This window comes from Marinomonas ostreistagni, assembly GCF_016888445.1.
Lineage (GTDB): Bacteria > Pseudomonadota > Gammaproteobacteria > Pseudomonadales > Marinomonadaceae > Marinomonas > Marinomonas ostreistagni.
This window is the reverse complement of sequence record NZ_JAFEKF010000003.1, coordinates 57,672-115,342: the sequence shown is the minus strand read 5'-3', so window position 1 is coordinate 115,342 and position 57,671 is coordinate 57,672. Positions and strand designations below refer to the sequence as shown.

Below are 57,671 nucleotides of genomic sequence, written 5' to 3'. Positions count from 1 at the left end.
TCATCTTCCAGCCAAAACCGCTGATCAATGATCTCGGTACTGGCCTTAAGCAACTCCGAGGCGCGAGGACGCTGGGCCATGCTGGCACTCGCCGCCGCTAGTGCCACAAAAGCATGAACATACGCTTCTTTACGGCCCTGCTGACTTTCATCTTCAAACCAGCCCCCATGTTTATGATCGCGCAAGGGGCCCTCTAATAAAGCCTTTAAACCATGATCGACAAGCTCTGCCGCACCCTCGACGCCCATCAATGCTGCCAAGCTATAACTGTGCACCATGCGCGCCGTCACCAGTGTTACCGCCGTCGTCGAGGTTAATTGCCCAGCATCATCCAGCGCCCCAAAACCCGAGGCAACCTGCGCCGCTTGATAATGGGCCAGCAAGCGCCGCCCCTGACACAACAACCAGCTGTCGTGATGCGCCGAAGTCATTGTTTGTCCGTTAGTAGAAGTCTTGGTGTTTGGCCTATTCATAGAAAGAGAAACTCCTTTTCACACAACGTCTTACATAGAAGTAAAGGTCTGGATGTATAAGGCTTCTACCTTATCGCGCGCCCACTGAGTTTTACGCAAAAACTTAAGCGACGACTTGATCAAAGGATCCTTGGCAAAGCAGTTTACACGCACACGATCGTATAACCCCTGCCAGCCGTAATGCTCGACTAAACGAGTCAGCACCTTTTCTAAAGATAAACCGTGTAAGGGATTGTTAGGTTGGCTCATGGGGAAATCCTGCTTTAAGTGAGCAAGCAGTGTAGCAGGTTTTCGGGAGTGGATCTTTAGGAGCGAGAGGCGCCTAGCACCAACTAAAGGTTTGTTAGCGGCGTAAAAAAGCCAGCATTCGCTGGCTTTTTTGTGACATGGAGAGAACTGACAGAGTAATGACTATTACTAAATAGTAACTTTATTCTGAAGTGCTTCAAGAGTTATTGGTCCCAATTCTTCATTATTGATTCTTTAGAGTCCATAAAATATAACCACTCTCTTCCATTTTTGACTTTTCTAAATAGCTTCAGATCGACCAATCCATTTAAAACAGCTGCTGCCGTATTATATGAGCAAGCTATATTACTCTCAACACTTCTTATCGTAAAGCCTTCTGCAACTCCGCTCTTTGCAACTTGAAAAACAGTTCTTTGTTTGTCAGATAATTTTTTATACAAGCCAGACTCCCATAACCACTGATTAAATTTTTCAATTTCAACTGCTGTAGTCTTATATGCTTCCTTAAATTTATTTATTGCTCGGATAATTGTGTTACATTGATACTCAATAAAATATGTAAAATCCATATCATCTGTTTCGGTGTATAAATAACTTTTACCATATTTTACAGGCGCTTTTTTTAATAAAACACTTATTGCAATATATCTAAATGCTGAGAAATCTCTTTTGAACATGTACCAATAGAATAACGCTCTTGCGACCCTTCCATTCCCATCTCTAAAAGGATGCTCGTACCCCATAACAAAATGGAGACTAATAGCTTTAATCAAAGGATGTAAATATGTTGCATCCTCATTTTCTTCTTGATTTTTATTAAACCAATCTATAATTTTTTTAAATCTAGATTTTAAGTTTTTTGCTGGAGGAGGTGTATGAACTATCACTCCATCTCCATCAACTACATGCACATCATCACTTTTTCTAAAAACACCTGGCTTATAATTTTCATCATCAATCCCTTCAACTCCTATCTGATGCATATTACTAATTAAATCAAGTGACAAAGGCTTATTTCTATTTTCCCATGCATAAAGCATAAGTTTATAATTACCTAAAATCATTTTTTCATCTTCAGATCTAGGTTTACGCCCTTTCTTAAGCATATCTTTTGCGACTTGAGTAGTAGTTGCAGCTCCCTCGAGTTGACTACTACTAATTGACTCGTCTTCTATTAAATCATTTAGCAAATACGTCATTTGTGATTTTTCACCTATCTGGCTACTTATCCACTCAAGAGATGCACTTGTTGTATTTCTATCGACCTCAGATATTGCTTTTTGGATTAAAGGTGTAAGAACAAAACTACATTTGTTGGCAGGTTCTCCAAGCGTGAGCAATTTACACGTTTGCCTTTTTCTTGCAAGTTTTGTCAAAGACCACACGTAACTATGATTTAAACCATCATCAATCCGATGGCGTAGCTCATCGTATGGGAGATACCTACCTTTCTTATCTGTAGGACTAAAGTAGTCCAAATACGCATCCATTTCATGAGGAGCCTCATTAGCAATCATAGAAAACACATTGCCAATTACTTCTGGTGGGGACTTGATACTCATATTTTATATCTCAAAAGTCATAATAATTGAGATAAAGTTAGCATATACCTTTTTGTTTGTCTCAATTTTCTAAAAAAATGAGACAAAACTTACCACTATGAATCAATATTCCACTGATCACATTTCACCATTCAAAGTCCAAGGCACTTTAAGCCGGAGCTAGAGAAATATTGCCCTCGCGATCTGGCTTGGGGTTGCGAGTCGGGTCGCCGATACAATCGCCTCGTACAAGGATCTTCACTTAAGATGTCTGACCCCTTTTCGATCGACAATAAAAAAGGAGCACCGAGGTGCTCCTTTTTAGGATCTAACAAGTGTTAGAAGATTAGCCAGCGAATGACGCTTTCTCTTCTTCAGTCACTTCTTTCATAGATAATTTGATACGACCACGAGCGTCTACATCAAGAACCTTAACGATTACGTCTTGGCCTTCTTCTAGTACGTCAGTTACCGCACGGATACGCTCTTCAGCGATCTGTGAGATGTGTACTAGGCCATCTTTGCCTGGCAGGATGTTAACGAAAGCACCGAATTCAGCAAGACGAACCACTTTACCTTGGTAAAGTTTGTCGATCTCTGCTTCAGCAGTGATTTCATGGATGCGTAGTAGCGCAGCATCAGAAGCTGTCTTATCTGGTGCGTAGATACGTACAGTACCGTCGTCGTCTAGGTCGATAGAAGCGCCTGTTTCTTCGGTGATAGAACGGATAGTAGCGCCGCCTTTACCGATAACGTCACGGATCTTCTCAGGATCGATCTTGATCGTCGCCATAGACGGCGCGTTTGGCGATACTTCTGGACGAGCGTAGCCAATTACTTGAGCCATTTCACGTAGGATGTGCTTACGTGCTTCCATCGCTTGAGAAAGTGCGATGTCCATGATCTCTTCGTTGATGCCTTCGATCTTGATGTCCATTTGTAGCGCTGTGATACCTTCTTCAGTACCCGCTACTTTAAAGTCCATGTCGCCAAGGTGGTCTTCGTCACCTAGGATGTCAGTTAGGACTGCGAAGCCGTCGTCTTCTTTAACAAGACCCATTGCGATACCCGCAACTGGTGCTTTAAGAGGAACACCAGCGTCCATCATAGACAGAGACGCACCACATACAGACGCCATTGAGCTTGAACCGTTCGATTCAGTGATCTCAGATACGACGCGGATTGTGTATGGGAATTCGTCTTCAGAAGGCAGAACCGCTTGAACACCACGACGTGCTAGACGACCGTGACCGATTTCACGACGACCTACACCGCCCATACGACCACACTCACCTACAGAGTAAGGAGGGAAGTTGTAGTGCAGCATGAAGCTGTCTTTAGACTCACCCGCTAGACCGTCAGCGATCTGTGCGTCACGGCTTGTACCTAGTGTACAAGTAGCGATTGCTTGTGTTTCACCGCGAGTGAACAACGCAGAACCGTGAGTTTTCTTCAGCATGCCCACTTCAACGTTGATGCCACGAACTGTTTTGTTGTCACGGCCGTCGATACGTGGTTTGCCGTCGATAACGCGACGACGTACGATGTTTTTCTCAAGCTTACCGAATACGCCTGATACGTCAGACTCAGAGTATGGGCCTTCTTCAGTCACAAGAGCTTCGATCGCTGATTGACGAACTTCGCCAAGTTTCGCGTAACGGTCCATCTTTTCAGAGATAGTGTACGCTTCTTCGATCTGTGCTGCGTAGCCAGATTTAACCGCTTCTACTAGGTCAGCGTTGGCTTGTTCTGCAGACCATTCCCAACGAGGCTTACCAGCTTCTGCTGTGAATTCGTTGATTGCGTCGATCGCGTTTTGCATTTCTTTGTGTGCGAATAGAACCGCACCTAGCATTTCGTCTTCAGTCAGCTCTTGTGCTTCAGACTCAACCATCAATACGGCATCTTTAGTACCTGCAACCACCATGTCTAGTAGTGATTCAGTTAGCTCAGAGTTTGATGGGTTGATTTGGTAACCTGTTTCGTCGTTGAAACCAACGCGCGCAGCACCGATTGGGCCGTTGAATGGGATACCAGAGATCGCTAGCGCTGCAGACGTCGCCAGCATTGCTGGGATATCAGCGTCTAGGTCTGTGTTAGTCGACATTACTGTACAAACAACTTGTACTTCGTTCATGAAACCTTTCGGGAACAGTGGACGAATCGGACGGTCGATTAGACGAGACGTTAGGGTTTCTTTTTCTGAAGGACGGCCTTCACGTTTTAGAAAACCACCTGGGATTTTACCAACTGCGTAAGTACGCTCTTGGTAGTGTACAGATAGAGGGAAGAAGTCTTGGCCAGCGTTTGCGCTTTTGGCGCCAACCACTGTTGCTAGAACTTGTGCATCGCCCATTGTACATAGAACAGCACCCGTCGCTTGACGTGCGATACGGCCTGTTTCTAGGGTAACTTCATGACTTCCGTATTGGAAAGTTTTAGTCGTAATACTCACTCGTATTCCTTACCTTGTTTTTTGTAACTTTCTCCCAAAGACAATCTTTAGTAGCCAGTACTCAAATACACTCTAGGGCCGTTTAAAGCATATTTGAAGTACAGGCTGTCCCTTGGGAGGCCTATAAGAAAAAAGGGCCATAGTAATCTATGGCCCTTCTTTTCAGTCTTAGCGACGTAGACCTAGCTTTTTGATTAGGCTAGTGTAACGTGCTGCGTCTTTACGCTTTAGGTAGTCCAGCAGCTTACGACGCTGGTTTACCATGCGGATTAGACCGCGACGAGAATGGTGGTCTTGTTTATGAGATTTAAAGTGACCTTGTAGACCTTCGATGTTCTTAGTCAACAAAGCTACTTGAACTTCAGGAGAACCAGTGTCGCCTTCAGCTGTTTGAAACTCTTGAACCAATGCTGCTTTTTGTTCTGCAGTCAATGCCATAATCTTTATCTCCAAATTAATATGCTTAAAACAGAATCCAGGATGGCCGAGCATATTTCCAGTCATCCTAGGGCGAGGAATTATAACACTACTTGCGCGCTAACTCACTCGTATTTATTAATCTATGAGGCTTAATTTTGCCTTTTTTCACTTCCCCAAGTCCCATAAAAGCACCTGAGTCGGCGACGTATAAGCGTAACAGTTGACCTTCATCATGACCACGGGTGTCATGCAACAGACGCCCAAATACAATATCTTGTGATTCTTGCAGTGTCATGACAACTTTTGGCAAATGTAATACGGCGGTATCTGAACCCATAAGCGTCTGATCCAGCACGTCTTCCCCTTGCTCTGCCAAGGCTTCAAATTCTTCAATGCTCAGCATATCCGCTGGATCGTAGCCAGCCGTCGAGACACGATGCAGTGTCTTAAGGTGAGCACCACAGCCCATCGCTTCACCGATGTCTTCGCCAATGGTACGGATGTAGGTGCCTTTAGAGCAGCTGATATCCAGTGTTAGCGTGTTGTCGGTGCGCTCAAGTACCTCAAGATTAGAGATAAACACGGTGCGGCGTTTACGCTCAATGGTGATGCCTTGGCGCGCGTATTCGTACAAAGGCTTGCCTTCGTGTTTTAGTGCCGAGTACATCGGTGGTACTTGTTCGATCTCGCCACGAAAACGGTTTAACAGCGCTTCTAATTCGTCATCAGATAGCTGAGGGACAGTTTCGTTGGTGAGAATGTCGCCTTCTTTATCGCCTGTGGTGGTACGAATACCCAGTTCAATACAGGTGATATAACGTTTATCTGCGTCGAGCAGGAATTGAGAGAATTTGGTGGCTTCACCTAAGCAAAGCGGGAGCATGCCGGTGGCAAGCGGATCAAGAGCGCCAGTGTGCCCGGCTTTGGCAGCCCGGAACACACGACGAACTTTTTGTAGCGCTTGATTAGAGCTTAGACCCAGAGGTTTATTTAATAGCACGACACCATCAATGGTGCGCCATTGCGTTTTCCCCATGGTAATCGCTTACTCTTGTGAATCTTTGTTTTGATCTTTAAGGATCGCTTCTTCAATCAAGGCGGACATGCGCGCACCGTTCACCACACTTTGATCGTAGTGGAAACGTAGCTGCGGCATAACACGCAATTTGACTTCTTTGGCCAAGCGATGACGCAAAAAGTTCTTAGCGCTGTCGAGTGCTTGTTGGTTTTCCGCCAAGCGCTCTACGTTATCGTCTAACCCCAACACGGTGTAGTAAATATCAGCGTAGCCCAAGTCTTTAGCGACACGCACTTCGTTGATCGTTACCATGCCAAGACGTGGGTCTTTGACTTCAAATTGAATAAGGGATGCCAGCTCCTTTTGGAGCTGGTCACCGATACGACTAGTACGACTGAATTCGCCTGCCATTATGTATCCCTATTACAGTGAACGAGCGACTTCGATAGTCTTGAAGACCTCGATCTTATCGCCTTCTTTCACGTCGTTGTAGTTCTTCACACCGATACCACATTCGATACCTTGACGAACTTCGTTGACAGCATCTTTGTAGCGACGTAGCGACTCAAGCTCACCTTCGTAGATAACCACGTTGTCACGTAGGACACGGATCTTCTCGTTACGGTAAACCGTACCTTCGATGACCATACAGCCCGCAACCGCGCCGAACTTAGGTGAACGGAATACGTCACGTACTTCTGCAGTACCGACGATCTCTTCACGTAGATCTGGTGTCAACATGCCTGATAGCGCAGATTTCACATCATCGATGATGTTGTAGATGACGCTGTAGTAGCGTAGGTCTACGTTTTCACGCTCGATGAATTGCTTCGCTGAACTGTCCGCACGGACGTTGAAACCAAAGATTACCGCGTTAGAAGCAAGCGCTAGAGTCGCGTCAGTTTCAGTGATACCACCGACACCGCTTGATACGACATTCACTTTTACTTCGTCAGTACTTAGGTCTGTCAAAGACTTGATCAAGGCTTCTAGTGAGCCACGAACGTCAGCCTTAAGTACGATGTTAAGCGTACCCACTTCTTCTTGGCCCATGCCAGAGAATAGGTTTTCAAGCTTAGCAGAGTGCTGACGAGCAAAGCGTACTTCACGGTATTTACCTTGACGGAAGTTCGCAACTTCACGTGCTTTACGCTCATCGGCTACCACGATGAATTCTTCACCAGCATCTGGTGTACCGTCTAGACCTAGGATCTCCACAGGGATCGAAGGACCAGCCGACTGAACAGATTTACCGTTTTCGTCTAGCAGCGCACGTACACGACCCATTTGAAGGCCAGCTAGTACGATGTCGCCTTTGTTAAGCGTACCGTTTTGAACCAGTACTGTCGCTACCGAACCACGTCCACGATCTAGGCGTGATTCAACCACAACACCTTTCGCTGGTGCGCTTGGTACGGCTGTTAGCTCAAGTACTTCGGCTTGCAGTAGAACCGCTTCTAGCAGTTCTTCGATACCTTGGCCTGACTTCGCAGAAACCTCTACGAATTGCACATCACCGCCCCACTCTTCTGGCACGACTTCTTGAGCAACAAGTTCGTTACGAACTTTGTCTAGGTCCGCATCTGGTTTGTCACACTTAGTAATCGCAACCACAATTGGTACGCCTGCAGCACGTGAGTGCTGGATCGCCTCGATGGTTTGTGGCATTACACCGTCATCGGCCGCACAGACTAGGATAACGATATCCGTCGCTTGGGCACCACGTGCACGCATCGCGGTGAAGGCCGCGTGTCCAGGTGTATCCAAGAAGCTCACCATACCGTGGTCAGTTTCTACGTGGTAAGCACCGATGTGCTGTGTGATACCACCCGACTCGCCCGCTGCCACGCGTGTGGTACGGATGTAGTCAAGTAGTGACGTTTTACCGTGGTCAACGTGACCCATTACGGTCACAACTGGCGCACGTTTGATTTGATCACCTTCGTAATCGATGGCATCAAGCATGTCAGTTTCGACAGCGTTTTCATCGATAAACTTAACTTTGTGACCCATTTCTTCCACGACAAGCGTTGCTGTGTCACGGTCGATGGTTTGGTTAATGGTCGCCATCGCGCCCATTTTAAACATAACCTTGATCACTTCAGCGGCTTTGATAGCCATTTTGTCAGCCAGCTCTGCTACTGTGATGCTTTCAGGAATAGCCACTTCGTGAATGATCGGAGCAGTTGGCTTTTGGAAACCGTGTTCCTGCTTCGCTGGTTTTTTCAGTTTACGCTTGCCGCCGCGACGGTTGTAATCATCATCGTCGTTTAGTGACACACGGCCACTACGTTTCTGATCGGTGTTACGGCCACGCGCTTTGTCGGTGTTTTGCTTTGGTGCAGCTTTTTTACCTTTCGGTGCTGGACCACTTGATTTAGTGTCGCCAGCGCCCTGAGACACCTTACGATTAGTTTTGGTCTCTTTCGAATTATCCACGAGTTTATCCGCTCCCGTATCGGAGTCGTTTTGCTCCGTTTGCTGTGCAGCTCGGTCTGCAGCGTCACGTTCTTCCTGGATACGCAGTGCTTCTAGTCGAGCTTGTTCTTCAGCCTCGGCTTTTGCCTTAGCCGCCTGTTCGGCTTCAAGTCTCGCCGTCTCTTCGCGAGCCTTTTCCGCTTCGATGCGTGCTTGCTCTTCGGCTTCACGCTGTGCCGCTAAAAGTTCTTGCTGACGCTTCAATTCATCTTCAACGTCGTTACGTTTTACGTATGTACGCTTTTTCTTAACGGCTACGTTTACTGATTTACCACCGTCACCTGATAAGGTGCTCTTAGTACGGCGCTGTAGCGTAATGCGTTGCGAGCCTTCGCCCGCTTCCGCTTCGCCGTGCTGACGCTTTAGGTAGTTTAACAGTATTTGCTTTTCAACATCAGAGACTTCTTGGTCTGCACTGTTTTGTGGCAGACCAGCATCTTTCATCTGAGCCAGTAGCTTATCGACTGGTGTGTTCACCAATTCAGATAGTATCTTAACGGTTTGAACTGTCATTAAGTTCCCCCTTTTTACTCAGATTTATTCAGATTCGGCAAACCAAGGCGCACGTGCTGTCAAAATCAATGCAGCAGCACGTTCTTCATCCATTCCTTCAATTTCGATTAGTTCATCTACTGACTGCTCAGCCAGATCTTCCATCGTAATGACGCCTTTTGATGCCAAAACTAAAGCTAGGTGGTTGTCCATGCCTTCCATCTCTAAAAGATCTTGGGCAGGTTTAGCACCTTCAAGCTGTTCTTCAGCTTGTAGCGCTTGGTTAAGTAGCGCTTCTTTAGCTCGAGTACGTAACTCGTTTACCAAATCTTCATCAAATCCGTCGATATCCAACATTTCTTCCATCGGCACGTATGCAACTTCTTCTACTGTTGCAAAGCCTTCTTCGACTAGCTGAATCGCTAGATCATCGTCGATGTCCAAAGCCGAAACAAAAAGGTCAATCAGTTTTTGTGACTCTTCTTGTTGACGCGCTTCAGCATCTTCGCTGGTCATCACGTTCAATGTCCAACCCGTAAGAGCAGACGCCAAACGAACGTTTTGACCGTTACGACCAATCGCTTGTGCTAGGTTGTCGCTTTTCACAGCCACATCCATAGAGTGTGAATCTTCATCGATCACGATTGAGTCGACTTCTGCAGGTGCCATCGCGTTGATCACAAGTTGCGCTGGGTTATCATCCCAAAGCACGATATCAACTCGCTCACCATTCATTTCGTTAGAAACCGCTTGCACACGTGCGCCACGCATACCGACACACGCACCGATTGGATCGATACGGCGATCACTGGTCTTCACAGCAATTTTGGCACGTAGGCCAGGATCACGTGATGCACCACGGATTTCGATAACTTCTTCAGAAATCTCTGGCACTTCTAGGCGGAACAATTCCACCATGAACTCAGGCGCCGTACGTGATAGGACCAACTGTGAACCACGGTTGTCTTCACGGATTTCTAGCAACAACGCACGAATACGATCGTTTAGACGGAACGTCTCGCGGTTGATTAGGTTTTCTTTTGGCAAAGACGCTTCTGCGTTTTCGCCAAGGTCAATGATCAAGCTGTCACGGGTGACTTTCTTAACCTGACCGTGAATAAGCTTGCCAACACGGTCACTGTATAGAGCCACCATTTTCGCACGCTCAGCTTCACGTACTTTTTGTACGATTACCTGTTTTGCTGTTTGCGCCGCAATACGGCCAAACTCTTCAGACGGGATTTCCTCTTCGTAGATCTCACCTGCGCCCAGGTTTTGACCCATTTCTTCCATGTCATCAGTGGTTAATTCTGAATCTGGAGCTGAGTAATCTTCGTCTGCGACGATGTTCCACTGACGGAATGTTTTGTAATCACCAGTGCGTTGGTCAATTGATACACGTACTTTCACATCGCCTTCAAAGCGACGTTTAGCAGCACTCGCTAGAGCAGTTTCTACGGCCTCAAAAATCACCTGTTTTGGCACATCTTTTTCGTTTGAAACCGCTTCTACTACCAAAAGAATCTCTTTGCTCATCCTTTTAGCCTCTCTCAAAGGTTGAATAAATTAAAACTGAGGAACTATGTTTGCTTTTTCTATCAACTCGATTGGCAGCAAGTACTCTTCGTTATCCACGAGCAGCACCACTTCATCACCTTCCACGCCGGTGAGCTGACCTTTAAATTTACGACGACCATCAAATGGTGCGCGCAAACGCAATGAAACAACAGAACCAATAAAACGTTGGTACTGGCTGAGTTCAAATAATGGGCGATCCAAACCAGGTGAAGACACCTCAAGGTTGTATTCGCCAGTAATTGGGTCTTCGACATCCAAAATCGCACTTACTTGGCGACTTACCGATGCGCAGTCTTCTACATCAATACCTTCTTCGGAGTCTGTTTCAATGAAAACACGAAGAACAGAATCCTTGCCCTGTGATAGATATTCAAGGCCCCAATATTCAAACCCCAAACCTTCAACAACAGGTCTGACCAGCTCTTCAAGTTGTGTGAACTTAGTAGACAAATGACTTCTCCGGTAAAAAGCGTAGAAACAAAAAACGGGCTCAAGGCCCATTTGACGAAGTTCAGATAGCAAAAAACCCCATATAGGGGCCATCCAAACTCTAAGATCTTCTCAGACCTTACTCTTATTGTATGACAACAATAAGAAAAGGTTGGTTGCGGGAGCCGGATTTGAACCGACGACCTTCGGGTTATGAGCCCGACGAGCTACCAGACTGCTCCATCCCGCGTCAACGTGAGCACACTATACTACAATAATGCGTCATTCTCAAGAATGGTGCCGATGGCCGGACTCGAACCGGCACAGCCGTAGGCCACCACCCCCTCAAGATGGCGTGTCTACCAATTCCACCACATCGGCAATTACTTGCTAGCGTAGACTTCTGATTAGTCTACAGTAGGAATATCTTGATTCTCTGTAGATGCTTCGTTTGTATCAAGCTCAGGCATTTCCACAGTTTCTTCAACTTGTGGCGCGCTTGGAACGTAGTCCAGACCACCACTTACGTCTTTCGCTTGTTCGCTCGCAAAGAACGCCAAGCCAAAGCTTGTTAAGAAAAATACAAGAGCAAAAAGAGCGGTCAGTTTACCAAAGAAGCTTCCGCCGCCTTGGCTACCGAATACTGTTTGTGATGCGCCACCACCAAAGGAAGCACCTGCATCAGCACCTTTACCTTGCTGTAGTAATACCAACCCGATAATAGCAACGGCAGCTAATACATGAACAACTAAAACTAAAGCTTCCATTTATCTTACTTCGCAGATTCTATGATCGAATTAAATTCTTGAACATCTAGTGATGCGCCACCAACCAGTGCGCCATCAATATCAGCCTGAGCAAACAGCTCAGCACTGTTAGATGCTTTCACACTGCCACCGTACAAGATCGCAACCACTTGAGCTACGGTTTCTGAACGCTTAGCAATATGATCTCGAATACCTTTATGCACTTCTTGAGCTTGCTCAGAAGTTGCCGATTTACCCGTACCAATGGCCCAAACTGGTTCGTAAGCCACTACTACCTTGGCAAATTCTTCTGTACCGATCACGTCTAGCACGGCGTCGATTTGACGCTGGCACACATCAAGTGTGATGCCTGCTTCGCGCTGCTCTAGCGTTTCACCGATACATAAAATTGGCGTTAAGCCTGCGGCCAAAGTGGCTGCTACTTTTTGCGCCACCTGAGCATCTGTTTCACCATACAGTGAGCGACGCTCAGAGTGTCCCAGAATCACATGAGACACTGAGAAGTCTTGCAACATAGACAAGCTAACTTCTCCAGTGTAAGCACCCTTTGCTTGTTCCGATGCATTCTGTGCCGCAACTTTAATATCCGTATCACGGACCATGTTGCTCACCACAGGCAAGTAGACAAATGAAGGGGCTACCACGACATCAAGGGTAGCGTAAGTTTGAATACCTTGAACCAGTTCAACAACAGACTCTAAAGAGCCATTCATTTTCCAGTTACCAGCGACAATCTTGCGACGAGTCATATCCATACCCCTGATTTCGAGGCGCTAATTCTAGGCAATTGTAACAGCCTTAGCAAGCGCTATTTTCCAATTTCAGTTTAAGAATCAGCCAATTGCTACTTTTTATCGTTAGCAACGGCCTGTACTTCGTTTGCTAAAAAGTCGACCAACTCGTCGACCATTTCTTGATCGCGACCTTCGACCATCACGCGAATCAAAGGCTCAGTTCCGGAGGCACGCAGCAGCACTCGACCAAGCCCGTTAAGCTTCTCATTCGCTTGGGCAATGGCTTTTTGTAGACGCGGCTCTTCGGCTGGCGCAAAGCGCTGAGCGACGCGCACGTTTTTAAGCTTCTGCGGGAATTTGATCAAGCCAGACAGCAGTTCATCTAGACCTTTACCCTCTTCCACCATAGCTCGCAATACTTGCAACGCAGCAATAATGCCATCACCTGTGGTTGTAATATCACGGCAGACGATGTGACCTGACGGTTCACCACCTAACACCCAACCGTGCTGCACCAGCTTCTCGTTAACATAGCGGTCACCCACTTTGGCACGACTAAAGCCAATACCATTTTCTGAAAAAGCCAACTCTAGACCGAAGTTACTCATCAAGGTGCCGACCACGCCACCATTAAAGCGCCCTGTTAGCATTAAGTGATTCGCGATGATGTACAACACATCATCGCCATCACAAACTTTACCAAAACGGTCCACTAGGATCAGACGGTCGCCATCTCCATCCAGTGCAATACCAATGTCCGCTTCTTCAGCCAAAACATTTTTACGTAGCAATTCTGGTTTGGTCGCACCACTGTCTTCGTTGATGTTCAAGCCATCAGGATTAACACCAATCGAGACCACTTCAGCACCAAGCTCAGAGAAGACTTTAGGCGCTACATGGTAGGTCGCACCATCCGCACAGTCGACTACAATTTTGAGTCCAGAAAGCTGCAAACCAATCGGGAAGGTACCCTTACAGTATTCGATGTAACGTCCTGCCGCATCCTCGATACGACGAGCGCGACCGATCGCACCAGATTCCACAACTTGCATCGGCTGATCAAGGTAGTATTCGATTTGCTCTTCTAGCTCATCAGAGATCTTGCCACCTTGAGCCGAAAAGAACTTAATACCGTTGTCAGTATAAGGGTTGTGCGAGGCGCTGATCACAATGCCGGCACTGGCACGGAAAGTACGCGTTAGATACGCAATCGCCGGTGTCGGCATCGGGCCGACTAGACGCACATCAGCCCCTGCTGCAACGATGCCAGACTCAAGCGCTGACTCAAACATATAACCAGAAATACGCGTATCTTTGCCGATCAAAATCTTTTTATCATGTTCCTTGAAGACTTGGCCTGCAGCCCAGCCGAGTTTGAGCATGAATTCAGGAGTAATCGGTCCTTTACCTACTTCACCGCGTATTCCATCGGTACCAAAATATTTACGCATTTCGACTCTCTTCTATTTGATGCATGACTTTTAGCATATCGACATGAGGCTTCACATCATGAACACGAAAAATACGCGCACCTTTCATGTAAGTGGAAGCATTGGCTCCCATTGTACCGTACAAGCGTTCCGCTACGGGCACATTTAAGATATCGCCAATCATGGTTTTGCGCGACACGCCGATCAGGACTTCATGCCCCATCGCTAACAGTCGTTCGGTGTAATTCAATAAGGTCGTGTTGTGCACCAAGGTTTTGCCAAAGCCAATACCCGGATCAAGAATAATGTTGTCTGCCTTAATACCTGCAGCGACTGACGCCTCAATACGCTCTGCTAGGTAACGCTCAACGTCTTCTACTAAATCCGTATAGCTAGGTGCATTTTGCATATCTTGCGGCGTGCCACGCATATGCATCAAGCACACTGGCAGCCCTGTTGCGGCAGCCGCTTGTAAGGCACCGTCGCGCTCCAAAGCACGCACATCATTAATCAAGCCTGCACCCAGCTTATAGGATTCTGTCATCACCGATGGCGTACTGGTATCCACTGAAATGATGGTATCAAAACGCGCCTTAATCGCTTCGACCGCTAGCAAGACGCGATCTAGCTCTTCTTGCTCGCCAACTACGGCAGCGCCTGGTCGCGTGGACTCACCACCGATATCGATAAAGTCAGCCCCTTCTTCCAGCATGCGCTCGGCTTGGCGTAATGCTTGATCCAGTGTGTTGTGTCGACCGCCATCAGAAAAAGAATCCGGCGTGACATTCAGAATCCCCATCACACGAGGATGCGATAAATCCAAAGACTTATCGCCAAATACCATCACAGACATGTGCTATCACTTACTTATTGAACAGAGTATTAGGGTAGAAACAAGCTGGCGAAGCTTAAGCTTCGCCAGTTGGTTTTTGAGAAGTGGACGCCTGACCAGGCTGTTCATCGCCAGTCATTTGATCCGGATTAGCCGGATCGCTTGGCGCTGGCTCGGTGGTGCCACCTGCTTGCGCCAAACCATCACCAGAGGCACTGCCGCCTGCACCTGGGTCAGACCAACCCGCTGGTGGTGTTGGCTTATTGCCGTCCATAATTTCTTTGATCTGCTTGGCATCAATCGTTTCATAAACCATCAATGCTTCGGCCATCATATCCAGCTTGGCACGGTTTTCATGCAGAATTTCTGTCGACTTCTGGTAACAACGATTAATGATGTCACGCACTTCCGCATCAAGCTTCTTACCTGTTTCAGGTGAGAAGTAGTTGTTCTTGCTGCCAGTCATGCTGTGCTGATCGTCTTCTTCGTAGGCAAATGCGCCTAGCTCTTCAGACAGACCCCATTTGGTCACCATGTTACGTGCAAGACTTGAAGCACGTTCGATATCGTTTGAAGCACCGGTCGATACGCCATCAAAGCCATGAATCATCTCTTCGGCAATACGACCACCGTACAGACTACAGATTTGTGATTCTAAACCACGCTTACTAAGGCTGTACTTATCTTCTTCTGGCAAGTACATAGTCACACCCAAGGCGCGACCACGCGGAATAATAGTTACCTTGTAGACAGGATCATGCTCTGGCATCAAGTAGCCGACAATCGCATGACCTGCTTCGTGGTAAGCCGTATTACGCTTCTCTTCTTCTTTCATCACCATGGACTTACGCTCAGCGCCCATCAGGATCTTATCCTTGGCAAGCTCCAATAGTTCCATGTTGACTAGACGACGGTTTGAACGCGCCGCAAACAGTGCTGCCTCGTTGACCAAGTTCGCCAGATCTGCACCCGAGAAACCAGGTGTACCACGAGCAATGTTCTTTGGCTCGACATCGTCATCCACTGGCACTTTGCGCAAGTGCACTTTCAAAATTTGTTCACGACCACGGATATCAGGTAGACCAACGGTTACCTGACGGTCAAAACGACCAGGACGCAACAACGCAGGGTCCAATACATCCGGACGGTTAGTCGCCGCGATAACGATGATACCTTCGTTGCCTTCAAAGCCGTCCATTTCGACCAGTAACTGGTTCAATGTTTGCTCACGCTCATCGTTACCACCGCCCATGCCTGAGCCACGGTTACGACCTACAGCATCGATCTCATCGATAAAGATGATACAAGGCGCTTGCTTCTTCGCTTGTTCGAACATGTCACGTACACGCGACGCACCCACACCAACAAACATTTCCACAAAGTCAGAACCTGATATCGTGAAGAATGGTACTTTTGCTTCACCGGCAATGGCTTTGGCTAGCAAAGTTTTACCGGTACCTGGTGGTCCACACATTAGAATACCGCGTGGAATCTTACCGCCTAGACGCTGGAATTTGCCTGGCTCACGTAGGAAATCAACTAGCTCTTCTACGTCTTCTTTAGCTTCGTCACAGCCTGCCACGTCGGCAAACGTCGTTTTAATTTGATCTTCTGGTAAGAGGCGTGCTTTGGACTTACCAAACGACATCGGGCCGCCTTTGCTACCACCACCGCCTTGCATCTGGCGCATAAAGAAAATGAAAATCGCCAAGATAATCAAGATTGGGAAGCTGGCCACCAACAATTGTGTCCAGATGCTTTGCTGTTCTGGCATACGCCCCTCAACAACGACATTGTTGCTAAGCAAGTCGTCCATAATTTTAGGGTCTTGTGCCGCAGGGCGAACTGTTTCAAAGCTGTCACCGCCGGTACGCGTACCGCTGATGGTATACCCGTCAATCACCACTTTTGCGATACGGCCATCATGAACCTCTTCTACAAACTCTGAGTAGGAGATTCGATTGGTGTCCGCCGAGGTATTAAAATTGTTAAACACTGTCAGTAGCACTGCAGCGATTACCAACCACAATAAAATATTTTTTAGCATATCGTTCAAGAGCACACCTCTTAATGGCTAGTTTGCAGAGTAAGATACGCTGCGCATTAACCTTTAATTTGTCGTCCTAGTAAGTATGTTCAGGGCGAGCCACTGACACATAAAGTTTACGGGTTACCACAGAGCCTAATGGACTCCGTATTACGTTCGCAGCCAAGTCAAATAGTGTCATCCGACCGACGTAAGCCATGTTGAGAACACATAGCTATAGTGGGGGTTAACGCAAAAATTGCAAGCTAAGGTCTTGGCATTCCCTTCCCTAGGGAAGTTTCATCCTTACCAATATATCAGAAGCTACGGGCAAGACACCAATTCCGATCAGTTTTTCACGTTAAACGCCTGATCAAAAAGCCTTTCTGCCAATCGCCTGTGATATTGACCGATAAATCTTTGGTTGGTTCCTAGGAAATCGGCCACTTCTTTTTCAACTCAGGCACGTTTGATCATACCTAAACGGGGTGATCTTCCGTTATAATATCGCTTAACCTCTGATGCCTCCAATAAAGAGGGCTAACCAAGATGAGAAATTTTAACTATGAGTTTATCGAACGTTCAAAAAAAGCAATACCGCAACATTGGGCACACCCTTAATCCAGTGGTTACGGTTGCTGGGAACGGTCTTACCGAGCCAGTTCTAACTGAGATCGACCGTGCCCTAGAAGACCACGAGCTGATCAAAGTTCGCTACAGCATTAGCGATCGCGAAGTACGCTACTCGATTGTCGAAGAGACAGCGAAAGTACTGAAATGCGAAGTGGTACAAACCATCGGTAAAGTCGCGCTACTTTACCGTGCGGCCCTAGAGCCAAATCCTAAGCTGTCTAACCTACTGCGTTAAGCTTCTGAATTCGTTAAGGCTGATGCTTTTCAGCCTTAACTTTCCCCTACAGCGGCCGATAAGCTGTCATCAACACCACACAGTGAGTGCGCGACATGATCTTTATCGACACCGTTAACCGCATCAAGCAGCTTCCCGAGCATGACGATTTTACGCGTTTTAGGCGTCGCCGTGAGCGCTACTCCGATGACAGCCTTACCCTAAGCGAAGCCGCCGCCAAAGTTCATCACATCGTGCTCTCGTACGAATCCGATAGCGCTTTGACTCCCACTGACAGCATCATTGCCAACATGCTCGAAACCGTGCTTCAGCAGCTAGATCAAAACCAAATCGTGGTCGAAGCGTTAACCCGCTTAGCGCCACAGAATGATGGCTGGCAAGTGGCCTTGCAAACACCGCCCCTGCAATCGTCTGGTACTGAGCAAAGCGGTTATGCCGCGCCCTCTATAAACCCTCAACATAAAGGTCAAGCGCCGCGCACCTTTGAATTTCAAATCGCCGGCCAAGGCAACACTAAAATCTGCCACGTTACCTTTATTGCACGACATCTAGAGCCCGCCTTACTACAAGCCTTCAACGCATTAGGGCCAGTGCAATCCATCGACACCCCTTACAACGACGAACAGCTAGACACCCTTCCCGAGAACTGGGTATTTGAAATTGATCAAGATGGCGAGCCCAACCCGCTAGAGAAATTGTACGATTTAGAGGGCACGTCAGCGGTACGTTACGACGCAGCGTTTTTAGGCTTACAGATTTGGTTTGAGCGCCAGCGTGACGCCCTACCGCTGCTGATTAGTGATCAACGCCTAGGCTATATCTACATAGGCAATTACGAAGTCACTTACCAGCGCGAGGAAGGCACCGAGCGCCCCACAAGGCCACTCGGTGATATTGATACCAGTGCTTAGCGCGTCTATTTAGCGCGTTTAAGCTTACGTCTAGACAACCACCATACAACCAGCGTCACCAAAGACACCAGCAGAATGATCAAGGTCGCCAGCGCATTGATCTTCGGCGAAACGCCTAAGCGCACTGAGCTAAACACCTCAATCGGCAAAGTCGTCGCCCCAGGGCCTGAGACAAAGCTTGCAATGACCACGTCATCTAATGACAAAGTAAACGATAGCAACCATGCCGATACTAAGGCTGGCATGATAATCGGCAAGGTCACCTGAACAAACGCCTTAGCGGGCGTCGCCCCTAAATCCATCGCCGCCTCAAGATAAGAGCGGTCCAGCTCTTTTAAGCGCGAGCTAATCACAACCGTCGCATACGCTGTACAGAAGGTGGCATGGGCGATCCAAATCGTTAGTAACCCGCGCTGTTGCGGCCAACCAATCAGGTCCGTCATCGACACAAACAATAGTAGTAATGACAAACCGATGATCACGTCTGGCATCACCAATGGCGCCGCCACTAAGCTGTGTAACATCGAGCGACCGCGAAAGCGCCCAAAGCGCGTCAGCGCCACCGACGCTAGCACACCAAGCACGACCGCCGCATTAGCACTCCAAAAGGCCACTTCTAAGCTACGCCATACAGCATTCATTAAGCCTTCATCACGAAACAGCTCGCCATACCATTTGGTCGACCAACCGGCCCAGACTGTGACTAAGCGTGACTCGTTAAACGAGTAGATGATAAGACTCAGCATAGGCAAATATAAAAACGCCATGCCCAACCAAAACATGACGCCAGAGAAATTCAGACGCGTTTTCATTTGGCGTCCTCCCACTCTTTGTCCTGAAACTTCCTAAACAAATGAATCGGGATCATCAGCAGCACCAACATAATCAACGCCAGCGATGACGCCAACGGCCAATCACGGTTATTGAAGAACTCTTGCCACAACACCTTACCAATCACGATCGAGCTACTACCACCGAGTAATTCTGGAATCACATATTCACCCACCACCGGGATGAACACCAGCATGCTGCCTGCGATCATGCCATTGCGAGACAAGGGGAATGTGATCTGCCAAAACGAAGTAAAACGACGTGCGCCCAAGTCCTGCGATGCCTCAATCAAGCTGTAATCATGCTTCACCAAATTGGCGTACAACGGCAGCACCATAAATGGCAAGTAGGCATACACAATACCAATGTACACCGCCAAGTTGGTATTCAAAATCGCCAATGGCTCATCTATCAGTCCCAACCACAACAAGCTGTTGTTCAGTACACCGTTACTTTTAAGGATGCCAATCCAAGCGTAAATACGGATCAAAAATGAGGTCCACGACGGCAACAAGATCAGCAACAGCAAAATCGACTGGCGCTCCGGCTTAGCGCGGGCAATGTGATAAGCCATCGGGTAACCGATCAATAGACACAAGGCCGTCGAGATCGCCGCCATCTTGATACTGTTTAGATAAGCATTAAGGTACAAGCTGTCTTCAGCAATAAAGCTAAAGTTACCAAAATACAAATGCAGATCGAGAGCGTCACCAGCCATAGTGACCAGCTCAGTATAAGGCGGAATCGCCAAAGCTGACTCGGCAAACGCAATCTTAATCACAATCAAAAATGGCAACGCAAAGAACAGCAACAACCAGATCATCGGTAAGGCGATGACCCAGCGCTTGCCATGCTCTGCATGCTGTTTTAAACGTTCAGTCACTTTCTTCATGGACGCAGCACCAAGCCACTGTCGTCAGACCAGTAGACATAGATGTCTTCTTCCCATGTCGGCAAGTCAGCAAAGCGGTCCGAATTGACCATAAAGGAGTACAGAATTTTGCCGTTATCCAAGCGAATGTGATACACCGAATGACCACCCAAGTAAGCGATATCATGCACTTTACCACGACACCAGTTATGCGCCGCTTGTGGCTGTTGGCGTGATATTTTGGTCTTTTCTGGACGCACCGCAAACACTACCTGCTTATCTTCAATGGCAGTGGTAACACCGTAAGAGACATACAGCTTAGCATTGACCTCGTCAGACTCAATGATGGCATGGTCTTCGGCATCAACCGCAATCACACCATGGAACAAGTTCATGCTGCCAATAAATTCGGCAGCCTCAAGACTGTTTGGTGCTTCATAGATATCGCGCGGTGAGCCCGCTTGGACGATGCGCCCCTCTTCCATAATGGCAATACGATTGGCCATGGTCATGGCTTCTTCTTGGTCGTGGGTCACCATGACACACGTCACGCCAACGCGCTCAATGATATCCACCACTTCCAGCTGCATGCGGCTGCGCAGTTTTTTATCCAGTGCCCCCATTGGCTCGTCTAGCAACAAAAGCTTAGGGGATTTAGCGAGGCTACGTGCCAACGCCACTCGCTGACGCTGACCACCAGAAAGCTGATCGGGTTTACGCTTAGCGTATTTTTCCATATGCACGAGGCGCAGCATTTCCATCACTTTATCGCTAATCATGGCTTTGGGCATGCGATCTTGCTTTAAGCCGTAGGCAATATTTTGCTCAACCGTCATGTGTGGAAACAGCGCATAAGACTGAAACATCATATTGATCGGACGACGATACGGCGGCAATGGCACAATGTCTTCACCGTCTAGCACGATTTTGCCAGAGTTCGGAATTTCAAACCCAGCCAACATGCGTAGCAAGGTGGATTTACCGGAGCCCGATGCCCCAAGTAAGGCAAAAATATCGCCTTTCGCGATATCCAGTGACACATCATTGACGGCGACCACGTCATCATAGGTCTTCACAATACTTTGGATTTGTAAAAAGTGATTATCGACACTGTCGCGAGCAAGACTCGGCTCAATCATTAAGCATCCTCTAGGATTAATAGCACGGCTGGTGAGCCGTTTAGCAGTCTAAAAGCGGGCCCAAGGCCCGCTTGTTTTGTTGGTGGGTTATTGACCCGTTTTAATCTTATTCCAGCTGCGGGTAATGGTACGCGTGGTGCGTTGATCTAATACTTTTGGCAACCAAAGCTTTTCGCGCACTTCAGGCGTTGGGAAGATGCTTTCATCGTTCGCCACCTCAGGATCAACCATCGGCATAGACGCTGGGTTGGCATTGGCGTACCACACGTAGTTAGTGATATCCGCAGTCACTTCAGGGCGCATTAAGTAGTTAATCAGCGTATGGGCGCCTTCTGGATTTTTGGCATCGCGTGGGATAGCAAGCATATCAAACCACATCAACGCACCTTCTTTAGGGATGATGTAGCTCACGTTGACACCGTTATCTGCCTCTTCTGCACGCGCAGCCGCTTGGGCAATATCGCCTGACCAACCGATCACGACACAAATATCGCCATTGGCTAAGTCATTGATGTATTTCGAGCTATGGAAGTAACGGTAATGTGGACGAATATCCAATAACAGATCGGTGGCCTGTTGAATGTCATCACGATCGGTACTGTTCGGATCAAGACCTAGATAATTCATTGCTGAGCTCATCACTTCTGTCGGTGCATCCAGCGCCACCACACCGCAGGACTCAAGCTTCTCTAAGTATTCTTTTTCAAATACCAATGACCAGCTATTGATTGGCGCATCTTCGCCAAGTGCCGCTTTGACTTTGTCTTCGTTGATACCAATGCCTGTTGTGCCCCACATATACGGCACAGCGTACTGATTACCAGGATCCACGGTTTCTAGTTGCGCCATCATTTGTGGATCAAGGTTAGACCAATTCGGCAACTGCTCACGATCCAAGGGCATGAATGCGCCCGCTTGGATTTGTTTGCCTAAAAAGTCATTAGTCGGTACCACTAGATCAAAGCCTGACTGGCCTGATAACAACTTGGCCTCTAGCACTTCGTTGCTATCAAACACGTCATAGACCACAGAAATACCAGTCTCTTCTTCAAAATTAGGCAGAGTGGCTTCATCAATGTAGTCTGACCAGTTATAAAAATGTACGACGTCTTCTGCCTGAGCAGAGAAGGACACCACGGTTCCGACAGCGAAGGCGATTGCCGACACGCGAGACTTTAAATTCATTTAACTTCCCCTAGTTTTTCACACATTGGTGGCCTTTAGCTGTGCCACGCGACCTGATTTATGCCGAAGCTTGATTCGTACTATGGCGACATGCATTTTGCTTGCCGAACGCCATTATACAGGTTACAGACTGAACATAAAAAAACCCTCGCACTAGCGAGGGTTTCTTAATCTTTCGGTTGTGACAGCAGCTTGCTAAATACTGAAGCTGGCACCACAACCACAGGTGGACGACGCATTTGGGTTCATCACCGTAAAGCGCGCACCTTCTAAGTTCTCTTGATAGTCCACTTCTGAGCCGACTAGATATTGGAAACTAAGTGGATCGACCACTAGTTTCACACCATTGCGTACCACTTCAGTGTCATCTTCCTGATTTTCTTCATCAAAAGCGAACCCATACTGGAAGCCAGAACAACCACCACCGGTAACGTAGACACGCAACATCAGGCGATCATTTTCTTCTTCCTCAATCAATGACTGTAGCTTGGCTGCTGCCGCATCCGTCATTGAGATAGGATCTGTCGATTCGACCATTGCTCTCTCCAGCAAGGTGTCAAAGACACCTTTTATACATTACAAAATTAATTCGGCGATTATCCGCTTAACCAAGCATTTTAGTCAAGTATAGCTTAGTGCTCTCGCGTCGCGCGGAAGGTCACTTCTGGGTAACGCTCTTTGGCTAAATTCAGGTTGACCATGGTCGGTGCAATGTAAGCCAAGTTGTCACCACCATCGAGCGCCAAGTTGGCTTCACTCTTACGCTTAAACTCTTCAAACTTCTTACTGTCGGTACTATCCACCCAACGAGCGGTGGCGACATTGACACTTTCGTAAATGGCTTCGACGTTGTACTCAGCTTTAAGACGCGCCGCCACCACATCAAACTGCAGCACACCTACCGCACCTACAATCAGATCGTTGTTTTGCATCGGGCGGAACACCTGTACGGCGCCCTCTTCCGACAATTGCACCAAGCCTTTTAGCAGTTGCTTTTGACGTAGTGGATCTTTTAGGCGAATACGACGGAATAGCTCCGGTGCGAAGTTCGGAATACCGGTGAACTTCAAGCTCTCACCTTGGGTGAAGGTATCACCGATCTGAATGGTACCGTGGTTGTGCAAACCAATGATGTCACCAGCAAAGGCTTCATCCGCACGGGCACGGTCGCCGGCCATAAAGGTAACCGCATCTGAGATGCTGATTTGCTTACCGATACGCACATGGTTCATCTTCATGCCTTGCTTGTAAGTACCCGATACAATACGCATAAAGGCAATACGGTCACGGTGTTTAGGGTCCATGTTGGCTTGGATCTTAAACACGAAACCTGAGAATTTTTCTTCCGTTGCATCCACCTGACGATCGTGGGTTTCACGTGGCATCGGCGCCGGCGCCCATTCAGTCAAACCGTCTAGCATGTGATCAACACCAAAGTTACCCAATGCAGTACCGAAGTATACTGGGGTCAGCTCGCCAGCTAAAAATAGCTCTTTATCAAACTCGTTAGACGCGCCAACTACTAGCTCAAGCTCTTCGCGCAATTGCTCGGCTAGGTCTTCACCCACCGCCGCATCCAGCTCTGGATTATCTAGACCTTTTACCACGCGTAATTCTTGGATCGTGTGACCTTGGCCAGTAGAGTACAAAATCGTCTCATCGCGATGCAGGTGATAAACCCCTTTAAACGCTTTACCACAGCCGATCGGCCAAGTGATTGGCGCACACATCATGTTGAGCTCATTTTCAACTTCGTCAAGCAGCTCCATTGGATCACGGATGTCACGGTCCAATTTGTTCATAAAGGTAATGATTGGCGTATCACGTAAGCGCGTAACTTCCATCAACTTGCGTGTACGATCCTCGACACCCTTAGCGGCGTCGATCACCATCAAACACGAGTCTACGGCGGTCAGGGTACGGTAAGTATCTTCTGAGAAGTCTTCGTGTCCTGGTGTGTCCAGTAGGTTAACCAAGCACTCATTGTAAGGAAACTGCATCACCGAGGTCGTGATCGAGATACCACGCTCTTTCTCCATATCCATCCAGTCGGACTTGGCGTGCTGGTTCGAGCCACGACCTTTGACGGTACCGGCCTGCTGGATCGCACGTCCAAACAAAAGTACCTTCTCGGTGATGGTGGTCTTACCGGCATCCGGGTGCGAGATGATCGCAAAGGTGCGACGCTGGTTTACTTGATCAAGAAATTGCTGGTCAGCCATTTAAAACTCTTTTATGTGTCCACAAACTGCCGCCCAATCACGCCTTGTTTACAAGCGCATCTGCTCAGTTTGTTATGCTAATAGGAATTGCGCGCTATTTTCGCTCATATTGGACACATAAACAATCAAGCCAAGCGCTAGAGATGCGAAAACTCAGCGCTTAACCGAAACGGACACTTCTAACTAGGTATTAAAGCCTGCCACCATGCCATGGATCTTTTTACTGAGCTGATCCGTATCGCGGCAAAAGGCTGCAACGTCGTCTGAGATTTTGGACAAGGTTTGAGCCGAATCACTGATCAAACTGATGTTAACATTGATGTCTTCGGTCACTACCCGCTGCTGCTGTGCAGCCGTCGCTGTGCGTAACGTTACATCACGCACATTGGTCACCATATTTTCAATGTTACGAAACGCATTGAGCGCCTCGTCTGAGAGTTGCATCGCTTTATCTGACTCGATTAAACAATCACTCATGGTGTCACTGGCCAGTTTGGTGCGGTTTAATAAGAAATTCAAAATCTTACCAATTTGCTCGGTCGACTCTTGTGTTCGAAGCGCTAAGCCGCGCACCTCGTCGGCCACCACAGCAAAACCACGACCTTGTTCGCCTGCTCGGGCTGCTTCGATGGCTGCATTTAATGCCAATAAATTGGTTTGTTCAGCAATCTCTTGAATAGTCGACAGAATCTGATGAATATCTGCGGTTTCATTTTCAAGCTCAGTGATGACGCTTTTAGATTCATTGAGTCGCTGCCCTAATACATTCACACTGTGACTGCTTTCTTTGAGCAAACGCTTACCTTGCAACGTCGCCTCTAGCGCTTGCCCAGAAAACTCGGCTGACTCATGACAGTTTTGCGCCGCTTCATTAGAGGCTGCCATCATCTGCTCGCCATCGGCGACGATTTGCTCGATAGATACTTGCTGAGCCGTGGTGGATTGAGCAACTTGTTGTGCCTGCTGATAGGTTTGCTCGGCGCTATGAGAAATAGTGACGGCCGATTGCTTAATATTATCAATCAGGACTCGAATACTTTCTAAAAAGTGATTAAACCACTTGGACAAGACGCCCGTTTCATCGCGACTTTGCACATCAATCTTGATAGTAAGGTCACCTTTACCTTGTGCAATGACCTGTAAATCTTGTGACACAGAAGACACTGCCTCGATGGGCGTCACTAAACGCTTAGCCAAAATATAACTAAGGCCAATGAAGACCAATAATAGGAATAGGCTAATCACCGCAGTGGTCTGAATCAAACTCATAGTGCTGGCATAAATTTCTGAACTGGGCACCAAGGCAACGAACTTCCATCCAAGGCTTGGCGATGTGTATACGTTTGCTGCGTAGTCCGTATCACCAATCGTCACGTCAACCACACCACCTTCCATATTGGCTAAGGTTTGATAAGCTTGACCGGAGACATCCTCAATAGCCTCAAAGTTATTCACTGGTGCAACGCCATCTACCAAAATAGCACCAGAGGACTCGATAACCATTAGGCGCCCTTCTTGACCGATAACGGTTTGTTTCGCTAGCTCCATCAACGACTTGATCGAGAAGTCGATGACGACCACACCAGCGTTTTGTCCTTCACGTGAAAACGATGTCACTGCTGACACGTACACATCATCATCCGGCGCATAATAATAGGCATTGCCGACTGATACCTGACTGTTATTCGCTAGCCCCAAGCGGTACCAAGGTCGGGTTTTAGGGTCCCAGTTACTGTATTGTCCGGTACCGGGCCACTCTACGTAGCCACCTTGTAAATCTGCACTGTAGACATAAGCAAACTCATCATGCGAGGTGCCCAACGCTTCAAGCAACTCAAACACCTCAAGTTCATGACCGCCCTTTTGTTGCGCTACTTCCCTTGGCGTACGCGCTTGCGAGGATTGATAAGAAGAGTACGGCTGACCTTGTGGTGCTGTAATGACCGGGCTATTAGAAAGGTAATGAACGCTGTCTTCGATATTATCAACGAAGCTGGCAAAGTTATTCTCGATCGCTAATAGGGTTTGCTGGCTACTGCTTTCAAAATTCGTATGCGCCTGCTGAGTACTGAGACCAGACATCACTATGCAAACGATCAATACTGGAATGATGGTGGCGCCCGATAACGCGAGCATAAGTTTGGTCTTGATTTTCATATCTCGTCCCTTGTGATGATACGCCGTAACTTCCTGTAGGCTGAGCTCAGCCTAGCGGCTAACAAAAGCACATGTAATCTTTTGTTATTTTGATCATGCTAATAGGTACGAAAAATGTCTACCAAGGTCCGTCAGCCCACAAGGTTTTTCTATACTCCTTTGATGTAGGTTAAAAAAACATCAGTTAAAAGCAAAGAGTGAGCATATTTTTGTAACAAAAAGGCGTGACCTAACGTTGTTAGTAGGTTGTGATGATCATCAAATACCAGCTAAAAAAGACTAGTTGGCAGAGATCAACTTTAAAATAAACTGAGGATCTGAAGACTGTTGCGCGCTAGCAAGGGTGCTAACCAAAGCATCTTTGGTTATGCCTTGATCGTAAGACGACAGCAGGCTATCTACCGCACATTTTTGACAAGAGGAAAGGGATTCAAATTGTGAAGCAAGCTTAAGCGTCTGGTTTGAACTAGGCTCAAGACTGCTTAGTTGCTCATAAAAGTTGTAGTGGGATTTTGCGGCCAAGGTATCACAATTACCTTGCTGGATAGCGGCGACTGGGTCGGTGGCATCCGACACTGTGGTCAGAACTTGATCGTAGCGGTCCAGTACGGCCGATGCTTTTTGTGACTCGAGAGCATAACGGAACAACACAATGCGGTTTTGCAGCTCATAACCAGTGGCTGCATCTTCGTTACGCCAATTCATCACCAATCCCAACTCACGCCCATAGCTGCTAGCAACACCTGAGTCCCATTTATCAGCGGCGTCATTCAGAATCGCTTTGCGCACACCACTGTAAATTTTTTGCTCATCCGCTTCACTAATGCCAGGCACACCTAACAATCGTGACAGATCAATGGGCTTAATATTTTTAGCGATATGGCGATCGACCGCCATCATAAAATAAGTTTTGGAGGGAAAAATAACTTCGTTGTCACGATCACTTGAGGAGTCTTGTACTGCAAAGCCAGTGGTGGCGGTCAGGGCAAATGAACAAACAAGTGATTTTTTCAACATACGAATCTCTTAGTTATTATGATTGGCAGACTGTGCGTGAAGGATAAAGCTTATATATATTGGCTATAAGCTACTTACATAAAACTATCTAATAATAACCCACCTTGCAACGCATGTGCTGCTCGACTTTTTGCAAAAAACGTGGAGAACCTTTAACCAGTCGCTACAGTTTTTAAACGTTTTGTACGTTAGGATAGGCAAATTGGATAACGTTTTGGAGTCTTGTCGATGTCCCATGATATGCATGCACAGCCGATAGCTGACATCTTAGCTGGCCCTATTTTACGCCAAGTGGAGGCGCAAGCGCTGCACCTTTGGTGCGCTACCAGCCGCCCACTAAACTTAACCGTCGAAGTGAACGACGCGGGCTCCGTATTGCCAGGTAACAACCAATATCAATGCCTTAAATTAGGCGAACGCCTGTATATTCACCTGTTAAGCGTACAGTTTAAGGCGCCACTTGCTCAGGAAAAAACGCTCTCTTATCAGCTACATATCATGGATCCTGATCATCAAACCAGCAGTGTGTGGCAAGCCCCCAAAATGGCTTATCAAACCCAATCTAATGGCATTGACTTTATTTGGCGCCCTACTATTCAGTCGCTACTGCACGGTTCCTGCCGTAAAGCCCATCACGGGTTTAAAGACTTCGACCCAGCAGCGCCAGTCGGCGATGGTTTGGTCGAAGCGGATCAGCATTTAGCCAATACGCCCATCGAACAATGGCCAAGTTTACTGATGCTCTCTGGCGATCAAATCTACGCCGACGATGTAGCAGGACCAATGCTTCACGCGATTCGCCAATGTGTGGCACTGCTCGGTATACCAGAAGCGGCGATTCCAGACACAGGGGAACAGCTCTCTGAGACGCCCTATTACTATTGTCGTGAACAGTTGCTGCCGCACACTGAGACCTCGGACGACGTTAAACAGCAATTTTTCAAAGGTAAGAAAAAGCCTGTCTTTACCACCGACACGGCTCATAACCACTTGATTAGCCTAGCTGAAGTCGTGTGTATGTACTTACTAGTGTGGTCTCCCACACTGTGGCGTCACCTCGATCTGAGCTGCCCCGCTAGCATCACAGATGAGACGCAAAAAGCGCGTTACGAACAAGAACGTCTAGCCATTGAAGAATTTATCAAGGGCCTGCCAAACGTGCAGCGGGTATTAGCACATATACCTACCGCTATGATGTTTGATGATCACGATGTCACCGACGATTGGAATCTGACAGCTGAATGGGAACAAACCGCGTACGAAACACCTTTATCTAAGTGCATTATTGGCAATGCGCTGTTTGGCTATTTTTTATGCCAAGGCTGGGGCAACAACCCAAAGCAGTTTGACCAGCCACTACTGGAGCGGGCCCAACGTGCCATTACCCATAATGGTGAAGCAGCCTATGATGACTTTATTGAAGAGCTATTTGCCTATGATCAATGGCACTACCAATGGCAAACCAATCCCAAATTGGTGGTACTCGATACCCGCACCCATCGCTGGCGCTCTGAACAAGATTTTGGCAGCCCATCTGGGTTAATGGATTGGGAAGCGATTACTGACTTGCAGCATGAGATTCGTGACTTAGATGCGGTCATCTTGGTCTCCCCAGCGCCCATGTTTGGCGTCAAGCTGATCGAGTCCATTCAAAAAGTTTTTACTTGGTTTGGTAAGCCTTTGATGGTCGACGCAGAAAACTGGATGGCACACCCAGGCTCGGCCTATGCGCTCTTAAACTTATTTACCCATCCTAAGACGCCAACCAACTTCACGATTCTATCTGGCGATGTGCATTATTCGTTTAGCTATGATGTGAAGTTACGCGGCATTAAAAGCAGCCCGACCATCTGGCAAATTACCAGTAGCGGTTTGCGTAACGCCTTCCCAGACACCTTGTTAGAATGGTTTGACCGCTTAAACCGCTGGCTCTACGCGCCTTGGTCACCACTTAACATTTTCACCAAACGTCGCGCTCTGCGCATCGCACCACGTAAACCCGAACACGCTTCTAAAGGCGAGCGTTTGCTCAACCACTCAGGCATTGGTTATGTCACCTTCAACAGTGAAGGCCAGCCTGAAGAGATCGCCCAGCTGTGTAACCATCATCAAAAAGTGCGCTTTTTAAAGGACAAAAAAGAGCGCTAGCTACATCGTTTTAAAAAGCGTCGACACAAAAAAAGGAGCCGCGAGGCTCCTTTTTTAGTGCTTATCTAGACCTTAGTCTTCGATTGGACGTTTCGGAAAAATACGTCGCACAATCACGAAGAACAGTGGCACGAAGAAGATCGCCAATACGGTCGCGGTGAAGGTACCGCCGACAATACCTGTACCGATCGAGATACGGCTGTGTGCCCCCGCACCAGACGAAAGCGCCAACGGCATAGTACCAACAATGAACGCTAACGAAGTCATAATGATCGGGCGCAAACGCAAGCGCGCACCTTCGGTGGCGGCATGCCACACATCTTCACCACGACGGTAAGCGGCCTCAGCAAACTCGACAATCAAGATGGCGTTCTTCGATGACAGACCAATGATCGTCAATAGCGCCACTTGGAAGAATACGTCGTTTTGCAAGCCACGCAGATAAATCGACCCCGCAGCACCGATTACCCCTAGCGGAATCACCATGATCACCGAGAAAGGTACGGTCCAACTTTCGTATAGCGCCGCCAGACACAAGAATACAACTAAGATAGACACAGCGTACAAGAAGTACGTCTGACTGCCCGCTTGTTGCTCTTGATAAGACATACCGCTCCACGCGTAAGACGTGCCCGCTGGTAGCTGATCGGCCAAGGTCGCCATTTCGCTCATCGCATCACCCGAGCTTAGACCCGCTGCGGCATTGCCACTGATTTCATAAGATGGTAAGCCATTGAAGCGATCTAGCGCTTGTGGGCCATAAGTCCACTCAGTATCAGTAAAGGCTGAGAATGGCGTCATTTCATCGCCATTACCACGTACATACCAGTTTTCCAAATCGTTCGGAGAACCGCGGTATTCAGCTTCACCTTGGATGTAAACACGCTTCACACGACCACGGTCAATGAAGTCATTGACGTAGTTACCCGCCCAAGCGGCTGACAAGGTGCTGCTGATGTCCGCCATCGATAAGCCTAACGCAGAGGCTTTTTCTTGGTCGACATCAATGTGTAGCTGCGGTGTTTCACCTTGGCCACCCATACGCACGCCCGTTAAGATTTCACTCGAGCGGGCATCTTGTAACAGTCGATCACGCATTTCGAGCAAGGTCTCACGACTGGTGTTGCCTGATGCCTGCAACTCAAAGGTGAAGCCATTACTTTGCCCTAGACCACGAATGGAAGGTGGCAATAGTGCAAAGATTTGCGCATCACGGATATGAGCCAAGCCTGGATAAGCGCGATTTACAATATCCTGCGCCGAGCTACCATCAGTGGTACGTTCATCCCAATGCTTAAGCATGACAAACGCCATACCGGCATTTTGCCCAGTCCCCATGAAACTAAAACCTGAGATGGTAAAGATTGAGTCGACGTAATCGCCTTCGTCTTCTAAGAAGTGGGTTTGTAGCTCACCCATCACTTCTTCGGTACGCGTCATCGACGCCCCCTGTGGCAAAGACACCATAACGAAAATGTTACCTTGGTCTTCGGTCGGTAAGAAGCCAGTCGGCACACTCACCATCAAACCACCCATACCCGCGATGATGATCAGATACGCAATCATCCAGCGGAACGGACGTTTAATCAAACCAGCGACGCGATTACTGTAGCGCCCCGTCATGTTGTCAAACTTGGTGTTGAACCAGTTGCCGAGACCTTTTTTCTCTTTGTGGTGACTTGGTTTTAACAAGGTCGCACACATGGCTGGTGATAGCGTCAACGCCACAATCACCGACAATACCATTGACGATACGATGGTGATCGAGAACTGACGGTAAATAACACCAGTCGAACCACTAAAGAACGCCATCGGTACGAATACCGCAGACAACACCACTGCAATACCAATCAGGGCACTGGTGATCTCTTTCATCGACTTGATAGTGGCTTCACGAGCAGAAAGCTTTTCTTCCTCCATAACCCGCTCGACGTTCTCTACAACGACGATGGCATCATCCACCAAGAGACCAATCGATAACACCAAGCCAAACATGGTAAGCGTGTTGATCGAGTAGCCAAAGGCTTGTAGCACACCAAAGGTACCCAACAATACAACCGGCACCGCCACCGCAGGGATCAAGGTTGCGCGCCAACTCTGCAAGAAGACGAACATTACGATGACCACTAAAATAATCGCTTCAAAGAGTGTTTTCACCACCTCATCGATAGAGATTTTAATAAATTCAGTAGAATCCAATGGCAACGCGGTTTTGTAACCGTCTGGCAAGTTGCGCTTAAGTACTTCGATTTCGGCTTTAACACGCTCAGAGGTTTCTAACGCATTGGCACTAGGTGCCAGCATTACCGCCATACCGGTCGCTGGGTGACCATTTAGGCGTGGCACGAAGTTATAGTTTTCACTGCCCAATTCAATCTTGGCGACGTGCTTCAAGCGTACCGTGGCACCGTTGTCATCATATTTAAGAATGATGTTTTCAAACTCTTCAGGAGTTTCCAGCTTCGACTGCGCCGTTACCGTCGCATTCAGCTCTTGTCCTTGTTCGATCGGATAGCTACCGATACTACCTGCTGCGACCTGAACGTTTTGCGCTTCAATCGCCTGTTCAATGTCCGCTGGCATCAAGTTGTACGTAGCAAGTTTCAGTGGATCCATCCAAACACGCATGGCGTAGGCCGAACCAAACACCTGCACACTACCCACACCTTCTAGACGTGAGATTGGGTCCTGCATGTTAGACACAAGATAGTCGGCCAAATCGCTGTTGGTATCTTGGTCGGTTTCATCAAACAAAGCCATGATCAACAAGAAGTCACTTTGTGACTTAGTCACTGTGACACCTTGCTGCTGTACTGAGTTAGGCAAGTTTGCCGTCACCTGCTGAACTTTGTTTTGTACTTGAACCTGAGCGGTATCAGGGTCAGTGCCTTGCTCAAATGTAACGTCAATACTGGCACGGCCAGTCGAGCTACTGCTTGAAGAGAAGTACAGCAGTCCATCTAAGCCGGTTAACTGTTGCTCAATGATTTGGGTAACACTGTTTTCTACCGTTTGGGCAGAGGCACCATTATAGGTAGCCGAAATCTGTACCGTCGGCGGCGCAACATTCGGGTACTGAGACACCGGCAGCTGCGTAATCGCCAATAGGCCCGCTAGCATGATGATAATGGAAATCACCCATGCGAAGACCGGACGCTTTACGAAAAAATGCGCAATCATGGTAACTCCCTTTGTTATTGACCTGTGGTATCGGCGTTCGCTTCAACCATACGGCCAGTCTGCGAATCACGCTGCAGTTCCACGGTGGTCACCTCATCACCAGGGCGCACTTTATTACGGCCCTGCATCACCACAATGTCGCCTGGCTCAATACCACCGGTCACATACCATTGGTTGCCTACGGCACGCTCGGTCTCGAGAATACGCTGCTCGATGGTGTTGTTTTCTGTCACAACCAATGCGGTCGCATTACCTTTGACATCACGTGAAACGCCTTGCTGTGGCACCATTAGCGCTTGGCTATCGTTTAGATCATTGATAAAACCGCGCACAAACATACCGGGTAGTAACAGCCCGTCAGGGTTATCAAACTCAGCACGTAAGGTCACACTGCCGGTCATTTCATCGACATTCACTTCACGTGTTTTAAGCTTACCTTTAATTGGGTATTCAGTGCCGTCTTCTAGAATCAAGGTCACGGATTGGTCGCCTAAGGTGACGTGATCTTGGGACAACAACGTACGCTGACGTAACTGCTCAACACTGGTTTGTGCCAAGTCCACATACATCGGATCAGTGGTACGGATAGTGGTCATTGGCTCTGACTGATTAGCGGTTACCAAGGCACCTACTGTCACATCCGAAATACCAATTTTGCCATCGATCGGCGCCGTGATTTGCGTGTACTCTAAGTCAATCTTAGCGCTATTTAACGCAGCTGAAGCACGCTTTTCAGTGGCCACCGCCGACAAGTAAGCGACATACGCATCGTCGAGGTTTTGCTGCGAAACGTTATTACGTGCCTTGAGTTGGCGGTAACGTTCGTAGGTTTGTCGGGTAGACGTTAGTGTTGCCTGAGCGCTTTCAAGATCGGCCTGCGCCTGCTCAACGTTGGATTTATAGGTGCTGTCGTCGAGTTGATACAACAAGTCGCCCATGGCGACTTCTTGCCCTTCTTCGAACAAACGCTTCTCAATGATTCCGCCCACCTGAGGTCGAATCTCTGCTTCTAAACTCGATTTGGTACGGCCTGGGAGCTCAGAAGTCAGAGCCACGTTTTGTGGTTGAATTGTGTAAACACCTACTTGTGTTTTGGGTGCTTGCTGCCCTTGAGCAGCATTTTCCGAGGCGCTGTTTTCGCTATCTTGACATCCTGCCAAGACTGCGGAGGCCAGCACCAACCCCGATAAAAAAGTATTTCGAGACAGCATAAACTGTGACAACTCCGATAATTATCATTTGAGAATGAACGTTCATTCACACTATAATCTAGCTCCGTTATACTTCCCATCTATAAATAGTGCAAATAAATATGAAAAAGCCACCGGTCAATGAGCAGCAACGTCGCCAGCAAATAATGGATGCATTTATCGTGCACGTTGTGGAAAAAGGTTTCCATAAAGCCAGTATGGCAGAGATGGCTAAGACCGCAGGACTGAGTGTCGGACAGATTTATCGTTACTTTGCCCACAAAGAGGACATCATCCGCGCCGTTGTGGCGCAAAAAACGGAAGAATACATTGAGTTGATGGAAGACTTCTTGGAAAAACGTGACTGGTTACAGCGTCATTTTGAAGAAGGTGTCGATGCTGACTTTCATCAGAATCGTATTTTAACGATGGAAATCAAAGCCGAAGCCAACCGCTCCCCTGCCATTGCCCAGATTCAAAAAGACGCTGATGAGCGGCTGCACGCTCACGCCATAGAAATTATCAAGCGCCGCTATGCGCTAGACGATGAAGTGGATATCAAAGCACGTGTCGACTTTTTGGTAGCGCTGACCGAAGGTCTGTTTTACCGCAATGAAATGATTGAGCGTCCATTTACCGACGCGGCTTATCGACTTTACGAGCACATGCTCAATGAGCTCTTGCCAGACGCTTAACGTCGTCTAACAAAGGCTTGAATATGTGACCACTTACTCACCAGCATAGCGACAAAGATCAAACTACAGCCAATCATTTGCATCGTACTCATTTGTTCGCCAAACCAAATCGCCGCAGCCAAGGCGGTCCATACCGGCTCTAGGTTCATGATTACCGCTGCGTGACTGGCTGGCGTAAGACTTTGACCATAGGTTTGCAGTAAAAAACGCAAGCTCGTCGCGATCAAAGCACTGGCCAAGAACCACCCTAAAATAGGCGTCGAGATGGCGTGCGGAATGGTTTCAATCAGCGGCGAGACCGACAAGTGCAACACGCCTGCGGTGAGCAGCTGAATCGTGGTCAGCACCAACACTGGCAAACGACTCGACATGCGCGTCAGCAGATTAAACTGTAATGCAAAGAGTAAAGCGGCAATAAAGAAATACACCTGCCCCCACTCTAGGGCAATGCCATTACTAAGCGCTAAAAAGCCAAGCCCAACCACCGCAACGGGGAGCGCCACCCAAATATTTTTAGACGGCCGCTCGGCAAATAAAAAACGCGCCAACACGGGCACCAAAATCACACCAAGGCTATTAATAAAGGCGCCTACACCTAAATTAGTCGCTTCATCCAAGCCCTTGATCCAAGCCATCATCGCCAGACCAAAGACCGCCCCCATTAATATGGCGCCTTTGATGTCACGCCACTTTAAGTGATGGAAGTAGCGTACGCCGACTAACAGTAGCACGAAGCCTGCCACCAAAAAGCGTACGCCCATAAAAAATAATGGCGGCATTCCGGCCAACGCTTCTTTGGAAAAAATCCAGCCAAACGCCGCAATGATGGTGACTAATACAAGAATCAGTTCAGCCCTAAGCTGAGATGAATGGTTCACGATGGAACGTCCTAAGATCGGTCGCTAAGCCCTAAGGCTTACATAGAAAGGCTGGTCACGTCGTAGCCATAGACGCTATCAAGTTTGCCTTTGATAAGGCCACCAGCAAATTTAGACACCACGCCAAGCGCCTCAAGTTTAGCCTGCCCTAACATACCGCCATGCATATGGTAGAGGCCGGCGTTTTCACGAGATAGCTTTTGAATGGCACTGGTTCGAGGCTTACGAATGGTTTCGTATTGCGTAAACGCGGTCGGGTAGTCGTGTTTGCTTAGCAACTGCGACAACACATAGGCATCCTCGATCGCCATTGCTGCGCCTTGCGCCATAAATGGCAACATCGGATGACAGGCATCACCTAGCAATACCACGCGCTGATCAGACCATTTGGGTAAAGTAGGACGACCATTGAGAGCCCACATAAAAGTGGCGTCACAAGCATCCAACATACGAGTGACTTCTGGATGCCAGCCAGCGAACTTGCTTTGCAATTCGCTGACCTTACCTTCTTGGCGCCAAGATTCATTACTCCACTCGGCACGCTCTTCGACCGCCACAAAATTGACGAACTCGCCGCCACGCAAATAGTAGGTCACCATATGCTGATTTGGGCCAGCCCATACCGTGGCATCCGGTTTTAATTCCACCCCTTTTATTTGGTCGGCACGAATCACCCCACGCCATGCCACTTGCCCTGTAAAAATCGGCGCCTGTATGCCTAACATGAGTTCGCGAACTTTAGAATGAATACCGTCTGCACCGACCACTAGGTCGCAGTATTCGGTTTTGTTTTCCAGTAATACCGTGGCTTTTTTCTTGTCAGAGCGATAGCCCAGCACTTTATGGCCAAGCTCAATTTCGACACCTGCTGAATAGCAAGCTTGCACCAGCACACCGTGTAAATCGGCGCGATGAATATGCCAGTAAGGCGCACCATAGCGTTGCTCTGCTTGAAGACCTAATTCGGATTTGAGGAAGTAACGCCCAGATTGATAATGACGAATAGCGGCGTTTTCAGGCTGGTATACATAGTCTTTTAGCACGTGCTCAAGCCCTAAAGTACGCAGTACTTTGACAGCGTTTGGACTAAGCTGCAATCCGGCTCCGACTTCACTAAGTGCATCAGCCTGCTCAAAAATACGTACTTGATAGCCTTGTCGCGCTAATGCAATAGCCAGTGTTAAGCCACCAATCCCTGCGCCAACAACAATTACTTGGCTAACTTGATCAGAATTTGACACTCCATTTTCCTTAACTATCGATCCAACCTGAAAAATTCTAACAAACGGTCAGCGCGAAAAGATGACCTACGTTATAATCGCGTATAATATCGCATCACAGGATTCACCACCAATTTAAATCCTGACTAATTGAACAACTTCTGCTACCCATGGGTGGCAAAAGCTTCAGTAACTCTGACCACCCAAATTCTAAGTGTTGACTGACATGACTTTTGCAAAGCTTGGCTTAACTGAGCACCTACTTGAAACGCTTGCACAACTTGGCTACCAAACGCCTACAGCGATCCAATCCCAAGCCATTCCAACCTTGTTAAATGGCAAAGATGTATTGGCCGCAGCACAAACGGGCACCGGTAAAACTGCTGCCTTTACCTTGCCTATCTTACATCTTCTGCAAGGTACAGAGCGAGCCCCTGCCAAGCAAGTACGTGCATTAATCTTAGCGCCGACACGTGAATTAGCCAGCCAAATCGGTGAGAGTGTGCGTCAATACAGCAAAGGCCTTGGATTACGCAGTCAAACGGTCTTTGGTGGCGTCAAAGCCTATGCACAGATCAATGGTTTACAGCGCGGCACCGATATTCTCGTGGCCACCCCAGGTCGTCTATTAGACCTCATGGAGCAAGATGCGGTCGCCTTCGATGAACTACGCTACTTAGTATTGGATGAAGCCGACCGTATGCTGGATCTAGGCTTTGAAGAAGCGCTTAATAAACTGCTGGCAAGACTGCCTAAAGGCCGTCAAAGCGCGATGTTTTCTGCCACTTACTCTGATCCAATCAAGCAACTTGCCAAGGTTTGGCTGAACGACCCTGAAGCCATTTCCATCGCGCAAAGCAACAAGGTAGCCACCACTGTTCGCCACCAAATCTACACCGTCGACAAAGTGCGCAAGCCTGAGTTACTCGCCGAGCTATTAAGACGCCAACATTGGCAGCAGGCGCTAATCTTCACCAAAACCAAACGCAGTGCCGACGAAGTCACCGATATTCTGCAGGCAGAAGGCTTTGACGCCGTTGCCATGCACGGTGACAAGCCACAGTATGCACGCCTTTCAGCCTTAAAGTCCTTCAAAGATGGCAAGTTAGCGTATCTAGTCGCCACCGATGTGGCCGCCCGCGGTTTAGACATCGAAGGCTTGCCTGTGGTGATCAATGTCGATTTACCCCATGTGGCAGAAGATTACATTCACCGAATTGGCCGCACCGGTCGTGCCGGACTCGAAGGGCGAGCTGTATCCCTAGTGTGCGCTGACGAAGTTGACAGTTTACGCGCCATCGAAGCACTACTTAAGCAGCGTGTCCCGCGTAAAGAAATCCCAGGCTTTGAAGCCGAACACCGCGTACCTGATAGTCACCCACGCAGCCAGAAAAAAGCGCCTAAACAGAGCACTCCCCCTAACGCCAAAGCTAAACAAAAGGCAGCTGAGCCTGCAAAACCAGAGCTCAGCCAAGGTCCTAGCCTGCGCTCAAACCCTTTTGCAAAAGCCAAAAAATAGCCCCTAGCCGTATGGCTAAGGGCTATTTAGCTTTCTCTTTTATCTGTCTATCTTGCTAACGAAGCTTGTAGGATGACACTTCATTCAGCACATCGGAGAAACGATCTTGAGTGGTTTTCGCTTCGCTTTGTGTCAGGCGTACCACATCTAAGATATGATCCGAGCGCTCTCGCACTACCTGCACGTTTTGGTTGATATCTTCGGTCACTTGGGACTGCTCTTCAGCTGCCGTCGCTACACGCTCAATAGTCATGTTGATCTGATCGACGGACGCCAATAACGCCTCGATCATTTCAGCATTTTTGATGACTTCAGTGTTAGTATGGGTCGCCATGCTAGAGCAGGTCTCCATCGCGCCTAATGCTTTTTTACCAGAGCTCACCAGCGTTTCAATCATGGCTCGAATCTCTTCTGTGGAGTCTTGCGTGCGCTGGGCTAGGCTACGCACTTCATCCGCCACCACCGCAAAGCCACGCCCTTGCTCACCCGCACGAGCCGCCTCAATGGCCGCATTCAATGCCAGTAAGTTAGTCTGCTCGGCAATCGATTCAATCGTCTGCAAGATGGATGCGATCTGTTCCGTTTGAGTGGTCACTTGTTCGACCGAATCGTAGCCCCCTTGCACCTCAGTGCTCAGGCTTTTGATCGATGCTTGAATCGCATGCACACCCACACGTCCTTCATTGGCACGAGTCTGCATGGTTTCGGTGGCCTTAGCAGCCTCTTGCATATCTGAAGAGATAGTATTGCTGGTCAACGACATTTCTTCGATTGCAGCCGCAATCTGATCGGTACGAGCGAACTGATCTTGGGTTTCTTTTACTGCCGTTTGAGCCTGCTTGATTAACTCATCCATACTCGCCCCAGACTCAGTAGATTTCGTGGCCAGCATGGAAAAGGTTTGTGATAAATGGCTTAGATGATTGTTAAGTTCCACCATCATAAGACCTAACTCATCTTGTGTTGTCGCGGTCAAAGCGACACTAAAATCTTTGTTTTCGCCAACTGATTCGAGCGCCTGATGCACCTGTTTTAGGCGTGTAGAAACCGACTTAAGAACACTGCTTAAAATCAGTGCCACCAATAAAACCACCACGACAACGGCAATAATGGTGCCGTAAAAAATAATGTTAGTTTGTTGCTGCAATTGGTTAGCACGAGCAGCCACCGCAGCGCCTAGATTATCTGAAATCGCCTTTACCAAACCAATCTTGGCCGTCGCTCTAGCGAACCAATCATTGGGGCCAGTTAAATTGCTTAAGTCTGTGGTTTGCTCTACGTCACTAAGAACTTGTGTAACACTTTGCCACTCGCTAGAGCGCTTAGCAGAAGCTAACTGTTGCTGTACCGTCGCTGACGCCACATCTTTAAACGTCGCTTCCCACATGGCTTCGTTATCAATGTAGCCAATCACATCCAAATAACGCTTATCGCTAATTTGACCGGCCCCAAAGGCACCATTTAAAGCGCCACGATACTGGCCAATACGCTCTTTCATCCACAATAAACTTAACCGCGCTGATAAGCTTTGCACGATTTCATGTTCATCGACCATCATAATACTGCGCTGCAAAATGTGTAGCGTCTTGCCGTTTACACTGGAATAGAAAGCAAAAGCACCGTTTTCTGGAGACAGCGCGTCCACGCGCTGACGTACGGTTTGCTTATCTTGCAGTAACGCTAAAATGGGAACTTTGATTTGCTCAAGTTCCGTGGCAGAGAGCTGTTCAAAATCGCTTGCACTTAGATCTGCTAACGCTTGCTGCGCCGCATCGGCTAACTGGCGTTGACTCTCTAATTCCGCGTGCCCTTTGGCGCCTTGAGAGCCAAGAAAGCCCGCTGAAAGACCGCGCTCAACCGCAAAGTTGTGCGCAATAGCATCTAGTTTTTCAGACAACACAACGACATCTTTAGCGCGCTGGGCATCTTGAATACTGTTAAAGAGGTTTGAACCTAAAGCGAAGGCTAAAACGATGGCAAGTATGAGTGGAACCAGCCCAACCAGTATGATGGCGTGGGCTATTTTCAATTTCTTTAGCACAACAATACTCCCTATTTGTTTGATGCTTAGCTCTATTAAGCATGGGACATTAACAAAAAGTAGGCAAATAATGGGCTAAAAAATTTTGTGACTTGCGCTATATCAAGCAGACATAAAAAAAGGCCGTCATAATGACGACCTTTTCTTATATGGTGGGCCTGCCCAGACTTGAACTGGGGACCTGCCGATTATGAGTCGGATGCTCTAACCAACTGAGCTACAGGCCCGAAAGCGGCGCCCATTATAGCCAGCAAACGTTAGCTTGCCAAGCAACTCAACAAAGAATTAGCTAATAAATCAAGTAGCTAACACCGCAGCGGCCCTACTTCATAGTAAAGCCTTGGGCAATTAAAAAGTCGCGCATGTGGGGGCGCAGCTTACCACCAAACATAGGCGCCATACTTTGTGACCAGTTAGACGTTTTATTACCACCAGTGCGCGCTTGGTAATACTCCGACATCTGCTGATCATAATACGCCACTTGCTCGGCTTGCTCGTGCTCTTGGTAGCTGTCTTGCATGAGCACAGCCTCTAAAGGCAGGCGTGGCTTCACTTCAGGCTGGTGATCTGGGTAACCAATGCACATGCCAAATACAGGGTAGACTTGCTCGGGCAAATTAAGTAACTCACTGATTGCAGAGGGATTATTACGAATGCCACCAATATAAACGATCCCTAAAGCTTCAGATTCGGCGGCAATGGCGACATTTTGCGCAAACAAGGCCACATCTACGGTGGCGACAATCAGCTGCTCAGTCATCCCTAGGGTTGGCTCAATACCGGTGCTCGCCGCCGCCTCAGTGTTGCGCTTCATATCGGCACAAAACACCAAGAACTCCGCGGCTTGTTCAATATAGGCCTGATCCCCAGCCAAGTGTGCCAGCTGTGCGCGTTTACTCGGATCTTGTACTCGAATCACACTGCATGCTTGCACATGATTACTACTAGAGGCTGCCTGTCCTGCTTTGATGAAGGATTCGAGTGCCCCTGGTGGCAAAGGCTGTGATTTGTACTTGCGGATCGAGCGGTGGCTATTAAGTAACTCAATCGTGGGATTCATAGCAACTCCTTAATAGTGCATATGGCGTCCTTATATGGGGCAGCTTCGTTAACTTCCAATGCTAAATGTAAATAGTTGTGATTATTTTCTAATTAATTGTGATCCGCCATAAAACTGTGCACGTAAAACAATGTAAGACAATCTCATGACCTCACTTTTTGGAGACTGCTATCAAGCTTACAACTTTTGCACTTATAGCAGTCTCTGCGATTTCTTCAGGCTGTACACAAATCGGCCTCAAGACGGCGAATCTTCCCGCACAATTGAGCGGCTTAGAGCGCTTTGAAGACATTGCTTATGGGACAGAAGCGCAACAGCGTTTAGATGTTTACATACCTGAGGATGCGGCAAATCAATCCTCATACCCTGTAATTGTGTTTTTCTATGGTGGACGCTGGACTGACGGTAACAAGGATATGTATCCCTTCCTTGCGCAAAAGTACGTCGATCGAGGTTATGTAGTGGTTATTCCTGATTACCGCAAGTATCCAGAGGTCACCTTCCCGACGTTTGTCGAAGACGGGGCTCAAGCGATTGCTTGGACTGTTAACCATATCCGCTCTTACCAAGGTAATGAGCAACAGATGTTTGTAATGGGACATTCAGCCGGCGCACACATTGGTGCATTGTTGGCTGCTAACCCTGAGTACTTAGCGGCACATGGACTATCTACTCAGGTGATTAAAGGATTTGCTGGTCTGTCTGGACCCTATGATTTCACTCCAGAAGACGATGATTTAAAGGACATTTTTGGACCGCCAGAACGCTATCCGCAGATGACGGTGACAACCTTTATTGAGGGCAACGAACCACCGATGCTCTTACTCTGGGGAGGAAAAGATGCACTGGTGGGTCGACAAAATATCGATCGTCTCAGCGCCAAAATTGAGCAACAAAACGGTCAAGTAAGCACTAAGATTTACCCAGCAATGGGACATGTAGACATGGTATCCAACATGGTTTGGTTTTTACCCAGTAAAGCCCCAATCGTCGACGATACGCAGCAGTTTTTTAACCACCTAATAAAGGATACTAATAATGGCAAGGTTATCTCTGGACACTAATACACCGTTTAAGGTCTGCGTTGCAGTTTTAATCGCAGCAATCGTAGCAATCGTCAGTTTTAATGTAGGCGCTTCTAAGCGTGCCGATGTTGCATGGGACGAAATCAAACGCGGAGCGACGATTATCGATGTGCGCACCGCCCAAGAATTCAATAGCGGTCATCTAGAAAATGCCGTCAATATGCCGTTATCTTCTCTACAGGTTAACGCCTCTGGTCTAGATCGTAATCACCCAGTCGTGGTGTATTGCCAAACGGGCAGCCGCGCAGCGCACGCTCGCCGAGCATTGTTTGATATGGGATTTGTTGAAGTCTATAACGGCGGCGGAATGAGCGAGATGCAACTTTCAAATCTGGCTCGCCTTGATTAACACTCCCTCGAAACGAAAAAAGCCGATACTCAGTATCGGCTTTTTTGTCTATTGCTTATTAGGCTTAGTCTTGATTAACAAAGTAGTTCAAGATAAAGCTTGGCAGATCCGCGGTATTCACCACTTCTTGCTCCATAGTGTCACGATGACGGATCGTCACTGGCGCACCGTCTTGCTCAATCGTATCGAAATCCACTGTAATACAAATTGGTGTGCCGACTTCGTCATGACGACGGTAGCCTTTACCAACGTTACCTGTGTTTTCGTAAAGGATGCGACCAAGGCCTAGTTTTTGTAGGCGGTTCTTAATGCTTTTCGCCGCTTCTACGATCTCAGGCTTGTTCTTCTTAAGTGGTAGTACCGCAACCTTGATTGGCGCTAGGTGTGGCTTAAGTTTTAGCACGGTACGAGTCGAGCCGTTTTCTAGCTCTTCTTCTGTGTATGCTTCAGTCAGTACCGCTAGTACACCACGGTCAAGGCCTGCAGAAGGTTCGATACAGAACGGCACCACCATTTTGTTTTCTTCAAGATCACGTACCGCAAGCTTCGTGGTAGAGTGCTCGTTTTTCTTAACGTTTGCCGACAGACCAAATTCGTCTTGTGCTTTGGTGTGTGAGCCAAGGTCGTAATCCGTACGGTTAGCAACCCCTTCCAACTCTTCAAAACCATGTGGAAACTTGTACAAGATATCCACAGTTGATTTCGAGTAATGGGCTAGGTCATCACCGGTCACGTATTCGAATTCCATATTGTCTTTGCCAAGACCTTGATCCAGCCACCACTGGGTACGCAAATCGACCCATGTTTGGTGCCATTTTTCATCTTCGCCAGGCTTGCAGAAGAATTCCAGCTCCATTTGTTCGAATTCACGTACACGGAAGATAAAGTTACGTGGTGTGATCTCGTTACGGAACGATTTACCAATCTGCGCAATACCAAATGGCAATGCACGAGCGGTTGAGTCGACAACGTTTTTGAAGTTGATGAAGATGCCTTGTGCTGTTTCTGGACGCAAGTAAGTGTAAGACTCTTCGTTTACCATTGGGCCAACGTTGGTCTTAAACATCAAGTTGAAGTCACGCGGCTCAGTGACATTGGTAGAACCACAGTTGTCACACACCTTGATGTCTTTCATGTGGTCTGCACGTAGACGAGATTTACACTCGTGGCAATCCACCATTGGGTCAGTGAAAGTGTCTTCGTGACCCGAGTATTTGTACACGTGCTTGTTTTGGATGATGGCAGCATCTAAGCCTTCTACATCATCACGCTCATATACCATGGCACGCCACCAGGCTTGCTTAAGGTTGTTTTTTAGCTCGATACCGAGTGGACCGTAATCATACGCCCCTTGCATACCACCATAGATTTCACTGGCCTGGAAGATAAATCCACGACGCTTACACAGGGAAACGAGTTCATCCATCGTTTTAGCTGGCATTTTAAACACACCTTAACTTGTTAATTAGTAGAAGCCTGAGCACAACGGCACGGCAAAATTAAATAGGCAGTTATTGTACTCTGCGACCCTAGATCTCTCAATGGCGAAAAAAAACCTTATAAAACAAACTCAACACTATGCAGATACAGCCAACATGGTAGATAATGCATAATATTTGCACTCTATTGTCGTTTAGGCTTAATCATGCGTATTTCTTCTCGCCCTATCATTATGACACTTGGCTACCTAGGTTTGGTGCCGTTCATCGCCTCTACAGTCATCCATTTAACCGGTTGGATGCGTACAGAGTTAGAGCCACAGACAGTCTTTATCACCTACAGCGCCATTATTTTGAGCTTTTTGTGTGGTGCTCTATGGGGCCAAGTGATCGAACAACCGATGCAACCCAGAGGCCGAACACTCTTGGTGTGCTCAAATATAGTTGCCCTAGTCGCTTGGCTGGGGCTCTTGATTCAGCAGCCACATATGTCATTACTGGCGCTATTTTGTGGTTATGTCAGCGTATTTTGGCTGGAAGTTCGTTGGCTGAAACAATTGCGTGCTGACAACAGCTATTACCCAAGCATGCGTTTTGCGCTGACGACGATTGTCTGCTCAATGCACTTATTAATGTTGTACCCAACGATGTAGGAGTTTGTATGGTAACGCTGTTTTACGATGGTCACTGCCCACTGTGCATGAAAGAGATCAACGTGCTACGCCGTTACAATCAACGCCAACAACTGAAGCTGGTCGACATTCACAGCTCAGAGTTTGAGACTCTTTACCCTCAAATCGATAAACAAGCCGCCGATGCGCGGCTACATGCCATCGGCCATAACGGCCAAATCCTTACAGGTCTTGATGCTAATGTGGCTGTCTGGCAAGCGGTCGGCAAACACAAGTGGCTAGGCGCCCTGCGCTGGCCTGTTATCCGTTGGTTCGCAGATCGTGGCTATCTTTTCTTTGCCAAGCATCGTCATACACTCGCGGCATGGCTGACAGGCCAAGCACGCTGCAATCAAGACAGCTGCCGCCCACCTAAGCACTAACACCTAGCATCCAATCTAATGCTTACTGCGTATGCTCTCTATCATAAAAGGAGAGCCCTATGCCTTATTCAGCTATTGTCGTTGGTGCTGGAAGTAGCATTGCCCAAGCGCTTATCGAGCAACTTATCGCTGCCGAGGACTGCCATCAGATCCTAGCCATTAGTCGCCAGCAAACGTTTCAGCACAGTAAAATCAGCACGATTAACTGCACCTATGATGAGGCAAGCATCGAACAAACTTGTGCTCAGCTTAGCGTAGATTACCCTGTGACAAAGGTCTTCATCTGCCAAGGCATCTTGCATCAAGATGAGCTGCAACCAGAGCGTAAGATCGAGTCCATCAATGCCCACAACATGCTCAAAGTCTTTACCGCTAATACTGTCACGCCATCCCTTTGGCTCAAAAACCTGACCCCGTTGCTGAAAAGTGACCAGCCGTGCAAAGTAGCATTGTTTAGTGCCCGTATTGGCAGCATCAGTGATAATCAAATCGGCGGCTGGTATAGCTACCGCGCTTCAAAAGCCGCTCTCAATATGATGGTTCAGACCTTTTCGGTTGAGTTAGCGCGACGCGCCAAAAACGTTAAATTATTGGCCTTTCACCCTGGCACCACTGATACACCGCTTTCGGAGCCGTTTCAGCGATCTGTACCTGAAGGCAAATTGTTTTCCCCTGAGTTTGTCGCAAGCCAGCTGTTAAGCTTATTGGAAAAATTAGAAGTAGATGGCAAAGCCAGTTATATGGACTGGAATCATCAACCCATTACTTGGTAGGCTACTTTTCATTCACCTATATCCCGTGCTGATTGTCGACAATCAGCCATTCAAAAATATTTTTTGACTAAGACCTAAGTCGAATTGTCGACAATCCACCTTGATCTATACTCATTTACACCCTATAACTGGTTTCATTGTAGACAACGAAGTAGGACATGAGCTTGGACAAGGTGACTCAAATAAAATCAGCTACCCTTTCGGACGACCTGACACAGCGTCTCACCAAAGAGATCATCGAAGGCGTGTTGCCGCTAGGTAGTAAAATCTCAGAGCCAGAGCTTGCCAAACGCTATGGGGTTTCTCGTGGACCATTGCGTGAAGCGCTAGTAAAGCTCGAAACGCTTGGCTTGATCACCCGCACAGCCAACGTAGGCGCACGCGTAATCGAGCTCAATATTGAAGACTTGCTCGATACCTTCACTTTACGTGAAGCGATGGAAGGCATGGCAGCTCGCTTGGCTGCTGAACTGATCAGTGAGCAAGAAGTCGCCGAGCTGTATCAACTACTCGACGATCACCAAGCCCACCTAGATGCCAATCAAGATGAACACTACGCCAGCCAATATGGCAATGAAGACTTCCATCTGCGCATCATTCACGCCAGCCAAAACCATAAGCTGATTCGTGTTCTGACTCAGGACTTATACGCCACGATTCGCATGTATCGTCGCTACACCGCAGACTCGCGTAGTGACCCGCGCCAAGCGTTGCGCGAACACAAAGCTATTTTAGATGCTATCGCCAATCATGAAGGCGATCTAGCCGAGCTACTAATGCGTCGCCATATTAGCCGCGCCGCGAACTTATTAAGAAAAGCGATGCTGCAAAACAGCATCGCCCAACACAGCCCATAATAATGAGACCTTTACACGATGTCGCGAGTGACGCCAAGACGAGGCAAAAACAGACGAAAAAGCGGAGTTTATAACTATAAATACTTCGCGCATCCCTGCGCTACGCCCTTCGGGCCAGCAAAAGCTGTTGAAATCTGTTCCAACAGATTTTTGAGCATTTTGAGTCTGTTTTTAACAAAGTATTTGGCAAGCGCAGTAGTCGTGAGAAGGTCTCAAGAATAAGAGTGAGGTTCATATGACATTAGCATCACCCGGCGCTCGTTTTCGCCAAGCGATTAAAGCTCAGTCACCGCTACAAATCGTAGGTACAGTCAATGCTTACTGCGCCATGATGGCCGAACAAACCGGACACCACGCTATTTACCTGTCTGGGGGTGGTGTCGCCAATGCGTCCTACGGCCTGCCGGACTTAGGCATGACTGACCTTAACGATGTGCTAGAAGATGTACGCCGCATCACCAGCGCCAGCCAACTACCACTGCTGGTGGACATTGATACGGGCTTTGGTGGTGCGTTTAATATAACCCGCACCATCCAGCAAATGGAAAAAGCGGGAGCCGCAGCCGTACACATTGAAGACCAAGTACAACAGAAGCGCTGCGGCCATCGCCCAAATAAAGCGATTGTCAGCCAAGCAGAAATGGTCGATCGCATCAAAGCCTGTGTCGATGCTCGTTATGACGATAACTTTGTCATCATGGCACGTACCGACGCGCTTGCAGTAGAAGGTATGGATGCTGCCATCGAGCGCGCAGTTGCCTGTGTCGAGGCGGGCGCCGACATGATCTTCCCAGAAGCCATGCTGACTCTTGAGCAATACCGAGAATTCGTGGATGCCGTAAAAGTCCCTGTGCTGGCCAACATTACTGAGTTTGGCGCCACGCCACTGTTTAGCCGTGAAGAGCTCGCCACTGTTGGCGTCGACATGGTGCTCTACCCATTAAGTGCCTTCCGCGCTATGAACCAAGCCGCACTCAATGTTTATCAGCATCTATTAAACGACGGCCACCAACGCAACGTGGTCGACACCATGCAAACACGCATGGATTTGTACGACTTCTTGAACTATCACGACTACGAGCAAAAGCTCGACGCGCTTTTTTCCAAGGATAAATAACCAATTTAAATTCACCTGAGATCAATAGCAGTAAACAGATATCTCGCTAACAATAATAACGGAGATAAAAATGGCTAAAGAACTATCAGGCGCCGGCCTTCGCGGCCAAAGCGCAGGGGAAACCGCTCTATGTACCGTAGGCAAAACGGGCTCCGGCCTCACCTACCGCGGCTACGATATTGAAGAGCTGGCAGACAAAGCCTGTTTTGAAGAAGTGGCTTACCTGCTTCTTCATGGCAAGCTACCTAATCAGACCGAGCTGGATCATTACAAAACCAAGCTAATGAATCTGCGCGAGCTGCCACAAGCACTTAAGTCAGCACTGGAATTAATTCCAAAAGACGCTCACCCAATGGATGTGATGCGTACCGGCTGTTCCTTCTTAGGCAACCTTGAAACCGAAACCGACTTTAGCCAACAGCAAGATGTCGCTGACCGTCTTTTAGCGACTCTTCCTGCGATTATCCTGTACTGGTATCGCTTTAGCCACGACGGTGTACGAATCGATACGCTCAACCCATCGGTCGACAGCCTAGCGGGCCATTTCTTAGCGATGCTGCACAGTGACACACCTAATCCGCTGCACGAGAAAGTGATGAACGCTTCACTCATTCTCTACGCTGAGCACGAATTTAACGCATCTACTTTCACCGCTCGAGTCTGTGCTTCCACGTTATCTGATATGCACTCGTGTATTACAGGAGGGATTGGCAGCCTTCGTGGACCACTTCATGGTGGCGCCAACGAGGCGGCGATGGACATGATCGAACCATGGCAAACCCCAGAAGAAGCGGAAGACGCCATCTTGAGCATGCTGGCGAACAAAGAAAAGATCATGGGCTTTGGCCATGCGATTTATCAAGAGCGTGACCCACGTAATGACATCATCAAAAAATGGTCAAAGCAGCTATCAGAAGAAGTAGGTGACACCCATCTATATGCAGTCTCCGAACGCTGTGAAGCCGTCATGTGGCGTGAGAAAAAACTGTTTTGTAATGCCGATTTTTTCCATGCCAGCGCGTACCGTTTTATGGGCATCCCAACCAAATTGTTCACACCGATCTTTGTCTGCTCGCGTGTTACTGGTTGGGCGTCTCATGTGATGGAACAACGCGCTAATAACCGCATTATTCGTCCAAGCGCCGACTACATCGGCCCCGAGAAAGCCACTTGGGTGGATATTGCGAATCGAGACTAGTCAGTACAAGAGATTGCATGCTTTTAAAGCAGTTTCAGGATGACGCGGGAGGTCGTTGGGGCAGGACGCCCCACCCGACCGGCGTAAAAGCATCAAGCTTGAGTTCAGCAGATTTATAGGTATTCCAGCACTCTACGCGGGCGCGTAATCATCCCTGATAAAGCGCCCTCTCGCGCCATCCATGGCGCTGGCTTAAGAGTGCTTGGAACACCATCAGAGAAATTGATTGGAACAAGAGATTGCGTGCTTTTAAGCAGCGTTAGGATGACGCGGGAGGTCGTTGGGGCAGCACGCCCCATCCGACCGGCGTAAAAGCATCAAGCTTGAGTTCAGCAGAGTTATAGGTATTCCAGCACTCTACGCGGGCGCGTAATCATCCCTGATAAAGCGCCCTCTCGCGCCATCCATGGCGCTGGCTTAAGAGTGCTTGGAACACCATCAGAGACATTGATTGGAACAAGAGATTGCATGCTTTTAAGCAGCGTCAGGATGACGCGGTAGGTCGTTGGGGCAGGACGCCCCATCCGACCGGCGTAAAAGCATCAAGTTCGAGTTCAGCATAGTTATAGGTATTCCAGCACTCTACGCGAGCGCGTAATCGTCCCTGATAAAGCGCCCCCTCACGCCATCCATGGCGCTGGCTTAAGAGTGTTTGGAACACCATCAGAGAAATTGATTGGAACAAGAGATTGTATGCTTTTAAAGCAGCGTCAGGATGACGCGGTAGGTCGTTGGGGCAGGACGCCCCATCCGACCGGCGTAAAAGCATCAAGCTCGAGTTCAACTGAGTAACAGAATTAAAAAGCAAGGTAGATAAGAATCAGAGGAACCAACATGAGTGCAAATGTCGATTTAAATAACCGCCCTGAATACGATCAAGTTATCCAAGATATCGCGGATTATGTTTTAAATTTCAAGATTGAAAGCCAAGAAGCTCTCGATACTGCCCGTAACTGTTTGATGGATACATTAGGTTGTGGCCTGTTAGCGTTACGCTTCCCAGAATGCACCAAGCACCTTGGCCCTATGGTGCAAGGCACAACAGTACCTAACGGTGCGCGTGTACCAGGCACGTCGTTTGCGCTTGATCCAGTAAAAGCCGCGTGGGACATTGGTTGTATTATTCGCTGGTTGGACTACAACGATACTTGGCTCGCGGCAGAATGGGGCCACCCGTCGGATAACCTAGGCGGCATTTTGGCGGTTGCCGATCACTTATCTCAGGTTCGAGTGTCTCGTGGCGAAGCACCACTGACCATGCGTGATGTGCTCGAAGGCATGGTGATGGCACACGAAATCCAAGGTGTCATTGCACTAGAGAACTCTTTTAACCGTGTCGGTCTATGTCACGTGTTATTAGTGCGTGTCGCGTCTTCGGCTGTGGTGGCCAAAATGATGGGCGGTAATCGTGAGCAAATCATGGCGGCGATTTCACAAGCATGGGTCGATGGCTCAGCGCTGCGTACTTACCGTCATGCGCCCAACGCAGGCTCACGTAAGTCTTGGGCGGCAGGCGATGCAACCTCCCGTGCAGTACGTTTGGCGGACATGTCGCTGCGCGGTGAAATGGGGATTCCAGGTGTATTAACCGCACCGCAGTGGGGCTTCTATGATGTGTCGTTCTCCAAAACCAACAAAGATCAGCAGCTGAAATCGCCAGAGGATCGGGAGTTTAAATTCACCCAAGACTACGGCACTTACGTGATGGAAAACGTGCTGTTTAAGATTTCCTTCCCAGCGGAGTTCCACGCACAAACCGCGGCAGAAGCCGCCGTAACGCTGCACCCACAAGTGAAAGACCGTTTGGATCAAATCGAGAAAATTGTGATTCGAACCCATGAATCAGCGATTCGTATTATCTCGAAAGTCGGTCCACTAGCGAACGCGGCTGACCGCGACCACTGTCTACAGTACATGGCCGCTGTACCATTAGCATTTGGTAACTTGGTGGCGGAGCATTACGAAGATGATTTCCATGCCGATCATCCGATCATTGATGAGCTGCGTGAGAAGATGGAAATCGTGGAAGACGAGCGCTTTACTAATGAGTATTTAGAAGCGGATAAACGCTCGATTGCCAATGCGATCCAAGTATTTTTTAAAGACGGTTCATCAACAGAAGAAGTATCCGTCGAGTACCCGATCGGGCATCGCCGTCGTCGTGAGGAAGGCATCCCACTGCTTGAGAAGAAGTTTAAAGCCAATTTGGCCACACGCTTCCCATCTGGCCGTAGTCAACAAATCTTCAGCCTTTGTAAAGATCAATCAGCACTAGAACAAACGGCCGTGCATACCTTTATGGATTTGTTTGTTATTTAATTAAAGAACCATCATCACAAGCAAAAAAAATGTCACTGCTTACAAACAGTGACATTTTTAAAATAACAAAACATCATTCCCTCTCTAAAAACCTCACTCAAATACGATTAAAATAACCACGCTCATGCATATTAAATACTTCTTTTATTTTAAAAAGGAGGAATGTATAGATTTTTAAATCTTTCTTATTGTTGTCATAGCTTTCTGTTTCGACCTTCTATATAAAGCTTGCTTCTCGTAGTCTCCCAATAAGGAAGTTGCTTTATATGTCATCCTTTGTTCGTAAGATGCGCTTACCCAACCAAATCAGCTTAAGTGCGTTGGTGCTCATCATTATCACTTTTGTCATCTTAGTTTCTATTATCGCCAAGTTGGTCGAAGACAGTATTAATAGTATTGTTACTGACCACCAAAAAGCCGAAGCCGAGCTGATCGCCAAACAGCTAGAAGCTGAACATGAATTAATTAGTCGCTCTGTAACACGCACGCTCAACAGCTTAACTACCGCTCTAACCCTGGCAGGCAATACTGACGCAGCAACGCTCAATGCACTGGCTAGTGCCAATGAGGCCACGATTGCTATCCTTGAGCCTTCTGCACAGGGCTATTTAATTGCAGCTTCTACCAGTCAGCAGATGCGTGTGGATACTCGCTTTACGCCAGAGCAAAACCTAACGGGACAAGCCGCTGAAGTCACCATTAATAATATTGCCTACTTCGCTCAGTTAAAGCCTTTGCCTAATAGCCAAGAATATATTGGCGTATTTGTTCCGTTAGCAAATATTAAATCGCTTATTAGACAGCGCCTGAAGCAACTTTCGTTTGGCAAAGAAGGCTATGTATACGTCACCGATACCGGCGCCAATGAAAACGATATTTTGATCCACCCAACTCTGGAGGGTAAAAACTTTTATCAACTATATCCAGACCTAAGAGCGGCCTTTAAAAAGCTCTACAGTGCTGAGTCCGGCGTCACTTATTACACCGCTTTAATCGCCGGTAAAGACAGCAAAGCCCAAGAAACTAAAGCGATATTCCATCGTGTGAATGGTTGGGATTGGGTCGTGACCATTAAAACCTACACCAATGAATACCGTGATGAAGTCATGGCGATTGTTTGGTTATTGGCCTCTGTGGCAGCCATTGCGGCGATTATTTTAAGCCTTATTCTTTGGCAAGTAGTGAATCGTTTACTAAAACGCCTCGGCGTTATTGCTGAAGGCGTGAAGCAAATTGGCTCGGGTAATTTAGCCTACCGCTTCCCAGAATCCGCTAGTTCAACCAGTCAAAACGAAACCCATGTTGTGCAAGTGGCGATTCAAAACATGCGCGACGATCTCAAGAGCTTAGTCGCCTCTATCAACGACACATCCGGTGCATTGGTCAACTCTGCTGCCAGCATTTCAGATGCCAACAACAACTTGATTGCCTGTGCTCAACAGAGCACTCAGACCAGCATGGAGGTGGCCTCAGCGATCCAGCAAGTATCGGCCTCGACCGAAGAAGTCGCCTCAAGCTCGACTGAAGTGTCTGAGCAAAGCGTATCGGTCAACACCATTACCGACCAAGGTCACCAAGCGGTTAAAGAAGTCGAACGCACCGTCGCCAGTCTATCAACTTCGTTTGAGCGTGCAGCACAGACTATCGAGGAAGTGCGTAACTCCACCACCAACATTGGTGACGTCGTGAATGTCATCAATGAGATCGCAGAGCAAACTAACCTACTGGCCTTGAACGCTGCGATCGAAGCGGCTCGTGCGGGTGAACAAGGGCGCGGCTTTGCGGTAGTGGCGGATGAAGTTCGCGTGCTGGCACAGCGTACGCAACAATCAACCGAAGAGATTCAAGGGGTTGTCAGCCGCCTTCAAGAAGGCAGCCGTTCGGCGGTTACAACCATGGAAGACGGTCGCAACCAAGTTGAGCTGAGCGTCAAACAAACCACTGACGCTGGCGAGCTGTTAGCGCAAATCAACAGCGCCATGGCACAAATGGCCGAAGGCATTAGCAATGTCGCCGCCGCGACCGAAGAGCAAAGCGTGGCCGCCACTCAGATCCGTGGCAACACCGAAGAACTAAGTTCTGCGGCGCAAAGCACTTACGATGAAGCACAACATTCACAACAGCAAAGCCAACAAATCAGTCAGCTGGCGCAAGAGCTGAAGCAAAATCTAACCCGCTTTAAGCTGTAACGCTCACCTTGGATGGGCCCTCTACTTAGAAGGCCCATCACATTTCACTACTCATAAGCCTAAATAGTAATAATTACTATTTATATCAAAAGTATTTTCTGCTAAATTACAAACAATAATGATTATCGTTTAAAATTTACGGATGTTTTACTATGATTTCTTCGCTACGCTTTATGCGCCTACCCAATCAAATCAGTCTGGGAGCACTGATTGCGATTGCCTCTCTCTTCATCTTACTTACCTATATCATCAGCGAAGTGCTAAAAGACAAGTTTGATGAAGTTGCCACCGAACACCAACACACGGAAGCGACACTGGTCGCCAATCAGCTTGAGTCAGAGTACTTGCTAACCTCAAAAGCGTTGAAACGTATGACGGATTTGATGGCGCTGGAGCTAAGCGACGAGATCAGCCGCACAGGCGAAAACATCTTAATTAACGGCGAACCACTGACGCAAAGCGATGTGTTGGCCAACATGCGCAATGTTACCAATACAGAAGTGGCCATCGTCACTCGCCAAAACAATCGTTTTACGATTGTCGATGCGACTTCTAATGCGCTAAAAAGCGCTGCTCACTTTAACCACCCCAACGGTGACAACAGTGCTTTTGCAACCACCATTGCCGGCGAACAATATTTTATTAAAACTGCGCCGCTGGGGACGGATACCTTACATGTGGCAGCATTGATTCCGCTCAAAGCCATTTACCTCAATATGGCTGAGCGCTTTAAAAACATCACCTTCGGTAAAAAGGGGTATGTCTACGTCACTGACACTGGCGAACATGAGAACGACGTTTTGATCCACCCTTCACTGATTGGCGAAAACTTCTACGACCTTTACCCAGCACTGCAAAGTGAGTTCAAAAAGCTTTATCAGCAAGATTCTGGCATCATTTACTACACCGCTAAAATTGCCGGTATGGACAGCCAAGCCCAAGAAACCAAAGCGATCTTTCAGCATGTCAAAGGTTGGGATTGGGTCGTCATCATTAAAACCTACAGCAATGAATACTTCGGTGTGGTCAGCAATATCATTTGGCTGGTTGCTGGCATTTGCGCCCTAGTTGCACTATTGCTAACGGTGACCTTATGGCAGCTGATTAAACGCTCGTTGAAACCTCTTAGCAGCATCATCACTTGCGTACAGCAGATCGGTAATGGCAACCTAGCTTACCGCTTCCCAGACAAAGTCAGTAAACACAGCAATAACGAAACTCATATTCTGCAAGTTGCTGTGCAAACCATGCGTGATGACCTACTGAACTTGATTCATGCTATTGAGCAAACCGGCCAAGAGTTGGTGCAATCGTCTAATAAGATCTCAGAGGTTAATAGCCATTTAACCCATAGCGCTAAGCAGAGCACTGGCAGCAGCATGGAAGTCGCTTCCGCCATCGAACAGGTTTCAGCATCGACTGAAGAAGTGGCCAACAGCGCTATAGCCGTATCCGAACAAAGTACTACTGTGAACGATATTACCGCTCAGGGCTACCAATCTGTACAGCAGGTGGAAACCACTATCAGCAATTTATCGTCCTCATTTGAACGCGCTGCGCAGACCATTAAAGAGGTCGAAAGTAGCACCAGCAATATCGGTCAGGTGGTAGAGGTGATCAATGGCATTGCGGAGCAAACCAACTTATTGGCTCTTAATGCTGCCATTGAAGCGGCGCGCGCAGGCGAACAAGGGCGCGGCTTTGCTGTGGTCGCCGACGAAGTACGCGTACTGGCACAGCGCACCCAACAATCCACTGAAGAAATTCAAAACGTCGTCAGTAACTTGCAGCAAAGCAGCCGCTCAGCGGTCGTGACTATGCAAGACGGTCGTGATCAAGTGACATTAAGCGTCGAACAAGCATCGCAAGCAGGCAACTTACTCAATCAGATTAGCGTGTCCATGAACCATGTGGCCGAAGGCATCGCCAACGTCGCCGCCTCGACCGAAGAACAAAGTGTTGCCGCGACGCAAATTCAAGGTAACGCTGAGCAGTTATTCCAAGCGGCCGAACAAACCCTTGGCGAAGTACAAGACTCACAGACCGAAAGCCAACGCATTCATGAGCTGACCAATAGCCTTAAGCAGCAGCTTGCGCGCTTTAAGACCCAATAATTCGGCTTGCTCTAACACAGGGCTCCAGTATGATAAACCAAGGTACGCCATGCTTGCGTACCTTGGTTTTGAATAAGGGCCTTTCTTACATGCTACACCCCGCACATCGTCATGGCGTTTTGGCTCAGAGTTCTTGGTCCGAAACATTACAACGCTTCCAACTTGTGGCCGAGCAAGTCGAACAACATCTTGTGGTGACGGCGCAAGATCTCTCTGCTTACGATGTAAACTGCTGTGATTTCAAAGCCTTAAAAAATAAGCTTGGGCAAAGTTTTGATGCCGTTTTACTCGACTTAAGTCATGGCCTGCACCTCAATGCCTTAGCCATCTTACTAGGCACCGTCAAAGGTGGCGGTATATTTGTACTGCATCTAGGACCAAACTGGCTCGAACAACCAGACCAAGAACTGGCGCGTTTTTTACCTTGGCCACTGATTAGTGACAACCAACCTAGCCACTACAAGTCGCTGTTTTACCAGACATTAAAAGACGAAAGCGCCTTCACCGCCAGCTGGCCAACCACGCTTGCACCGGTGACACTTCCTAGTACTGAATTAAACAGCGATCAGCAGCAATGTATGGCGGATATTTTGGCCCAGCCAAACGCTATCCATATGCTGCTTGCCGCACGCGGTCGCGGCAAATCTTATGCCTTGGCTGCACTCTTAGCACAAGCACAACAACAAGACCTCAACGTCGCCTGTAGCGCCTCAAGCCCCGTTCACTTAGAAACCTTGAAGCAACACTACGAGCAACTGACCGGACAAGCTACGCCATTCTATGCGCCAGATGCCCTGTTACAGCAAGCAGAATACTTCGACCTAATCGTTGTTGACGAAGCGGCTAGTGTGCCACTGCCATTATTAGAGCAATTAGCGCAACAGGCTAAATGTGTAGTGTTTAGCAGCACGGACTATGGCTACGAAGGCTCAGGAAGAGGCTTTGGTCTAAGCTTCGCCAAGCAGTTAACCGATAATGGACAGCGTGTATATAAGCACTCACTCACCAAGCCATTACGCTGGGCGGAAAATGACCCATTAGAACAATGGCTCGACCGTTTACTGTTTACCCCTTATGGCTTAGATACGCCTTTGCACCATTGCCCTGAGCGTATCAGCGGCCA

The 57,671-nt window shown here is 48.0% G+C and carries 47 protein-coding genes and 3 tRNA genes (2 of these 50 cut by a window edge); 17 read left to right on the top strand and 33 right to left on the bottom strand.

Annotated features, from left to right (window positions below; all coding sequences use genetic code 11):
* From JQX58_RS10300 to ftsH, 17 genes are all read right to left on the bottom strand, one after another.
* A protein-coding gene (locus tag JQX58_RS10300) for an AGE family epimerase/isomerase (RefSeq protein ID WP_204146778.1) crosses the window boundary here: on the bottom strand, positions 1-473 show its start. It extends 781 nt beyond the left edge of the window; only the first 473 of its 1,254 coding nucleotides appear in the window; the start codon lies at positions 471-473; the stop codon falls past the left edge of the window.
* A gap of 30 nt (positions 474-503) precedes the next feature.
* The gene (locus JQX58_RS10295; protein ID WP_204146777.1) at positions 504-722 is read right to left on the bottom strand and encodes a VF530 family protein; all 219 of its coding nucleotides are present in this window, start codon (positions 720-722) and stop codon (positions 504-506) included.
* A 203-nt stretch (positions 723-925) separates the two neighbouring features.
* Complete coding sequence (locus tag JQX58_RS10290; protein ID WP_204146776.1) at positions 926-2,284, bottom strand: Fic family protein; 1,359 nt, start codon at positions 2,282-2,284, stop codon at positions 926-928.
* A 325-nt stretch (positions 2,285-2,609) separates the two neighbouring features.
* A complete protein-coding gene (pnp, locus tag JQX58_RS10285; RefSeq protein WP_204146775.1) occupies positions 2,610-4,718 on the bottom strand; it encodes a polyribonucleotide nucleotidyltransferase in 2,109 nt (702 codons plus the stop codon).
* A gap of 168 nt (positions 4,719-4,886) precedes the next feature.
* Entirely contained in the window at positions 4,887-5,156 is a 270-nt protein-coding gene (gene rpsO / locus JQX58_RS10280; protein ID WP_204146774.1) for a 30S ribosomal protein S15, read from the bottom strand.
* An 88-nt stretch (positions 5,157-5,244) separates the two neighbouring features.
* A complete protein-coding gene (gene truB / locus JQX58_RS10275) occupies positions 5,245-6,174 on the bottom strand; it encodes a tRNA pseudouridine(55) synthase TruB (protein ID WP_204146773.1) in 930 nt (309 codons plus the stop codon).
* Between the two features lie 9 nt (positions 6,175-6,183).
* Positions 6,184-6,567 carry a 30S ribosome-binding factor RbfA gene (rbfA, locus tag JQX58_RS10270; protein ID WP_204146772.1) on the bottom strand — a complete coding sequence of 128 codons (384 nt, stop codon included), beginning with the start codon at positions 6,565-6,567 and terminating at the stop codon, positions 6,184-6,186.
* A 12-nt stretch (positions 6,568-6,579) separates the two neighbouring features.
* Positions 6,580-9,147, bottom strand: coding sequence for a translation initiation factor IF-2 (gene infB / locus JQX58_RS10265; RefSeq protein ID WP_204146771.1), 2,568 nt, complete (start codon positions 9,145-9,147; stop codon positions 6,580-6,582).
* A gap of 24 nt (positions 9,148-9,171) precedes the next feature.
* Positions 9,172-10,662: a transcription termination factor NusA gene (gene nusA, locus JQX58_RS10260; protein ID WP_204146770.1), complete on the bottom strand. Its 1,491-nt coding sequence runs from the start codon at positions 10,660-10,662 to the stop codon at positions 9,172-9,174.
* A gap of 30 nt (positions 10,663-10,692) precedes the next feature.
* Entirely contained in the window at positions 10,693-11,154 is a 462-nt protein-coding gene (rimP, locus tag JQX58_RS10255) for a ribosome maturation factor RimP (protein WP_204146769.1), read from the bottom strand.
* A 152-nt stretch (positions 11,155-11,306) separates the two neighbouring features.
* Positions 11,307-11,383: transfer RNA gene (locus JQX58_RS10250), tRNA-Met, on the bottom strand.
* Positions 11,384-11,428: 45 nt separating this feature from the next.
* Positions 11,429-11,514: transfer RNA gene (locus JQX58_RS10245), tRNA-Leu, on the bottom strand.
* 26 nt (positions 11,515-11,540) lie between these two features.
* On the bottom strand, positions 11,541-11,900 hold the full coding sequence (gene secG, locus JQX58_RS10240) for a preprotein translocase subunit SecG (RefSeq protein WP_204146768.1): 360 nt from the start codon (positions 11,898-11,900) through the stop codon (positions 11,541-11,543).
* A gap of 5 nt (positions 11,901-11,905) precedes the next feature.
* Positions 11,906-12,649: a triose-phosphate isomerase gene (gene tpiA / locus JQX58_RS10235; RefSeq protein ID WP_204146767.1), complete on the bottom strand. Its 744-nt coding sequence runs from the start codon at positions 12,647-12,649 to the stop codon at positions 11,906-11,908.
* Positions 12,650-12,744: 95 nt separating this feature from the next.
* Positions 12,745-14,085: a phosphoglucosamine mutase gene (gene glmM / locus JQX58_RS10230; protein ID WP_204146766.1), complete on the bottom strand. Its 1,341-nt coding sequence runs from the start codon at positions 14,083-14,085 to the stop codon at positions 12,745-12,747.
* Positions 14,078-14,917 carry a dihydropteroate synthase gene (gene folP / locus JQX58_RS10225; protein WP_204146765.1) on the bottom strand — a complete coding sequence of 280 codons (840 nt, stop codon included), beginning with the start codon at positions 14,915-14,917 and terminating at the stop codon, positions 14,078-14,080. The genes glmM and folP overlap by 8 nt, the downstream gene beginning before the upstream one ends.
* 55 nt (positions 14,918-14,972) lie before the next feature.
* Positions 14,973-16,952 carry an ATP-dependent zinc metalloprotease FtsH gene (gene ftsH, locus JQX58_RS10220; RefSeq protein WP_204146764.1) on the bottom strand — a complete coding sequence of 660 codons (1,980 nt, stop codon included), beginning with the start codon at positions 16,950-16,952 and terminating at the stop codon, positions 14,973-14,975.
* A gap of 535 nt (positions 16,953-17,487) precedes the next feature.
* Here ftsH and yhbY point away from each other — a divergent pair.
* Positions 17,488-17,790, top strand: coding sequence for a ribosome assembly RNA-binding protein YhbY (gene yhbY / locus JQX58_RS10215; RefSeq protein ID WP_204146763.1), 303 nt, complete (start codon positions 17,488-17,490; stop codon positions 17,788-17,790).
* Positions 17,791-17,885: 95 nt separating this feature from the next.
* Positions 17,886-18,701 (top strand): hypothetical protein, encoded by an 816-nt coding sequence (locus tag JQX58_RS10210; protein ID WP_204146762.1) that lies wholly within the window; start codon positions 17,886-17,888, stop codon positions 18,699-18,701.
* A 5-nt stretch (positions 18,702-18,706) separates the two neighbouring features.
* Here JQX58_RS10210 and JQX58_RS10205 read toward each other — a convergent pair whose 3' ends face one another.
* The 8 genes from JQX58_RS10205 to JQX58_RS10170 all read right to left on the bottom strand — a co-directional run bounded on the left by JQX58_RS10205 (position 18,707) and on the right by JQX58_RS10170 (position 28,123).
* Entirely contained in the window at positions 18,707-19,513 is an 807-nt protein-coding gene (locus tag JQX58_RS10205) for an ABC transporter permease subunit (RefSeq protein WP_204146761.1), read from the bottom strand.
* Positions 19,510-20,424, bottom strand: coding sequence for an ABC transporter permease subunit (locus JQX58_RS10200; protein ID WP_204146760.1), 915 nt, complete (start codon positions 20,422-20,424; stop codon positions 19,510-19,512). The genes JQX58_RS10205 and JQX58_RS10200 overlap by 4 nt, the downstream gene beginning before the upstream one ends.
* Positions 20,421-21,542, bottom strand: coding sequence for a polyamine ABC transporter ATP-binding protein (gene potA, locus JQX58_RS10195; RefSeq protein WP_204146759.1), 1,122 nt, complete (start codon positions 21,540-21,542; stop codon positions 20,421-20,423). The genes JQX58_RS10200 and potA overlap by 4 nt, the downstream gene beginning before the upstream one ends.
* Before the next feature lie 87 nt (positions 21,543-21,629).
* Positions 21,630-22,727, bottom strand: a complete 1,098-nt coding sequence (locus tag JQX58_RS10190; protein ID WP_204146758.1) for a polyamine ABC transporter substrate-binding protein — start codon at positions 22,725-22,727, stop codon at positions 21,630-21,632.
* A gap of 195 nt (positions 22,728-22,922) precedes the next feature.
* Complete coding sequence (gene erpA / locus JQX58_RS10185) at positions 22,923-23,264, bottom strand: iron-sulfur cluster insertion protein ErpA (RefSeq protein ID WP_204146757.1); 342 nt, start codon at positions 23,262-23,264, stop codon at positions 22,923-22,925.
* Positions 23,265-23,359: 95 nt separating this feature from the next.
* Positions 23,360-24,949, bottom strand: a complete 1,590-nt coding sequence (gene prfC / locus JQX58_RS10180) for a peptide chain release factor 3 (RefSeq protein ID WP_204146756.1) — start codon at positions 24,947-24,949, stop codon at positions 23,360-23,362.
* Between the two features lie 183 nt (positions 24,950-25,132).
* The gene (locus JQX58_RS15460) at positions 25,133-27,106 is read right to left on the bottom strand and encodes a methyl-accepting chemotaxis protein (protein ID WP_204146755.1); all 1,974 of its coding nucleotides are present in this window, start codon (positions 27,104-27,106) and stop codon (positions 25,133-25,135) included.
* A gap of 279 nt (positions 27,107-27,385) precedes the next feature.
* Positions 27,386-28,123 carry a hypothetical protein gene (locus tag JQX58_RS10170; protein ID WP_204146754.1) on the bottom strand — a complete coding sequence of 246 codons (738 nt, stop codon included), beginning with the start codon at positions 28,121-28,123 and terminating at the stop codon, positions 27,386-27,388.
* Between the two features lie 228 nt (positions 28,124-28,351).
* Between JQX58_RS10170 and JQX58_RS10165 the strand changes: the two genes are divergently transcribed.
* Positions 28,352-30,271 carry an alkaline phosphatase D family protein gene (locus JQX58_RS10165; protein WP_204146753.1) on the top strand — a complete coding sequence of 640 codons (1,920 nt, stop codon included), beginning with the start codon at positions 28,352-28,354 and terminating at the stop codon, positions 30,269-30,271.
* Between the two features lie 72 nt (positions 30,272-30,343).
* On the opposite strand, the gene JQX58_RS10160 is transcribed toward JQX58_RS10165, so the two are convergent.
* Positions 30,344-33,451: an efflux RND transporter permease subunit gene (locus JQX58_RS10160; RefSeq protein ID WP_204146752.1), complete on the bottom strand. Its 3,108-nt coding sequence runs from the start codon at positions 33,449-33,451 to the stop codon at positions 30,344-30,346.
* 14 nt (positions 33,452-33,465) lie between these two features.
* Positions 33,466-34,662, bottom strand: coding sequence for an efflux RND transporter periplasmic adaptor subunit (locus tag JQX58_RS10155; protein ID WP_204146751.1), 1,197 nt, complete (start codon positions 34,660-34,662; stop codon positions 33,466-33,468).
* 101 nt (positions 34,663-34,763) lie between these two features.
* Between JQX58_RS10155 and JQX58_RS10150 the strand changes: the two genes are divergently transcribed.
* Positions 34,764-35,336 carry a TetR/AcrR family transcriptional regulator gene (locus tag JQX58_RS10150; RefSeq protein ID WP_204146750.1) on the top strand — a complete coding sequence of 191 codons (573 nt, stop codon included), beginning with the start codon at positions 34,764-34,766 and terminating at the stop codon, positions 35,334-35,336.
* Here JQX58_RS10150 and JQX58_RS10145 read toward each other — a convergent pair.
* Entirely contained in the window at positions 35,333-36,214 is an 882-nt protein-coding gene (locus tag JQX58_RS10145; protein WP_204146749.1) for an EamA family transporter, read from the bottom strand. The two genes, JQX58_RS10150 and JQX58_RS10145, sit on opposite strands and share 4 nt — an antisense overlap.
* 38 nt (positions 36,215-36,252) lie before the next feature.
* Positions 36,253-37,455 carry an FAD-dependent monooxygenase gene (locus JQX58_RS10140; protein WP_204146748.1) on the bottom strand — a complete coding sequence of 401 codons (1,203 nt, stop codon included), beginning with the start codon at positions 37,453-37,455 and terminating at the stop codon, positions 36,253-36,255.
* A gap of 205 nt (positions 37,456-37,660) precedes the next feature.
* On the opposite strand from JQX58_RS10140, the gene JQX58_RS10135 reads away from it, so the two are divergent.
* Positions 37,661-38,953 carry a DEAD/DEAH box helicase gene (locus tag JQX58_RS10135; RefSeq protein WP_204146747.1) on the top strand — a complete coding sequence of 431 codons (1,293 nt, stop codon included), beginning with the start codon at positions 37,661-37,663 and terminating at the stop codon, positions 38,951-38,953.
* A gap of 55 nt (positions 38,954-39,008) precedes the next feature.
* Here JQX58_RS10135 and JQX58_RS10130 read toward each other — a convergent pair whose 3' ends face one another.
* From JQX58_RS10130 to nfsA, 3 genes are all read right to left on the bottom strand, one after another.
* Positions 39,009-40,994, bottom strand: coding sequence for a methyl-accepting chemotaxis protein (locus JQX58_RS10130; RefSeq protein ID WP_204146746.1), 1,986 nt, complete (start codon positions 40,992-40,994; stop codon positions 39,009-39,011).
* 150 nt (positions 40,995-41,144) lie between these two features.
* A tRNA-Ile gene (locus JQX58_RS10125) sits at positions 41,145-41,221 on the bottom strand.
* A 95-nt stretch (positions 41,222-41,316) separates the two neighbouring features.
* Positions 41,317-42,054, bottom strand: coding sequence for an oxygen-insensitive NADPH nitroreductase (gene nfsA / locus JQX58_RS10120; protein WP_204146745.1), 738 nt, complete (start codon positions 42,052-42,054; stop codon positions 41,317-41,319).
* A 158-nt stretch (positions 42,055-42,212) separates the two neighbouring features.
* Here nfsA and JQX58_RS10115 point away from each other — a divergent pair, with 158 nt between their 5' ends.
* Positions 42,213-43,118 carry an alpha/beta hydrolase gene (locus tag JQX58_RS10115; RefSeq protein WP_239090294.1) on the top strand — a complete coding sequence of 302 codons (906 nt, stop codon included), beginning with the start codon at positions 42,213-42,215 and terminating at the stop codon, positions 43,116-43,118.
* Entirely contained in the window at positions 43,093-43,488 is a 396-nt protein-coding gene (locus JQX58_RS10110; RefSeq protein ID WP_204146744.1) for a rhodanese-like domain-containing protein, read from the top strand. Before JQX58_RS10115 ends, JQX58_RS10110 begins: the two co-directional genes overlap by 26 nt.
* 64 nt (positions 43,489-43,552) lie before the next feature.
* On the opposite strand, the gene JQX58_RS10105 is transcribed toward JQX58_RS10110, so the two are convergent.
* A complete protein-coding gene (locus tag JQX58_RS10105; RefSeq protein WP_204146743.1) occupies positions 43,553-44,929 on the bottom strand; it encodes a glycine--tRNA ligase in 1,377 nt (458 codons plus the stop codon).
* 204 nt (positions 44,930-45,133) lie between these two features.
* Between JQX58_RS10105 and JQX58_RS10100 the strand changes: the two genes are divergently transcribed.
* The 10 genes from JQX58_RS10100 to JQX58_RS10055 all read left to right on the top strand — a co-directional run.
* Positions 45,134-45,580, top strand: coding sequence for a DUF3429 domain-containing protein (locus tag JQX58_RS10100; RefSeq protein ID WP_204146742.1), 447 nt, complete (start codon positions 45,134-45,136; stop codon positions 45,578-45,580).
* Positions 45,581-45,588: 8 nt separating this feature from the next.
* The gene (locus JQX58_RS10095) at positions 45,589-45,981 is read left to right on the top strand and encodes a thiol-disulfide oxidoreductase DCC family protein (RefSeq protein ID WP_204146741.1); all 393 of its coding nucleotides are present in this window, start codon (positions 45,589-45,591) and stop codon (positions 45,979-45,981) included.
* A gap of 59 nt (positions 45,982-46,040) precedes the next feature.
* On the top strand, positions 46,041-46,754 hold the full coding sequence (locus tag JQX58_RS10090) for an SDR family NAD(P)-dependent oxidoreductase (RefSeq protein ID WP_204146740.1): 714 nt from the start codon (positions 46,041-46,043) through the stop codon (positions 46,752-46,754).
* Between the two features lie 158 nt (positions 46,755-46,912).
* Positions 46,913-47,611: a GntR family transcriptional regulator gene (locus tag JQX58_RS10085; RefSeq protein ID WP_204146739.1), complete on the top strand. Its 699-nt coding sequence runs from the start codon at positions 46,913-46,915 to the stop codon at positions 47,609-47,611.
* Between the two features lie 235 nt (positions 47,612-47,846).
* Positions 47,847-48,728 carry a methylisocitrate lyase gene (gene prpB, locus JQX58_RS10080; RefSeq protein ID WP_204146738.1) on the top strand — a complete coding sequence of 294 codons (882 nt, stop codon included), beginning with the start codon at positions 47,847-47,849 and terminating at the stop codon, positions 48,726-48,728.
* A 70-nt stretch (positions 48,729-48,798) separates the two neighbouring features.
* Positions 48,799-49,926: a bifunctional 2-methylcitrate synthase/citrate synthase gene (gene prpC, locus JQX58_RS10075; RefSeq protein ID WP_204146737.1), complete on the top strand. Its 1,128-nt coding sequence runs from the start codon at positions 48,799-48,801 to the stop codon at positions 49,924-49,926.
* 834 nt (positions 49,927-50,760) lie between these two features.
* Positions 50,761-52,245 carry a 2-methylcitrate dehydratase gene (prpD, locus tag JQX58_RS10070; protein WP_204146736.1) on the top strand — a complete coding sequence of 495 codons (1,485 nt, stop codon included), beginning with the start codon at positions 50,761-50,763 and terminating at the stop codon, positions 52,243-52,245.
* Between the two features lie 266 nt (positions 52,246-52,511).
* On the top strand, positions 52,512-54,434 hold the full coding sequence (locus JQX58_RS10065; protein WP_204146735.1) for a methyl-accepting chemotaxis protein: 1,923 nt from the start codon (positions 52,512-52,514) through the stop codon (positions 54,432-54,434).
* Positions 54,435-54,586: 152 nt separating this feature from the next.
* Positions 54,587-56,548, top strand: a complete 1,962-nt coding sequence (locus JQX58_RS10060) for a methyl-accepting chemotaxis protein (RefSeq protein WP_204146734.1) — start codon at positions 54,587-54,589, stop codon at positions 56,546-56,548.
* A gap of 89 nt (positions 56,549-56,637) precedes the next feature.
* Positions 56,638-57,671: the 5' portion of a GNAT family N-acetyltransferase gene (locus JQX58_RS10055; protein WP_204146733.1), read on the top strand. The gene runs 961 nt beyond the window's last position; 1,034 of the gene's 1,995 nt are visible here — the first part of the coding sequence; its start codon is at positions 56,638-56,640; its stop codon lies beyond the right edge, outside the window.

Bases quoted from the DNA above. Each gene is read 5' to 3' on its own strand.
- rpsO (WP_204146774.1), bottom strand. From the start codon at position 5,156: ATGGCATTGACTGCAGAACAAAAAGCAGCATTGGTTCAAGAGTTTCAA.
- JQX58_RS10110 (WP_204146744.1), top strand. From the start codon at position 43,093: ATGGCAAGGTTATCTCTGGACACTAATACACCGTTTAAGGTCTGCGTT.
- glmM (WP_204146766.1), bottom strand. From the start codon at position 14,085: ATGCGTAAATATTTTGGTACCGATGGAATACGCGGTGAAGTAGGTAAA.
- nfsA (WP_204146745.1), bottom strand. From the start codon at position 42,054: ATGAATCCCACGATTGAGTTACTTAATAGCCACCGCTCGATCCGCAAG.
- JQX58_RS15460 (WP_204146755.1), bottom strand. From the start codon at position 27,106: ATGAAAATCAAGACCAAACTTATGCTCGCGTTATCGGGCGCCACCATC.
- JQX58_RS10190 (WP_204146758.1), bottom strand. From the start codon at position 22,727: ATGAATTTAAAGTCTCGCGTGTCGGCAATCGCCTTCGCTGTCGGAACC.
- infB (WP_204146771.1), bottom strand. From the start codon at position 9,147: ATGACAGTTCAAACCGTTAAGATACTATCTGAATTGGTGAACACACCA.
- tpiA (WP_204146767.1), bottom strand. From the start codon at position 12,649: ATGACTCGTCGCAAGATTGTCGCTGGTAACTGGAAAATGAATGGCTCT.
- JQX58_RS10295 (WP_204146777.1), bottom strand. From the start codon at position 722: ATGAGCCAACCTAACAATCCCTTACACGGTTTATCTTTAGAAAAGGTG.
- JQX58_RS10100 (WP_204146742.1), top strand. From the start codon at position 45,134: ATGCGTATTTCTTCTCGCCCTATCATTATGACACTTGGCTACCTAGGT.
- JQX58_RS10290 (WP_204146776.1), bottom strand. From the start codon at position 2,284: ATGAGTATCAAGTCCCCACCAGAAGTAATTGGCAATGTGTTTTCTATG.
- rbfA (WP_204146772.1), bottom strand. From the start codon at position 6,567: ATGGCAGGCGAATTCAGTCGTACTAGTCGTATCGGTGACCAGCTCCAA.
- JQX58_RS10090 (WP_204146740.1), top strand. From the start codon at position 46,041: ATGCCTTATTCAGCTATTGTCGTTGGTGCTGGAAGTAGCATTGCCCAA.
- truB (WP_204146773.1), bottom strand. From the start codon at position 6,174: ATGGGGAAAACGCAATGGCGCACCATTGATGGTGTCGTGCTATTAAAT.
- prfC (WP_204146756.1), bottom strand. From the start codon at position 24,949: ATGGCTGACCAGCAATTTCTTGATCAAGTAAACCAGCGTCGCACCTTT.
- potA (WP_204146759.1), bottom strand. From the start codon at position 21,542: ATGATTGAGCCGAGTCTTGCTCGCGACAGTGTCGATAATCACTTTTTA.
- secG (WP_204146768.1), bottom strand. From the start codon at position 11,900: ATGGAAGCTTTAGTTTTAGTTGTTCATGTATTAGCTGCCGTTGCTATT.
- JQX58_RS10170 (WP_204146754.1), bottom strand. From the start codon at position 28,123: ATGTTGAAAAAATCACTTGTTTGTTCATTTGCCCTGACCGCCACCACT.
- JQX58_RS10205 (WP_204146761.1), bottom strand. From the start codon at position 19,513: ATGAAAACGCGTCTGAATTTCTCTGGCGTCATGTTTTGGTTGGGCATG.
- prpB (WP_204146738.1), top strand. From the start codon at position 47,847: ATGACATTAGCATCACCCGGCGCTCGTTTTCGCCAAGCGATTAAAGCT.
- JQX58_RS10200 (WP_204146760.1), bottom strand. From the start codon at position 20,424: ATGAAGAAAGTGACTGAACGTTTAAAACAGCATGCAGAGCATGGCAAG.
- prpD (WP_204146736.1), top strand. From the start codon at position 50,761: ATGAGTGCAAATGTCGATTTAAATAACCGCCCTGAATACGATCAAGTT.
- JQX58_RS10210 (WP_204146762.1), top strand. From the start codon at position 17,886: ATGATCTTTATCGACACCGTTAACCGCATCAAGCAGCTTCCCGAGCAT.
- prpC (WP_204146737.1), top strand. From the start codon at position 48,799: ATGGCTAAAGAACTATCAGGCGCCGGCCTTCGCGGCCAAAGCGCAGGG.
- JQX58_RS10150 (WP_204146750.1), top strand. From the start codon at position 34,764: ATGAAAAAGCCACCGGTCAATGAGCAGCAACGTCGCCAGCAAATAATG.
- folP (WP_204146765.1), bottom strand. From the start codon at position 14,917: ATGTCTGTGATGGTATTTGGCGATAAGTCTTTGGATTTATCGCATCCT.
- JQX58_RS10085 (WP_204146739.1), top strand. From the start codon at position 46,913: ATGAGCTTGGACAAGGTGACTCAAATAAAATCAGCTACCCTTTCGGAC.
- JQX58_RS10065 (WP_204146735.1), top strand. From the start codon at position 52,512: ATGTCATCCTTTGTTCGTAAGATGCGCTTACCCAACCAAATCAGCTTA.
- JQX58_RS10095 (WP_204146741.1), top strand. From the start codon at position 45,589: ATGGTAACGCTGTTTTACGATGGTCACTGCCCACTGTGCATGAAAGAG.
- nusA (WP_204146770.1), bottom strand. From the start codon at position 10,662: ATGAGCAAAGAGATTCTTTTGGTAGTAGAAGCGGTTTCAAACGAAAAA.
- JQX58_RS10155 (WP_204146751.1), bottom strand. From the start codon at position 34,662: ATGCTGTCTCGAAATACTTTTTTATCGGGGTTGGTGCTGGCCTCCGCA.
- erpA (WP_204146757.1), bottom strand. From the start codon at position 23,264: ATGGTCGAATCGACAGATCCTATCTCAATGACGGATGCGGCAGCAGCC.
- JQX58_RS10135 (WP_204146747.1), top strand. From the start codon at position 37,661: ATGACTTTTGCAAAGCTTGGCTTAACTGAGCACCTACTTGAAACGCTT.
- yhbY (WP_204146763.1), top strand. From the start codon at position 17,488: ATGAGTTTATCGAACGTTCAAAAAAAGCAATACCGCAACATTGGGCAC.
- JQX58_RS10060 (WP_204146734.1), top strand. From the start codon at position 54,587: ATGATTTCTTCGCTACGCTTTATGCGCCTACCCAATCAAATCAGTCTG.
- JQX58_RS10165 (WP_204146753.1), top strand. From the start codon at position 28,352: ATGTCCCATGATATGCATGCACAGCCGATAGCTGACATCTTAGCTGGC.
- JQX58_RS10160 (WP_204146752.1), bottom strand. From the start codon at position 33,451: ATGATTGCGCATTTTTTCGTAAAGCGTCCGGTCTTCGCATGGGTGATT.
- JQX58_RS10105 (WP_204146743.1), bottom strand. From the start codon at position 44,929: ATGCCAGCTAAAACGATGGATGAACTCGTTTCCCTGTGTAAGCGTCGT.